This window comes from Flavobacterium sp. CECT 9288 (assembly GCF_918731615.1).
Classification (GTDB): Bacteria; Bacteroidota; Bacteroidia; order Flavobacteriales; family Flavobacteriaceae; genus Flavobacterium.
This window is the reverse complement of record NZ_OU957226.1, coordinates 3,489,286-3,546,956: the sequence shown is the minus strand read 5'-3', so window position 1 is coordinate 3,546,956 and position 57,671 is coordinate 3,489,286. Positions and strand designations below refer to the sequence as shown.

General features: G+C 36.6%; 44 protein-coding genes (2 of these 44 only partly in view). 21 read left to right on the top strand and 23 right to left on the bottom strand.

Annotation, left to right across the window (positions count from 1 at the left end; genetic code table 11):
- The 11 genes from LQ189_RS15620 to LQ189_RS15570 form a co-directional block, all read left to right on the top strand.
- Positions 1-284 carry the end of a TonB-dependent receptor gene (locus tag LQ189_RS15620; RefSeq protein WP_230158457.1) on the top strand. It extends 1,978 nt beyond the left edge of the window, so only the last 284 of its 2,262 coding nucleotides appear in the window; its start codon lies off the left edge, out of view; it ends in the stop codon at positions 282-284.
- A 258-nt stretch (positions 285-542) separates the two neighbouring features.
- Entirely contained in the window at positions 543-1,058 is a 516-nt protein-coding gene (locus LQ189_RS15615) for a fasciclin domain-containing protein (protein ID WP_230158456.1), read from the top strand.
- Positions 1,059-1,146: 88 nt separating this feature from the next.
- Positions 1,147-2,298, top strand: coding sequence for a lycopene cyclase family protein (locus LQ189_RS15610; RefSeq protein ID WP_230158454.1), 1,152 nt, complete (start codon positions 1,147-1,149; stop codon positions 2,296-2,298).
- Between the two features lie 100 nt (positions 2,299-2,398).
- Entirely contained in the window at positions 2,399-2,809 is a 411-nt protein-coding gene (locus LQ189_RS15605; RefSeq protein ID WP_086452817.1) for a BrxA/BrxB family bacilliredoxin, read from the top strand.
- A gap of 188 nt (positions 2,810-2,997) precedes the next feature.
- Positions 2,998-3,534: a hypothetical protein gene (locus tag LQ189_RS15600; protein WP_230158452.1), complete on the top strand. Its 537-nt coding sequence runs from the start codon at positions 2,998-3,000 to the stop codon at positions 3,532-3,534.
- Between the two features lie 544 nt (positions 3,535-4,078).
- Positions 4,079-5,446, top strand: coding sequence for a rhodanese-related sulfurtransferase (locus LQ189_RS15595; protein ID WP_230158450.1), 1,368 nt, complete (start codon positions 4,079-4,081; stop codon positions 5,444-5,446).
- A 186-nt stretch (positions 5,447-5,632) separates the two neighbouring features.
- Positions 5,633-6,982, top strand: coding sequence for a regulatory iron-sulfur-containing complex subunit RicT (locus LQ189_RS15590; protein WP_086452815.1), 1,350 nt, complete (start codon positions 5,633-5,635; stop codon positions 6,980-6,982).
- Positions 6,966-7,445, top strand: coding sequence for a gliding motility lipoprotein GldH (locus tag LQ189_RS15585; protein WP_230158448.1), 480 nt, complete (start codon positions 6,966-6,968; stop codon positions 7,443-7,445). Before LQ189_RS15590 ends, LQ189_RS15585 begins: the two co-directional genes overlap by 17 nt.
- A 9-nt stretch (positions 7,446-7,454) precedes the next feature.
- A complete protein-coding gene (locus LQ189_RS15580) occupies positions 7,455-9,764 on the top strand; it encodes a penicillin-binding protein 1A (RefSeq protein WP_230158446.1) in 2,310 nt (769 codons plus the stop codon).
- Between the two features lie 206 nt (positions 9,765-9,970).
- The gene (locus LQ189_RS15575; RefSeq protein WP_221915978.1) at positions 9,971-10,669 is read left to right on the top strand and encodes a CoA transferase subunit A; all 699 of its coding nucleotides are present in this window, start codon (positions 9,971-9,973) and stop codon (positions 10,667-10,669) included.
- Between the two features lie 90 nt (positions 10,670-10,759).
- On the top strand, positions 10,760-11,419 hold the full coding sequence (locus tag LQ189_RS15570; protein WP_166132562.1) for a 3-oxoacid CoA-transferase subunit B: 660 nt from the start codon (positions 10,760-10,762) through the stop codon (positions 11,417-11,419).
- Between the two features lie 72 nt (positions 11,420-11,491).
- Here LQ189_RS15570 and LQ189_RS15565 read toward each other — a convergent pair whose 3' ends face one another.
- The 14 genes from LQ189_RS15565 to hemA all read right to left on the bottom strand — a co-directional run bounded on the left by LQ189_RS15565 (position 11,492) and on the right by hemA (position 25,450).
- Entirely contained in the window at positions 11,492-11,884 is a 393-nt protein-coding gene (locus LQ189_RS15565; protein ID WP_230158444.1) for a hypothetical protein, read from the bottom strand.
- Positions 11,885-11,957: 73 nt separating this feature from the next.
- Positions 11,958-13,559, bottom strand: a complete 1,602-nt coding sequence (locus LQ189_RS15560; protein ID WP_230158442.1) for a fumarate hydratase — start codon at positions 13,557-13,559, stop codon at positions 11,958-11,960.
- Positions 13,560-13,941: 382 nt separating this feature from the next.
- Entirely contained in the window at positions 13,942-15,381 is a 1,440-nt protein-coding gene (locus LQ189_RS15555; RefSeq protein WP_230158440.1) for a nucleoside recognition domain-containing protein, read from the bottom strand.
- Between the two features lie 118 nt (positions 15,382-15,499).
- The gene (locus tag LQ189_RS15550) at positions 15,500-16,213 is read right to left on the bottom strand and encodes a 3'-5' exonuclease (RefSeq protein ID WP_230158438.1); all 714 of its coding nucleotides are present in this window, start codon (positions 16,211-16,213) and stop codon (positions 15,500-15,502) included.
- 83 nt (positions 16,214-16,296) lie between these two features.
- Positions 16,297-16,767: a methylated-DNA--[protein]-cysteine S-methyltransferase gene (locus tag LQ189_RS15545; protein ID WP_230158436.1), complete on the bottom strand. Its 471-nt coding sequence runs from the start codon at positions 16,765-16,767 to the stop codon at positions 16,297-16,299.
- A gap of 170 nt (positions 16,768-16,937) precedes the next feature.
- On the bottom strand, positions 16,938-17,324 hold the full coding sequence (locus tag LQ189_RS15540) for a c-type cytochrome (RefSeq protein WP_230158435.1): 387 nt from the start codon (positions 17,322-17,324) through the stop codon (positions 16,938-16,940).
- Positions 17,324-18,322, bottom strand: coding sequence for a porphobilinogen synthase (gene hemB / locus LQ189_RS15535; RefSeq protein ID WP_230158434.1), 999 nt, complete (start codon positions 18,320-18,322; stop codon positions 17,324-17,326). Before hemB ends, LQ189_RS15540 begins: the two co-directional genes overlap by 1 nt.
- 48 nt (positions 18,323-18,370) lie before the next feature.
- Positions 18,371-18,727, bottom strand: coding sequence for a four helix bundle protein (locus LQ189_RS15530; protein WP_230158432.1), 357 nt, complete (start codon positions 18,725-18,727; stop codon positions 18,371-18,373).
- A 45-nt stretch (positions 18,728-18,772) separates the two neighbouring features.
- Positions 18,773-19,675: an oxygen-dependent coproporphyrinogen oxidase gene (gene hemF / locus LQ189_RS15525; RefSeq protein WP_230158431.1), complete on the bottom strand. Its 903-nt coding sequence runs from the start codon at positions 19,673-19,675 to the stop codon at positions 18,773-18,775.
- A gap of 60 nt (positions 19,676-19,735) precedes the next feature.
- A complete protein-coding gene (locus LQ189_RS15520) occupies positions 19,736-21,397 on the bottom strand; it encodes an ATP-binding protein (RefSeq protein WP_230158429.1) in 1,662 nt (553 codons plus the stop codon).
- 51 nt (positions 21,398-21,448) lie between these two features.
- On the bottom strand, positions 21,449-22,474 hold the full coding sequence (gene hemE / locus LQ189_RS15515) for a uroporphyrinogen decarboxylase (protein WP_230158427.1): 1,026 nt from the start codon (positions 22,472-22,474) through the stop codon (positions 21,449-21,451).
- Positions 22,475-22,528: 54 nt separating this feature from the next.
- Entirely contained in the window at positions 22,529-23,209 is a 681-nt protein-coding gene (locus tag LQ189_RS15510) for a uroporphyrinogen-III synthase (RefSeq protein WP_230158425.1), read from the bottom strand.
- Entirely contained in the window at positions 23,209-24,129 is a 921-nt protein-coding gene (gene hemC / locus LQ189_RS15505; protein WP_230158694.1) for a hydroxymethylbilane synthase, read from the bottom strand. The genes LQ189_RS15510 and hemC overlap by 1 nt, the downstream gene beginning before the upstream one ends.
- Positions 24,130-24,193: 64 nt before the next feature.
- Positions 24,194-25,450, bottom strand: a complete 1,257-nt coding sequence (gene hemA / locus LQ189_RS15500; protein WP_230158423.1) for a glutamyl-tRNA reductase — start codon at positions 25,448-25,450, stop codon at positions 24,194-24,196.
- Positions 25,451-25,677: 227 nt separating this feature from the next.
- Here hemA and LQ189_RS15495 point away from each other — a divergent pair, with 227 nt between their 5' ends.
- From LQ189_RS15495 to LQ189_RS15465, 7 genes are all read left to right on the top strand, one after another.
- Positions 25,678-26,553, top strand: a complete 876-nt coding sequence (locus LQ189_RS15495) for a helix-turn-helix transcriptional regulator (RefSeq protein ID WP_158981019.1) — start codon at positions 25,678-25,680, stop codon at positions 26,551-26,553.
- 98 nt (positions 26,554-26,651) lie between these two features.
- The gene (hemH, locus tag LQ189_RS15490) at positions 26,652-27,701 is read left to right on the top strand and encodes a ferrochelatase (RefSeq protein ID WP_086452797.1); all 1,050 of its coding nucleotides are present in this window, start codon (positions 26,652-26,654) and stop codon (positions 27,699-27,701) included.
- Complete coding sequence (locus LQ189_RS15485) at positions 27,702-29,057, top strand: MATE family efflux transporter (RefSeq protein ID WP_230158421.1); 1,356 nt, start codon at positions 27,702-27,704, stop codon at positions 29,055-29,057. It abuts the gene before it with no gap.
- A complete protein-coding gene (locus LQ189_RS15480; protein ID WP_221915963.1) occupies positions 29,044-29,592 on the top strand; it encodes a CopD family protein in 549 nt (182 codons plus the stop codon). Before LQ189_RS15485 ends, LQ189_RS15480 begins: the two co-directional genes overlap by 14 nt.
- Before the next feature lie 53 nt (positions 29,593-29,645).
- The gene (locus LQ189_RS15475; RefSeq protein ID WP_370634876.1) at positions 29,646-31,118 is read left to right on the top strand and encodes a PAS domain-containing sensor histidine kinase; all 1,473 of its coding nucleotides are present in this window, start codon (positions 29,646-29,648) and stop codon (positions 31,116-31,118) included.
- 9 nt (positions 31,119-31,127) lie between these two features.
- Positions 31,128-31,910: an enoyl-CoA hydratase/isomerase family protein gene (locus LQ189_RS15470; RefSeq protein WP_230158419.1), complete on the top strand. Its 783-nt coding sequence runs from the start codon at positions 31,128-31,130 to the stop codon at positions 31,908-31,910.
- A gap of 144 nt (positions 31,911-32,054) precedes the next feature.
- Positions 32,055-32,459, top strand: coding sequence for a hypothetical protein (locus LQ189_RS15465; protein ID WP_230158417.1), 405 nt, complete (start codon positions 32,055-32,057; stop codon positions 32,457-32,459).
- A 152-nt stretch (positions 32,460-32,611) separates the two neighbouring features.
- Here LQ189_RS15465 and LQ189_RS15460 read toward each other — a convergent pair whose 3' ends face one another.
- The 3 genes from LQ189_RS15460 to LQ189_RS15450 form a co-directional block, all read right to left on the bottom strand.
- The gene (locus tag LQ189_RS15460) at positions 32,612-33,265 is read right to left on the bottom strand and encodes an HD domain-containing protein (protein ID WP_230158415.1); all 654 of its coding nucleotides are present in this window, start codon (positions 33,263-33,265) and stop codon (positions 32,612-32,614) included.
- Between the two features lie 89 nt (positions 33,266-33,354).
- Positions 33,355-34,344: an acyl-ACP desaturase gene (locus LQ189_RS15455; RefSeq protein WP_086452790.1), complete on the bottom strand. Its 990-nt coding sequence runs from the start codon at positions 34,342-34,344 to the stop codon at positions 33,355-33,357.
- A 10-nt stretch (positions 34,345-34,354) separates the two neighbouring features.
- Complete coding sequence (locus tag LQ189_RS15450; protein ID WP_230158413.1) at positions 34,355-35,089, bottom strand: 1-acyl-sn-glycerol-3-phosphate acyltransferase; 735 nt, start codon at positions 35,087-35,089, stop codon at positions 34,355-34,357.
- A gap of 115 nt (positions 35,090-35,204) precedes the next feature.
- Between LQ189_RS15450 and rnpA the strand changes: the two genes are divergently transcribed.
- The 3 genes from rnpA to LQ189_RS15435 are packed head-to-tail and all read left to right on the top strand — an operon-like array spanning position 35,205 to position 38,098.
- Positions 35,205-35,585 carry a ribonuclease P protein component gene (gene rnpA, locus LQ189_RS15445; RefSeq protein ID WP_230158411.1) on the top strand — a complete coding sequence of 127 codons (381 nt, stop codon included), beginning with the start codon at positions 35,205-35,207 and terminating at the stop codon, positions 35,583-35,585.
- 42 nt (positions 35,586-35,627) lie between these two features.
- Positions 35,628-36,455, top strand: coding sequence for a DUF4349 domain-containing protein (locus tag LQ189_RS15440; RefSeq protein ID WP_230158409.1), 828 nt, complete (start codon positions 35,628-35,630; stop codon positions 36,453-36,455).
- 5 nt (positions 36,456-36,460) lie between these two features.
- Positions 36,461-38,098 (top strand): S41 family peptidase, encoded by a 1,638-nt coding sequence (locus LQ189_RS15435; protein WP_230158407.1) that lies wholly within the window; start codon positions 36,461-36,463, stop codon positions 38,096-38,098.
- 1 nt (position 38,099) lies between these two features.
- Here the strand turns inward: LQ189_RS15435 and LQ189_RS15430 are convergent, their stop codons facing one another.
- The 6 genes from LQ189_RS15430 to LQ189_RS15405 all read right to left on the bottom strand — a co-directional run.
- Complete coding sequence (locus LQ189_RS15430) at positions 38,100-38,546, bottom strand: GNAT family N-acetyltransferase (RefSeq protein ID WP_144893566.1); 447 nt, start codon at positions 38,544-38,546, stop codon at positions 38,100-38,102.
- Between the two features lie 29 nt (positions 38,547-38,575).
- On the bottom strand, positions 38,576-39,487 hold the full coding sequence (locus LQ189_RS15425) for a DUF4837 family protein (protein ID WP_230158406.1): 912 nt from the start codon (positions 39,485-39,487) through the stop codon (positions 38,576-38,578).
- A 119-nt stretch (positions 39,488-39,606) separates the two neighbouring features.
- Positions 39,607-41,619: a LysM peptidoglycan-binding domain-containing protein gene (locus LQ189_RS15420; RefSeq protein ID WP_230158404.1), complete on the bottom strand. Its 2,013-nt coding sequence runs from the start codon at positions 41,617-41,619 to the stop codon at positions 39,607-39,609.
- Positions 41,620-42,303: 684 nt separating this feature from the next.
- A complete protein-coding gene (pgk, locus tag LQ189_RS15415) occupies positions 42,304-43,491 on the bottom strand; it encodes a phosphoglycerate kinase (protein ID WP_230158402.1) in 1,188 nt (395 codons plus the stop codon).
- Between the two features lie 239 nt (positions 43,492-43,730).
- A complete protein-coding gene (locus tag LQ189_RS15410; protein ID WP_230158400.1) occupies positions 43,731-44,693 on the bottom strand; it encodes a type IX secretion system membrane protein PorP/SprF in 963 nt (320 codons plus the stop codon).
- A gap of 39 nt (positions 44,694-44,732) precedes the next feature.
- On the bottom strand, positions 44,733-57,671 hold the 3' portion of the coding sequence (locus LQ189_RS15405) for a T9SS type B sorting domain-containing protein (RefSeq protein WP_230158398.1). 4,758 nt of this gene lie beyond the right edge of the window; 12,939 of the gene's 17,697 nt are visible here — the last part of the coding sequence; its start codon lies off the right edge, out of view; its stop codon occupies positions 44,733-44,735.

Genomic DNA, 57,671 nt, shown 5'->3' with positions numbered 1-57,671 from the left:
GACCATACAGCATACAAAACATACAAATAACTTTCAAAAAAATTCATAATCTAGAATTATACACCGGTATCAAAAACCTACTCAACTGGACACCCAATCGTGGAAATCCGTTCTTGATAGCACGCGCCAATGATCCTTTTGATAAAAATGTACAAGTTGACAATTCGGGAGCGGTAATCCCTACGGCCGATAATCCATTCGCACTCACTTTTGACCCTACGTATGCGTACGGGCCTAATCAAGGACGTCGCCTATTTCTGGGACTGCGATATCATTTTGATTAAAAAAATTTATAGTTACCTAAAAACCATTAGAAAAGGACTCAAAACAAATCAGTTTTGTTTCATTGTTTTTAATCAACAAATCATAATTTTTTTAAAAATAAGTTGTACAAAAATTTTAAAAAATTCAATTTAAGCCATGTAAATCAATGCTTTACTAAATTTTTATCCACAAAGGTAATAAATAAACAATAGTTAAACTTATACAAATTACGCTGCCAACATTTACAAAACGCTGTAATTTTATAAAAAACAAATAACATGAAAACAAAGAAAATTTTATCGTCAACAATTTTAGCAATTGCCTTGTTCACAGGAATTAACTCGTTTGCTCAAAATGTAGTGGAAGTAGCTGTAAGCTCTGCAGATCACACTACTTTAGTTGCCGCTGTAAAAGCTGGTAGCTTAGTGGAAACTTTGTCTGGAGCAGGGCCGTTCACTGTTTTTGCACCTACCAATACAGCATTTGCTAATTTACCAAAAGGAACTGTAGAGACTTTATTAGAACCAGCAAATTTAGCAACATTACAAGGAATCTTAACGTACCACGTGGTAGCAGGTAATATTGACAGTAAGGCTGTTGTTGCTGCTATTACGGCAGGAAAAGGAAAAGCAGTTTTAAAAACCGTTCAAGGTGGCGTACTTACAGCAACACTGAAAGGCAAAAATGTAGTCATTACGGATGAAAAAGGCGGAGTTGCTACCGTTACAGCGGTAGATTTAAAGGGATCAAATGGTGTAATTCATGTAATCGACACTGTTTTAATGCATAAATAGTAAATTGCGTTGCCACAATTGAACTATAGACCACGCCAAAGCGTGGTTTATTTTTTTATAATTGACTCTAAAAAATTACATTTGTAACGTGAAACACTACGACTATATTTTTACTGGTTCAGGATTATCGGCTTTGATGACCGTTTATAAAATGGTGCAATCTGGGAAATTTAAGGATAAAAATATTTTGTTATTGGATGAAAACTCCAAAAAAACCAATGATAGAACCTGGTGTTTCTGGAAAACAACCGATTCACTTTGGGAACCAGCTATTTCTAAAAAATGGGATTCGGCTTTGTTTGCCAATGCAGCTTTCCGCAGGGATTTAGACTTGCAACCGTATCACTACAATATGGTGAAAGGAATTGATTTTTACAACCAAGTTTTTGATTTGCTTTCGAAACAAACAAACGTCACTTTCTTGAATCAGAAAGTCTTGACTATTGAAGAATCCGAAACTATAATTTTAGTACAAACGGAAAATGAATCTTTTTCGTGCGCGAAATTATTCAATAGTATTTACCACAAACAAAAAACTGAAAATCAAACTAAATATCCCGTTTTACAACAACATTTTATAGGTTGGTTTATCAAAAGTGAGCAAGCTGTTTTCAATAATGAGCAAGCCACGTTCATGGATTTTTCGGTTGAGCAAAAAGGAAATACCCGTTTTATGTACGTGTTGCCCACCTCAAAAACCGAAGCTTTACTGGAATACACTTTGTTTTCGCACCAACATTTAAAAAAAGAAGAATACGAAAACGAAATCCAACAATACATTCAAAAATTGGGGATTACAAACTACGAAATCGTTGAAAAAGAACAAGGAAGCATCCCGATGACCTGTTATCCTTTTTGGAAATCGAATACTAAAAACGTGATCAACATTGGTACTTCTGGCGGTTGGACCAAAGCAAGTACGGGTTACACTTTCAAAAATTCAGATAAAAAATCAAGTGAGTTAGTTGCCTTTTTACAAAGAGAAACCGACTTTACTAAATTTCATAAAAAAACAAAATTCTGGTGGTATGATTTGCTTTTATTAGACATTTTGGATAGAAAAAACGAATTGGGCTCTCACATTTTTTCTTCCATGTTCAAAAAAGGAAATCCAGCAGTTATCTTTAAATTTTTGGATGAAGAAACCTCAATAAAAGAAGATATTCAGGTTATTTTAAAATGTCCGAAAATGTTGTTTATCAAAGCTATTTTTCACGTGGCTTCCAGAGCAATAAAATAACAATAAAACTATAACAAAACTTTATAATTGAACACTTATTCTTGATGTTAAACTTTGTAACTTTGCAGGACTTAATTACTAATGATTTAAAATAAAAGATATGTATCCAGAAGAAATGGTAAAACCAATGCAAGCAGAACTTACTGCTGCAGGTTTTCAAGATTTACATAGTGCAGAAGCAGTAGAAAACGCATTAAAAGCAGAAGGAACAACGCTAGTAGTTGTAAACTCAGTTTGTGGTTGTGCTGCGCGTAATGCACGCCCAGGAGCAAAAATGAGTTTAGAAGGTGGTAAAAAACCAGATCAATTAATTACTGTTTTTGCAGGAGTTGACAAAGATGCAGTTGATGCTGCAAGACAACACATGTTCCCTTTTCCTCCATCATCGCCAAGTATGGCTTTGTTCAAAAACGGAGAATTAGTACACATGCTAGAGCGTCACCACATTGAAGGTCGCCCAGCAGAACTAATTGCTGAAAACCTAAAAGACGCTTTCAACGAGTATTGCTAATACCTGACAAAAGATAAAATTTAAAACCACGTTTCGGCGTGGTTTTTTTGTTTGGAGCGGTTCAATTCGTTGATTCTCTTGACTATTATCAAGTATTATGGTTCAATTTTTTTGACAAAATAGAAAACGATATAACAGAAAAATAAGTAATTTTAGACACATTAGGAATAATTAAACATAAATAAGCTATGATATCCGAAGAAACGGCAAATGAGTCTCTAAAAAAAATTGAAAATCTTGATCTAATATTAAATAAATTATCTGTTCACTACTCAGAAGTTAAAAAAATTGCAATTTCAAGAGAAGACATTTTTGATGCAATATTCCTTTCATTAAAAGATAAATTTGAATGGGAATACCCTCTTGATTTTTGGGATTTAGAAATTAAATATGAAGAAGCAAAGAATGTAATATCTAACTTTGATTTTAAAACTGTACTTTTTAAGATAGCTACAGATGAGGACATTATACCAAAGGACTTATTGACTCACTATAAAGTCAAGATTAAATCAAAAGGTTTAATCTGGCTAATCCATAAAAATGATGCGGATCCTTTCCCTTCATTACCTCATGCACATGAATATAATAGCGGTATAAAGTTGGATTTTAAAAATGGTAATTGTTACCGAAAGAAAGAGCTTATTTTTACAATAAAAAAGAAAGACTTACTCGAAATACGAAAACAAGCTAGTAAAAATTTTGACTTGCCTGATCTACAGTATTAGACAAACTCTTCTAAAATCAATCATTTCAAAAGAGATTACTTTCAAAAGTCAGTCAACAAAAATAACTATTTTATTCTACTAAACTTGTCACTCTGACGAAGGAAGAGTCTCCATAAGTTGCTCAAAATACAAATATTCTTCATTACTCAGAATGACAAATAACCGTAAAAATAATTAAAATCTTGCTTATCACTCTGACGAAGGAAGGGTCTCAATAAATTGCTCACTAATCAGAGATTGCTCAACCAGTTAGCAAACGCTCGGGTATTCGTTCCTTAAAATGACAAATAATCTTACAATATCGATTTAACCACAACAACTTAGCCCAGATTGAAGCGGTATCCTCTTGTTGTAGCGTTAGCGAAAACAAGAGATTTAGCGGAAAGCTGGAAATAGCTCCAAGAAAAATAAACCATTAAGACTTTAAGAAAAACTAAGCATCTGTTTATTGATTGCGAACCTTAGTCCCTTTAAAACTTTGCGCCTTTGGACCTTTTTGCTTACTTTTGCAAAAAATATATTTCTCACTTAAACTGTTTATAGCATGCAACTGTATAACACCTTAAGCGCAGAGGAAAGAGCCATCATGATTGATGATGCCGGAAAACAAAGACTCACTTTGTCATTCTATGCTTATGCGCAAATTCAAGATCCAACTCAATTTCGAAACGATTTATTCCGCGCTTGGGATCCTTTAGTAGTTCTAGGCCGAATTTATGTCGCCAAAGAAGGTATCAATGCACAATTATCATTGCCTGCTGATAATTTTTATGCCTTCAAGGACACGCTTGAAGCGTATGATTTCATGAAAGGGATGCGCTTGAATATTGCGGTGGAGCATGACGATCACTCGTTTTTGAAACTAACGATTAAGGTGCGTGACAAAATTGTTGCCGACGGTTTGAATGATGAAACTTTTGATGTAACCAATATAGGTGTGCACCTAAAAGCGAAGGAATTCAACGAAATTCTAGATGATCCCAACACGATTGTAGTTGATTTTAGAAACCATTACGAGAGTGAAATTGGCTATTTTAAAGGCGCCATCACTCCTGATGTAGATACGTTTAGAGAATCCTTGCCAATTATTAATGAGCAATTAAAAGACTTTAAAGATGATAAAAATTTGGTGATGTATTGCACGGGCGGCATTCGTTGCGAAAAAGCATCGGCTTATTTTAAACACCAAGGTTTTAAGAATGTTTTTCAGCTGGAAGGTGGTATTATCAACTACGCCAAACAAATAAAAGAAGAAAATCTAGAGAGCAAATTTATAGGTAAAAACTTTGTTTTTGACCACCGCTTGGGCGAACGCATTACAGATGATATTGTTTCACAATGCCATCAATGTGGTGCGCCTTGTGATGTGCATACCAATTGCGAAAACGAAGGTTGTCACTTGCTTTTTATTCAGTGTGAATCTTGCAAAGAAAAAATGTACGGCTGCTGTTCTGCTGAATGTGCTACGATTATCCACTTGCCCGAAGAGGAGCAAAAAGCCATTCGCAGAGGGGTTAAAAATGGAAATAAGATTTTCAAAAAAGGAAAATCTGACAAGCTGCTTTTTAAAAATAATACAGATCCGTTGGCGGCTATTCCCGACTTGACAGAACTGGCAAAAAGAAAACCAGCTTTGAAAAAAGTGACTAAAATTAAGAAACAATACATAGGTAAAGGCATGCATTTTTTCCCAAAAGCTAATATTGGTCAGTTTATAATTGAAGAAAATGAACTTAAAATAGGCGATACCATTTTAATAAAAGGTAGCACAACCGGAGAACAAATACTAACCATTGAAGAAATGATGGTTAACGGAACTCCTCAAGAAATAGCCGTAACTGGCGATACATGCACGTTTAAACTCCCTTTTAGAATTAGACTATCAGATAAATTATATACAGTTATAAATTAAGCAACTTGCCGTAACTACAACACTACAAACCCATTACAAAACATTTTTGTAATGGGTTTTTTAGTATAAATTTATGAATTATTGCCCTAAATTGGCGTTGTTCCATAAAATTAAAAAATACTATCTTTACACATTAAACGTTTTAAGAACTTAAGTTGTGCTCGTCACAACACTACATATAAGATTATGGCATGTACAAGTTGTTCAACTTCTGATGGTGGCGCACCAAAGGGTTGTAAAAATAATGGGACTTGCGGCACCGATAGCTGCAATAAATTGACGGTTTTTGATTGGCTTTCGAATATGAGTTTGCCTAATGGCGACGCCCCTTTTGACTGTGTTGAAGTACGTTTCAAAAACGGAAGAAAAGAATTTTACCGCAATACTGAAAAATTAACTTTGAGCATGGGAGATATTGTTGCCACGGTAGCTTCTCCAGGACATGATATTGGTATAGTAACGCTAACAGGTGAGTTGGTTCGCATTCAAATGAAGAAAAAAGGAGCGAATCCTAGCAGCAACGAAATTCCGAAAATTTATAGAAAAGCATCACAAAAAGACATTGATATTTGGTCTGCAGCTCGCGACCGCGAAGAGCCTATGAAAGTTCGCGCACGTGAATTGGCCATTGCTCAAAAACTAGAAATGAAAATTTCGGATATTGAATTTCAAGGGGATGGATCAAAAGCTACTTTTTATTACACCGCAAATGATCGAATTGATTTTAGAGCATTAATCAAAGATTTTGCTAAAGAATTCAGTACGCGTATTGAAATGAAACAAGTAGGTTTCCGTCAAGAAGCAGCTCGTTTGGGTGGGATAGGCTCTTGCGGAAGAGAATTGTGTTGTTCTACTTGGTTGACTGATTTTAGAAGTGTAAATACCTCAGCTGCACGTTACCAACAATTATCCTTGAACCCACAAAAACTAGCGGGACAATGCGGTAAACTGAAGTGTTGCTTGAACTATGAGCTAGACACTTACATGGATGCCTTAAAGCATTTTCCTGATTTTGACACGAAACTTGTTACTGAAAAAGGAGATGCCATTTGCCAAAAACAAGATATCTTTAAAGGGTTGATGTGGTTTGCCTATACCAATAATTTTGCTAATTGGCATGTACTAAAAATTGATCAAGTAAAAGAAATCATTGCCGAAAACAAGTTGAAAAACAAAGTTTCCTGCTTAGAAGATTATGCAATTGAAGTTATTGTTGAGCCTGAGAAAAACTTTAACAATGCTATGGGTCAAGAAAGTTTAACGCGATTTGACCAACCTAAACCAAGGAAGAAAAATAATAAAAAACGTAAGCCTACTGGTGAAAATGCCATTGTTGCCAATGCAAACAAACCTGCTGCAGCCAATAAAATAACAAACAATAAGCCAGCAGCTAACAAAATTACGAGCAATAAAAACAATAGTAATAAACCGGCAAACACAGCAAGACCTAACAACAACCGTCCTGCTCCTGCTGATAAAAAACCAGCAGAACCCCGCAAACCAATAATTATTACAAAAAATGTGGATAAGAAATAGCACCATACTCTTTTTGCTGACAGTCCTCTTTGTTTCTTGTGACAAAAAAAGAAGTTTTGATGAGTACCACTCAGTAGGCAATGCATGGCATAAAGACAGTACCGTTACCTTTAGCGTACCTATACTTGACTCTACGCAACGCTACAATTTATTTGTGAACTTAAGAGCGAATAACAATTATCAATTCAATAATTTGTTTTTGATTGTTGCCATGGAATTGCCTAATGGATTTACCAAAGTTGATACACTAGAATACCAGATGGCTGATGTTGATGGAACACTTTTAGGAGATGGGTTTTCGGATATTAAGGAAAGTAAACTTTTTTATAAAGAAAATGTTCGATTGCGATCAAAATACAGAGTACACATTAAGCAAGCCGTACGAGAAAACGGAAAAGTTCCAGGTGTAACAGCGCTTAACGGAATTACCGAGGTAGGATTTAGAATTGAAAAAAAAGAATAAATTAGTATTATGGCTATCAAAAAAAACAACAACCCAACAAGAAACGATGATAAAAGCATCGCGTATTATCAAAAGAAATTTTGGAAAATATTCTTCATAGGTTTAGGAAGTATAGGCTTGTTTTTCCTCTTTGCTTCTTGGGGATTATTTGGCTCCATGCCTTCCTTTGAAGACTTAGAAAATCCAGATTCTAACCTAGCAACTGAAGTTATTTCGGCTGATGGTGTGGTTATTGGCAAGTATTTTGAAAAAAATAGGTCACAATTAAAATATGATGATTTACCAAAAAATCTTGTTCAAGCCCTTGTAGCTACTGAGGATGCTCGTTTTTACGAACATTCTGGAATTGACGGTAGAGGAACCTTGAGAGCCATTTCAAGTTTTGGAACCAGCGGAGGTGCGAGTACGTTGACACAGCAGTTAGCCAAACAACTTTTTCATGGAGAAGGTTCAAAATTTTTACCTTTTCGAATTGTACAAAAAATAAAAGAATGGATTATTGCTATCCGTTTAGAAAGACAATACACTAAAAATGAAATCATTGCCATGTACTGCAATGTGTATGATTTTGGAAACAATTCTGTTGGAGTAAGTTCTGCAGCTAAGACTTATTTTTCTAAAGAGCCAAAGGATTTAACCATTAGCGAGTCAGCAATACTAGTTGGAATGTTTAAAAACTCTGGTTTGTACAATCCTGTACGAAATCCGCAAGGAGTAAAAAACCGCCGAAATGTGGTGCTTTTACAAATGGAAAAAGCCAATATCATCTCTACATCAGAAAAAGTAAGATTGCAAAGCTTACCTATAAAATTAAATTTCAAACTCGAAACTCACAAAGATGGAACTGCTACCTATTTTAGAGAGTACTTGCGTGATTACATGAAAAAATGGGTTGAAGAAAATAAAAAACCAGACGGTACTGATTACGATATTTACAAAGACGGTCTTAAGATTTATACCACTATTGATTCTAGAATGCAGTTGCATGCCGAAGAGGCTGTAAAAGAACACATGGCCAACTTGCAAGAAGAATTTTTTATTCAGTCAAAAGACAATAAAAACGCACCATTTGTAAACATTTCAACTGTAGAAACGCAGCGCATTATCAACCAAGCTATGAAATCTTCTAGCCGCTGGTCTATCCTAAAATCATTGGATAAAACTGACGAAGAAATCATAAAGTCATTTAGCGAAAAAACTAAAATGAAAATCTTTACTTGGAAAGGGGAACGTGACACTATAATGACTCCGCTTGACTCTATCCGTTATTACAAACACTTTTTACAAGCTGGGTTAATGGCCATGGAGCCACAAACCGGTAACATCAAAGCTTGGGTAGGCGGTATTAATTACAAATATTTTCAGTACGATCACGTAGGTCAAGGAGCTAGACAAGTAGGATCTACTTTCAAACCGTTTGTTTATGCTACTGCTATCGAACAGTTGAATATGTCTCCTTGCGACTCAATTGTAGATGGTCCGTTCATGATTCGTAAAGGGCGTCACCACGTAACCGAAGATTGGGAACCAAAAAACTCTGATAACAAGTACCGCGGAATGGTAACCTTAAAAAGAGGTTTGGCAAACTCAATCAATACCGTATCAGCTAAATTAATTGACAAAGTTGGTCCTGAAGCCGTTATTGATTTAACGCATAAATTGGGAGTAAAATCAGAGATTGTTACCCAGCCATCTATAGCACTTGGTGCCGTAGAAATCACTGTTCAAGATATGGTAGCTGCGTACAGTACCTTTGCTAATCAAGGTGTGTATAGAAAACCTCAATTTATAACTAAAATAGAAGATAAAAGTGGTGTAGTAATTTACGAACCTATTCCAGAATCACACGATGTATTGAATAAAGATATTGCATACGCTGTGGTGAAATTACTAGAAGGAGTAACTGAAGGTGGTTCAGGTGACCGTTTGCGTACCACTGGTGGTGGTAATGGAGACAACCGCTGGACGGGTTATCCATACTCATTTAGAAACCCAATTGCAGGAAAAACAGGAACTACACAAAATCAATCTGATGGTTGGTTTATGGGAATGGTACCTAATTTAGTAACCGGAGTTTGGGTAGGTTGTGAAGACCGTTCGGCTCGTTTCAAAAGCATTACTTACGGGCAAGGAGCTACGGCAGCTTTACCAGTTTGGGGTTATTTCATGAAACTGTGTTACGAAGATCCAGCGCTCAAAGTATCCAAAGAACCTTTTGAAAGACCAAATAATCTTTCTATCAAAGTGGATTGTTATGTACCGAAAAAAGTAGTAGATACAACAGCTGTAGAGCAAGATACAGAAGAATTTGAATTGTAAAATTTTCATTTGGAGCTAATCCAGCTATACGTTGCAATCTTTTAAAAAGCGATGAAAAATCGCTTTTTAAAAGGATTTCCACTGCAAACGAAGTTCACTGAACTCAAATGAAAACAAAAAGCAAGTGAAGTAATCTGGGCAAGGGCATTCGTACTTAAAACTCAATTCATCAATAGATTAAAATTCGATAAATAGACCTTATTTTTATGATTAACAAAAAAGTAAATACCGTTCAAGATGCACTTCAAGGCATTGAAAATGGCATGACTATCATGCTAGGCGGTTTTGGATTATGTGGAATTCCAGAAAATAGTATTGCCGAATTGGTTCAAAAAAATGTAACCGATTTAACCTGTATTTCAAACAATGCCGGTGTAGATGATTTTGGACTTGGATTGCTTTTGCAAAAGCGCCAAATCAAAAAAATGATCTCATCGTATGTGGGTGAAAATGCCGAGTTTGAACGTCAGATGCTATCAGGCGAACTAGAAGTAGAATTGACACCTCAAGGAACTTTGGCAGAAAAGTGCCGTGCTGCACAAGCCGGAATTCCTGCTTTTTTTACGCCAGCAGGTTACGGAACTGAAGTGGCTGAAGGAAAAGAAGTTCGCGAGTTTAATGGTAAAATGCATATCATGGAACTCGCTTACAAAGCTGATTTTGCAATAGTAAAAGCTTGGAAAGGTGATGAAGCAGGTAATTTAATTTTTAAAGGAACTGCTCGTAATTTCAATTCTAGCATGGCTGGAGCTGCAAAAATCACCATTGCCGAAGTAGAAGAGCTTTTGCCCGTAGGCGCATTAGACCCTAACGAAATCCACATTCCTGGAATTATGGTACAACGCATTTTTCAAGGAGAAACGTTTGAGAAAAGAATTGAACAACGAACTGTGAGACAAAAGTAGTATTCAGTATGCAAAGAATTATATGGACTTCATTTTATGATTTAAGTATACTCAAATTATAAAAACCTTACCAGTTTCAAAAATAAAATTATGGCTTTAACAAAAGAAGATATAGCAAGAAGAATTGCCAAAGAAGTACAAGACGGCTATTATGTTAACCTAGGAATTGGAATTCCTACCTTGGTGGCTAATTATGTACGCACAGATATTTCGGTTGAATTTCAAAGTGAAAATGGCGTATTAGGCATGGGACCATTCCCGTTTGCGGGAGAAGAAGATGCCGACATCATCAACGCTGGAAAACAAACCATTACTACCTTGCCAGGCGCATCGTTTTTTGACTCCGCTTTAAGTTTCGGAATGATACGCTCTCAAAAAGTAGATTTAACTATTCTAGGCGCTATGGAAGTGGCCGAAAATGGAGATATCGCCAACTGGAAAATCCCAGGTAAAATGGTAAAAGGTATGGGTGGCGCAATGGATTTAGTGGCTTCTGCCGAAAATATCATTGTAGCAATGATGCACGTAAACAAAGCAGGCGAATCAAAAATCCTTAAAAAATGCTCTTTGCCATTAACCGGCGTAGGCTGTGTTAAAAAGGTAGTAACAGAGCTTGCAGTACTAGAAGTTACTTCAGCAGGTTTTAAGCTTTTAGAGCGTGCGCCTGGAGTTACAGTAGAACACATCATCGCCTCTACTGAAGCTAACTTGATAATTGAAGGTGATATTCCTGAAATGGATATCAACTAATCAACATCAAATCCTATAAAAAAACCTCAAATGAAATTCTTTTGAGGTTTTTTTATGACTATTAAGTACTTACTATTTACTTTCTAAATATTCGGTTAGCGACGTTGCTGCATGTGTAAAACTAGGAAATTGCTCCACCATACTAACCGCTCTTTTTTTATTTAACTTATAAGTCAAATCAAACTCTGTCGTAAACAAAATTGCCGACAAAAACGGATTATTGATAAAGGGCAGTAAACGATCAAATGCACTGTCTATCGAATGAATTTCGAATAATTCTTCTTGCTGAAATTTAAACTTCAACTCCAATTGTAAATCATTCTCCACCACTACCGGTCGCACATAAATATTCATCAATAAAGTGTTCCCAATGGTTTTAGCTAGCGTTAATTTGGCAAAGGTACCATCCTGCAAACTTGATTTAACCTTGGAATAAAACTCTGAAAAGGTTTCTTGAAATGACATAAAATTAGATTTATGAAGCAAAAAAACCGCACAAACACTCACGCTTGTGCGGTTTATAGTTTGCTTTTATTGATTACAAATTATTGAAAAAATCATTTCCTTTATCATCAGTAATAATGAAGGCTGGGAAATCTTTGACAGTTATTTTTCGAACTGCTTCCATACCTAACTCTTCAAAGTCAACTACTTCTACTTTCAAGATGTTATCTTGTGCTAAAATAGCTGCTGGACCTCCAATAGAGCCTAAATAAAAACCTCCGTAGGTTTTACAAGCATTCATAACTTGTGGCGTTCTATTTCCTTTAGCAAGCATGATCATACTTCCGCCGGCTTTTTGAAATTCTTCTACGTAAACATCCATTCTTCCGGCCGTGGTTGGACCAAAACTACCTGAAGGCATTCCGTCTGGAGTTTTTGCTGGTCCTGCATAATACACCGGATGATTTTTAAAATACTCTGGCATAGGTTTACCTGCATCCAAAAGTTCCTTGATTTTAGCATGTGCAATATCGCGCGCTACAATCAAAGTTCCGTTCAATTTTAAACGCGTTTTAATTGGATATTGTGATAACTTTTTTAGAATATCCGCCATAGGTTGATTCAAGTCTATTTCGACCGCCGGTTCTAGATGTGGTGGAGTTGCAGGCAATAAACGTCCAGGATTCACCTCAAGTTGTTCTACAAAAATACCTTCTTTGGTAATTTTTCCTTTTATATTTCTATCGGCAGAGCACGAAACTCCTAATCCTACAGGGCAAGAAGCAGCATGACGTGGTAAACGAATCACACGTACATCATGCGTAAAATATTTTCCACCAAACTGCGCTCCAATGGCACTTTCTTGGCAAATTTGTTGCACTCTTTGCTCCCATTCTAAATCACGAAATGCTTGACCAGCCATGTTTCCTGTGGTTGGCAAATGATCGTAATAACCCGCTGAAGCTTTTTTAACAGCAGCCAAATTAGCCTCGGCTGAAGTACCGCCAATTACAAACGCTAAGTGATACGGCGGACAAGCAGAAGTGCCTAAATCCATGATTTTAGCACGTACAAATGCATCCATCGACTTTTCATTCAAAAGCGATTTTGTTTGTTGGTACAAATAGGTTTTATTGGCAGAACCGCCCCCTTTTGCTAAAAACAAAAACTCATACGTATTTCCTTTTTTAGAATAGATATCAATTTGTGCTGGAAGATTAGAACCAGAATTCTTTTCCTCGAACATACTGATAGGCACAATTTGAGAGTAACGCAGGTTTTTTTCTTGGTAGGTGTTGAAAATCCCTTTTGAGAGCCACTCAGCATCATCTACACCTGTGTATACATTTTCTCCTTTTTTGGCCATTACAATCGCTGTTCCGGTGTCTTGACAAGATGGTAATTGTCCGTCAATAGCTACTGCTGCATTTTGCAATAAATTATACGCCACAAAACGATCGTTATCTGTCGCTTCTGGATCATCCAAAATAGCACGTAATTTTTCTAAATGTGACGTACGAAGCATAAAAGAAACGTCTTTCATGGCTTCTTGCGAAAGCAACTCCAGACCCTTTGGATCAACGGTAAGGATTTCTCTATCGCCCAGCTGTTCTACTTTTACGTAGTCTGAAGATATTTTTCGGTATTGTGTATCGTCTTTTAAAATAGGATAAGGATCCTGATAAATAAAGTCCATGGTGTAATGTTTTTACAAAGATAAAATAGTTGGTGTAAGTTTAAAAGTTACTTTAAGAGCAACCCAAAACTACTACGTTAAAATACTTGTTAGTAAAAAAAGAATAAGCAAGCCGATGGCGATGTATTTGGTATATTTTGACATTTTTATATGTATTTAAGTAATTATTGAATCCCTCAAAAGAATGAAAAATTGATTAAAAATCCTAGTATATAATTGGTTCGTGTGAAATCAAATCAAAATTTAACAGTATGTTGTGTTCCTACGAAAGTTCAATTATAAGTTTTTCGTTTTGTGAACAGCTTTTAATCCGTTATAATTAATCACCACAAAATTGAGAGCCTTAGGCTCGGCACATTTTTAAGAAAATTTATCGACTGGCTTAAAAAAACCAGCTCGCCACAAATATTGCCGTAATTACACATATCACGTCTACTAGCAACATGGTTCCTAAAGCGTAACGGGTGTTTTTGATATTCACCGATCCAAAATAAACTGCAATTACATAAAAAGTACTTTCGGCGCTACATTGAAAAATACTACTCAAACGAGCCGTTAAGGAATCTGGACCGAAAGTGTTCATAGAATCAATCAAAAATCCACGTGATCCTGCGGAGCTAAACGGACGTAGCAAGGCTACTGGCAAAGCATCTGTAATTTCTTTGCTTACGCCCATATTTGAGAATAAAAAGGCAATTCCGTTACTGATGATTTCAAACAAACCACTATTTCTAAACAAGGAAATAGCAACTAACATCCCTAAAACATAAGGAAAAATAGTTACTCCAGTTTTCACACCATTGTTAGCACCCACTACAAAAGCATCAAAAACAGTAGTGCTTTCAGCAGTAAATTTCTTTTCATTCCAGAACGAAAAAATCAAAGTGAACGCAATAATAGCGATTAAAATTAAAGCGGAAAGATTAGATGTAAAGTAGTTTTTACCCACTAAATCCAATTGGTTCACGTACATCAGCAAACCAATAATAGCTGCGATTAACGTAATTAAGACCAATACCAAAGACGCACTTTTAAAATTGATTTTTTGTTTGATACCCACGATCAAAAAGGCTGCAATGGTACCTATGAACGACGTTATAATACAAGGCAACATCACATCGGCAGGATTACTGGCATTTGCGGCAGCACGGTAGCCAATGATTGAAGTAGCTATCAAAGTAAGTCCTGAGGCATGCAAGCACATGAACATGATTTGCGCATCACTAGCTTTGTCCTTTTCAGGATTTATTTCTTGTAAACTTTCCATGGCTTTAAGGCCAAAAGGCGTTGCAGCCGAATCTAAACCAAGAAAATTAGCTGCGAAGTTCAAAGTCATATACGAAATCGATGGGTGATTTTTGGGAATACTCGGAAATACTTTTACAAAAACAGGACTTAAGGCTTTGGCTAATTTTCCAGAAGCACCTGAAATAATTAATAGTTCCATCAACCCACAAAAGAAAGCTAAATAAGCCATTAATGGCAAAACTAAATCTAGTAAAGTACTTTTACAGGTAGGCAATAAACCATCTGATTTTTGTACGCCACTGTAGATTTTTACAGTTTTATTTTTAAATACATAAGTTGTATCCGCGTTTAAAGTATCGCGATTGACAATCATGGTTTGATCTGGGGCATTTTTGATACTGTCTTTGATAAAAAGCGGCAATTGCTCCGGCATTTTTTCTGAAATCAAAATTGGGTCGTCTATTTTTCCATTCAATACATAATCAATTGTGTAGGTATTTGAACTGAACAAACTCACTACCACAAAAACAATTGATGAAATAAAAATAACCAACCAAAATCTGCTCAATACCATAACTAATAATTTTTGTAAATGTAATAAATCGATATCAATAACAATTACAATGTCAATTTCAATAAAAGAATTTTAAATTGAGATTTCATTTTGACATTGATATTGCCATTCAAGTTACTTACACATGAATAATCTCGTCTTCTACCAACAACTCTTCTCTACGCAAACGCAGAAAAATTTGCGCTACAGCAATAGTATCTCGCTCACAATAAGTAATAATACGGTCAATGTCTTTCTCCACATAAAAAACATGACCTACTTGACTGCCATCGATATCTCCTTTTGAAGAAGGAATTCCGAGTACTTTACACATCAATTTCAAAGAAGTAAAATGTTTGTAATCGCCAAATTTCCACAATTCTAATGTATCTAAATGCGGAATTTCCCAAGGTTTTTTTCCAAATAAATTCAGCTTGTTTGGAATTGCAATATTGTTGATAATCATTCGCCTAGCCAAAAAGGGAATATCAAATTCTTTGGCATTGTGTCCGCACAAAACATGCTGCGGTTGATTGAAGTGATTGTTGAGCAAATTATTAAAGTCGGAAAGTATTTTTTTCTCCTCGCCAAAGAAACTCGTTACACGAAAATTACGAATGTCACCTTTGATGGTAAAATAACCTACCGAAATACACACAATTTTACCAAACTCGGCCCAAATACCTGCTCGATCATAAAAATCCTCGGGTGAAAACTCTTCTTTGCGTTGGTATTGTGTTTTGTGTTCCCAAAGCGATTGCATTTCCGGATCTAAAGCATCGTAATTTTCAGATTCAGGAACGGTCTCAATATCAAGAAAGAGAATGTTATTAAGGTTGATTTTTTCAATCATTTTTTATGGCACGCAGATGACGCTGATTTAAAAGATTTACACGGATATTCTTAAACGAATATAAAAAAAATATTCATAACCAACTAAAATAAACTATGTTGCGGGGAAGGATTTTCATGCTCTAACAACCATTTTTTACGCCATAAACCTCCTGCATAACCCGTTAATGAACCATCACTACCAATAACTCTGTGGCAAGGAACCACGATCCAAAGTGGGTTTTTTCCATTGGCCGAAGCCACAGCACGAATAGCTTTTGGATCACCAAGAAATTTGGATTGTTCTAGATACGTTCTTGTTTTCCCGTACGGAATATCGAGCAATGCGTTCCACACTTTTTGTTGAAAATCAGTTCCTTTTGGATTGAGTTTAAAGGTAAAATTAGTTCTTTGCGAATGGAAATATTCTTGAAGTTGCTGTACAGGTTCTTGTAAAAAATCTGGGATTTTAGTGGATACTTCACCCTCTTCTAAAACTGTTATTTCAGAAACACCATGTACATCACCTGTAATGGCAGCAATTCCTAGCGGAGTATTGATGTAAATTGTTTCCATTTTTTAAAGGTAAAAAAATAATCATTGTAGACTACATACGGTCATAAAAAAACCATTCGTACTTGCGAATGGTCTTTGTTTTTAGCCCTGATAGAAGCGGCATCCTCTTGTGGTAGCGCTAGCGAACACAAGAGATATAGCGGATAGCAGGATATAGCTCCTAAAAAACTTTATTTTACATGAGAATATACGTAGGCTTCTAGCGCTTTCAATTCCTCTTCGGACATGGCTTTTGTGAGTGCAAAATTAGCTTTCATCACCTCGTATTGACTTGGGTCTACAATTGGTTCGCCTTCGCCTTTTAAAAAGGTGACCATGTCAGCATTTTTACTTTTATAAATACCCGCAATGTCTTGTAAGCTGGGACCGATTACCTTTTTGTCAATTTGGTGACAGGCGATACAATTTCCCTTTCCTTCAAAAATTTCTTTTCCTAATTCTACTGGAGTTTGAGCAACTTCTTCTGTAGTTGTTGGGTACAAGGATTCTTTTTTGGTTTCTTCTTTTTTACAAGATAGAAAGCAACATACGGCTACTAAGCAAAGGATCTTTTTCATTATTTTTTATTTAAAAGTATAGCGGCTTCTTTAGCAAAATAAGTCGAAATTAAACTGGCTCCTGCACGCTTGATGCACATTAACTGCTCCATCATCGTTTGGTCGTGATCTAACCAACCTCTTTCGGAAGCGGCTTTGATCATGGCATATTCGCCAGAAACATGATATACCGTTACAGGCACATGAACTGCATTTTTTACTTCGCGAACGATATCTAAGTATGCAATTCCGGGTTTTACCATGACCATATCAGCGCCTTCTTCAACATCCCAAAGTGCTTCCTTGATAGCTTCAAGACGATTGGCATAATCCATTTGATAGGTTTTTTTATTTTTCGGAACATCTACATCAGCGTCTTTTGGAGCAGAGTCTAAAGCATCGCGAAACGGTCCGTAAAATGCCGAAGCATATTTGGCAGAATAGCTCATGATTCCCACATTGTGAAATCCTGCAGCATCTAAACCTTGACGCAAGCGTAGTACACGTCCGTCCATCATATCGCTTGGGGCTACAAAATCAGCACCCGCTTGCGCATGCGAAACGGCCATTTTTACCAAAGCTTCATTCGTCGAATCGTTTTCTACATCACCGTTTGCAATGATTCCGTCATGACCATAAATAGAATACGGATCCAAAGCTACATCTGGCATGACAATCATTTCTGGACAAGCGGCTTTGATCGCACGAATGGCGTTTTGCATGAGTCCGTTTGGGTTCCAAGCTTCAGTACCGGCGTTGTCTTTTAGATTTTCATCAACTTTTACATAAATATTTACTGCTCGAATTCCTAAATCGAATAATTCTTGCACTTCTTTAACCGTTAAATCAATAGAACGGCGGAAAATTCCTGGCATAGATGGAATTTGTACCTGTACATTTTCGCCTTCGGCAATAAACATAGGAAACATAAAATCACTTGGACTTAATGTAGTTTCTCTAACTAACGAACGAATGGATTCGTTAACTCTCAAACGACGACCTCTTTGTAATGGGAACATATATATTAGCTTTTAGCTTTCAGCAATTAGCTTTCGGCAATTAAAATTTTATTTGTTATATAGCTTAGATATTAAACTATTGAGCATTTTTTTAATTTCTTCAACTTGAAATAATAGTTTTTCACTTGACTCACTATTGATGAAATTTAAATCTCGACTCAGTATAAATTGATATTCTAATTCATTTGCTGATCCAAATGCAATTATTAAAAATCGAGCAAAATCTTTATCTGAATTCCTTCCACAACCTTCAGCAATATTAGTCGGAATTGAACTTGCGGATCTTTTCATTTGGCTAGTTAAGCCGAAAAGCTCTTCTTTTGGAAAATTATGTGTCATTTTATAGACATCAAGAGTTAATTGATGTGATTTTTGCCAAACTACAAAATTTTTAAAATCCTTCATGCTTTTAAATTTAGGCTAATGGCTAAAAGCTGAGCGCTAATTGCTTTAAATCCACTCAACAGGAATCTCCAACACTTTCAATAATTTCTCCTCTTCACTTCCTGATTCTGGATGATGGTCGTAAACCCACTGAACATGTGGCGGTAATGACATTAAAATTGACTCAATTCTTCCGTTGGTTTTTAAGCCAAATAAAGTGCCCTTATCATGTACTAAATTAAACTCGACATAACGTCCACGACGAATTTCTTGCCAGGTTCTTTGTTCTGCGGTATATGGTAAATTTTTTCGTCTTTCTAATATTGGAACATAAGCGGTTAAAAATGAATTGCCAACTTCAGTTACAAAGTTAAACCAGTTTTCCATTGACATTTGTTCGGTTTCCTTGCAATAATCAAAGAATAATCCGCCTAGTCCACGAGCTTCATTACGATGTGCGTTCCAAAAATAAGCATCACATTGTTTTTTATATTTTGGATAAAACTCTGGATTGTGCTTATCACATGCTGTTTTGCACGTTTGATGAAAATGAATCGCATCTTCTTCAAATAAATAATAGGGTGTTAGATCCTGTCCGCCACCAAACCAACTGTTGATTACATTTCCGTTATCGTCATACATTTCGAAATAGCGCCAATTGGCATGAACCGTAGGTGCCATTGGGTTTTTAGGATGTATTACCAAACTCAATCCGCAGGCAAAAAAATCGGCTTCACCTACATTGAATAATTTTTGCATCGAATCGGGTAATTTTCCATGCACTGCCGAAATATTCACACCGCCTTTCTCGATAACATTTCCGTTTTCGATTACACGTGTTCTTCCTCCGCCGCCTTCTGGACGTTCCCAAAGATCTTCCTTGAATTTGGCATGACCTTCAACGGCTTCTAAGCCAGCAACAATCTGGTCTTGGAGATTTTGTATGTAGGTGTAAAATTTATTTTTCATTATTGAAATGCAAAAGTGTTTAAAAGTATTTAAAAGTGTTTAAAAGTGTTTAAAAACCTTTTAAACAATTTCCCAAAAATACCCAGGCCTGTTAATAATTTTACCTTCCATCCTTAATGCAGAAAGATAATTAGTTACCTTATTTTTTTTCTTTTCTTCAGACAAAGCAGTTGATAATTTAGGAATAATTAAGTTATCAATTTTATTACGTTTAGTTTTTCCCCATTTTTTAAGATATTCTAATATCATATCTTTAAAATGCGAATCATCAAAACTACGATTAGCCAGATATTCGACTTTTAAATCTTCGTCATTCGTAGATTCAATAATTTTATATGATAAATAAATGTTAGGTCTTCTACCTTCAACACACTTTAATTTTTTGAGATATTTAAATTCATTTTCTGAAATTTCTTTTTGTTTTTGAACTTTATCTAACAAAATAATTTCGTCTAAACCTAAATTGGAGTTTTTGATAATAATCTTAGCAAAGTTTTCATCTAAAATTTTACCAATTATAGTCACCTTCACCTTATTATCTTCAAAATCATAATCTGGTAAAGGAAAGAAACGTTGTTTTTGGAAGTTAAATATTTTTCGAATACCTCCACCTTGTGTTTCTATCATATCCAAATTTTTCATTGCTTCAACCAAAAAAGGATTTCGATACACTTCTTCAGGCGTATCATTCAAAACTACATCCTCAACTGACTTTGGTAAAAATGAACCATAATTAGAAAACACTAAATGGTCATCCTCAAACTCTACTACATTAATTCTTGCTCCTTTAGAATAGTCCTGATGCGCAATAGCATTGTTTAACGATTCTCTTATAATAAAGGGCTCGTACCTCAATACTTCGTCTGGAAACAAAGTCCCATCGCGTAAATAACGGTATTTTAAATTTCTGATTTTTTTATAAACTTCATCCACTGACAATATGAATGGAACAGAAAATATTTCAAAATCTTTATCCTGATTATCAATCGTTTTTAGATTCCATCTGATTTTAACAGAAGAACCTAGATAATGTTCAGATTCATCTTTTCCTAAAAGAATTAAAGCTGTTCTAGTTAACTTTCCCTTGATAGTAAGTTTTGCTTTGTTTAAAAAATCTACATCGTTCCAATTGTCAACTTCAGCTGAATATTTGGGATTTCGTTTTTTAAATTCAACTCTGGCTTTTATTATAGCTTCTATATCTAAATCGTCCAAAGTTGCTTCTGGAATAATTACTTTAGACCAATCTTCATTGATTTGAACTTGTTCAAGAATTGCATCCAATCTTGCTTTTGTCATTTCGACTAAATTATCATCAATGCGTTGCCATGCTTTTTTATGAGCATAAACTGGCAACCTAAATTGGTGTTTAGGAATATGAAAAATCCAAACTACTTTATTAGTGTCAGATGTAATACACTCCCTAACACTAAATTCGTCAACATTAAGATTTGTAACATTTCCGTTAATTCTGAATCTTATATTTTCAATTGTATAACCGGCAAAATCTTGAATTCCAACAATATTTAAAGTTTTGTCTTGAATTCCGATTATTAAATTTCCGCCTTGCATATTTGCAATAGCCGAAATATAAGATATAATATCACTAGCTGAATCTCCTGAAACAGAATTTTTTAACGACTTAAATTCTTTCCATTCGCATTTCTCGTTTTCGATTGGATAATATGTCTTTAAATAATCATGTAATTCTTTTTCAGTCATTTTATGCGTTTGTGTTAATTACAAATATAGGATATTATCATTTCGTAGCAATTATGATTTATACTCCTTCACCGCATCAATAAAGGCTTTGGCGTGATCCACAGGGATATTAGGTAAAATTCCGTGACCAAGATTTACGATGTATTTGTCTTTTCCAAATTCGTCAATCATTTCATGAACCATTTTCTTAATCACTGGAATTGGAGAAAATAATCGAGAAGGATCAAAATTACCTTGTAAAGTTATGTTTCCACCTGACAAATAACGTGCATTTCTAGGTGAGCAAGTCCAATCTACACCTAATGCAGAGGCTTTACTTTTTCCCATTTCATTTAAAGCAAACCAACATCCTTTACCAAAAACAATAACTGGAGTTACCTCAGCTAAGGCATCAATGATTTGGTTGATGTATTTCCATGAGAATTCTTGGTAATCAACTGGCGACAACATGCCACCCCAAGAATCAAAAATCTGAACTGCATTTACACCTGATTTTACTTTTTCTAATAAGTATAAAATAGTGGTATCGGTGATTTTTTGTAATAAAGTGTGCGCCGCTACTGGATCTGAGAAACAGAATCCTTTGGCAGTATCAAAACTTTTAGAGCCCTTGCCTTCAACAGCATAACAAAAAATAGTCCATGGCGAACCCGCAAAACCTATTAAAGGCACCTCATCGTTCAACATTTCTTTTGTCAACTTAACCGCATCAAAAACGTAACCCAAAGTTTCATTTACATCCGGAACGAAAACTTGGTTCACTTGTTCCATGGTACGAATGGGATTCGGGATAATTGGTCCTAAATTGTCTTTTAATTCCACGTGAATTCCCATAGCGCGAGGCACAACAAGAATATCCGAAAATAAAATGGCAGCATCTGGAGCAATTCTGCGAATGGGTTGCACCGTAATTTCGGCAGCTAATTCAGGTGTTTCGCAACGAGTGAAAAAATCATATTTGTCTCGCAAAGCTCTAAATTCTGGCAAATACCTTCCTGCTTGACGCATCATCCATACCGGTGGGCGTTCAACAGTTTCTCCTTTTAGTGCTCTTAAAAACAAGTCATTTTTTAACATAATTCTATTTTTTAATTCCTCTTTGAGGGTTTGTTTTGATCTATTTGATGGGCGTTATTCGCTTTCTGTTGTATAATATTCAATTAGTCCGATAATTAAATCTTCAATAGTGGGCTCTTCGGCTACCACAATACTCTTTGTTTTTCCTTTCAAAGCTGCGGCGGTAGTCTCGCCAATGCAAAAGCAAACTTCTTTTTTTAGCTTATTTTCTTTCAAGTAACTCTCTACTCCCGATGGACTAAAAAAGAGGATACCTGCAAAATTTTCTAAACTTGAAATTTTAAATGGTGCCAACTTAGTTTGATACACTTCAATTTCATTAAACACGATTCCAGCATCTTTTAGTGCTTGTGGTAAGGTTTCCTTACGCAAATTACCACTAAAAAAAGTATAACTGTTTTGACTGTAAATTAAGGTGATGATTTCGGCTAGCTCTGAAGCATAATCCATGTAAACATCTACCGTGAAGCCATTTTGCTCCAGTAATTCTTTGGTTTTGATGCCTACACAAAAAGCAGTTTTGGTTCGTAAACCCTCCCAACCGTCTTGTTCTATAAGACTTAAAACAGCGTTTTGACTGCTAAAAATGAGGTTTTCTTGAATATTTTGAAGGGAAAATGGAGTGTTTGTTACTTCGATAAAATCTTGTTCCAAGAGATCAAAGTTGGCATCGAGTACCGCTTTTCTTTGAATTCCAGAAAGTGTTTTGGTTGATAAAATACTAATTTGCTCCATTATTTTTTTAATTTCTCTTTTATAGATTTCATCAACGCTACACCACCATTTTCAAGAATTTCTTGTGCGCAAAAGTACCCCAACTTTTTCCATTCTTGCATCGGAACGGTTCTTTCTACTTCGATTTTTTCTTTTCCATCAATAGAAAACAAAACACCTTTAAAAACAATATCGTCTTCTACAAAAACGGCTAAAGCACCAATGGGCGCTGTACAACCACCTTCTAAAGTTTTAAGAAATTGTCTTTCAATGTGGGTACAAATTTCAGTATCAATATCATTAAGTTCGTGCAATGCCTGTCTAGAATACTCATCATTTGCCATAGCTACAACCAGCATAGCTCCTTGGGCTGGTGCGGGAATCATCCAATCAAGATCAATATAGTCTTCTGGTTTAAGATTAATTCTTTCTAGCCCTGCTGCTGCAAATACAGCTCCACTCCAATCGCTTTCTTGCAGCTTTTTCATGCGTGAATTTACATTTCCGCGCAAATCAACAACAGTATGAATAGGATATTTATTAAGCCATTGTGCTTGACGGCGCAAACTGCCTGTGGCAATGGTACCGGTTTGATTTAAAAAATCGAGATTGCCTTTGTGTACTAAAATATCGAGTGTATTGGCTCTTTCGAGAACGGCTGCTTGAACAATTCCGTGTGGTAATGCAGTTGGAACATCTTTCATAGAATGTACCGCAATATCCACATCGCCATTAATCATAGCAACATCGAGTGTTTTGGTAAAAATTCCGGTTATTCCTAATTCATAAAGAGGCTTATCAAGAATGATATCGCCTTGCGATTTTACGGCTACAATTTCAGTTTTGTATCCTAAATCGTTTAACTTATTTTGAACTGTGTGGGCTTGCCAGAGTGCGAGTTCACTATCACGGGTTCCTATGCGTATCGTTTTGTTCACAATTATATTTTTTTCAAACCCATGAGAAATGAAGTTATCTCCTGATTTGATTTTAATGGCGCCAACTTTATTTAGCCGTTGCTCCTATTTTAAAAACTTTCTCAATCCATTCAATACTTTCATCCACCATGGTGTTATCATCTTTTAAATGATTGGCAAAATGGGTTGTAATTTTTTGGATAATGCGGTTGCTTATTATTTCCGCTTGTTCTTCATTGAAGTTAGATATTTTCTTGCTTTGAAAATCAAGTTCAGATGCTTTTATTGCGTTCAATTTTGCTTTCAAGGCATTAATTGTTGGCGCAAACTTTCTGCCTTTGGTCCAAGTGATGAACTCTTCCTTAATTTCTTCGATAATCGCTTCGGCAGCTGGAATGTGTTTTTTTCTGTTTTCCAAAGTTTCATCTGTCAACTGTGACAAATAATCCATATGAATTAAGGTCACTCCATCCAGTTCTTCCACGTTTTCATGTGCATTTTTTGGAATTGACAAATCTAAAATCAACAGTGGTTTTTTCAAATTCAAAATCGCTTTGTCAATTGTTGGATTTTGTGCACCGGTGGCAACCACAACAACATCCGCTTTTTGTAATTCAAGATGTAATTCTGAGTAATCCTTAACAATAAGATTTAATTTTCCAGCCAGTTTTTCTGCCTTTTCTTTGGTTCTATTGATTAAGGTTATGTGTTCGTTTTTAGTATGCTTTACTAGGTTTTCACAGGTATTTCTACCAATTTTTCCCGTACCAAAAAGTAAAATGTTTTTGTTACCAATGTCTTCAACATTTTTGATAATGTATTGCACTGCCGCAAAAGAAACTGATGTAGCTCCGGAACTTATCTCGGTATCGGTTTTTATTTTTTTACTAGCTTGAATGACAGAATTGACCAATCGTTCCAAAAAAGCATTGGCTAAGCCCAATCCTTTTGACTGTGAAAAACTGGATTTGATTTGAGCAATAATTTCAAAATCTCCCAAAATCTGACTATCAAGACCCGTTCCCACTCGAAATAAATGACTAATGGCTTCTTGATTTTTATAAACAAATCCTACCTTTTGAAAGGATTCAACTGAACCTTGACTGTTCTCACAAATCAATTTGATCAATTGAAATGGATGTTCTGCAAAACCATAAATTTCAGTACGGTTACAGGTTGAAGTAACTATTAAACTCTCTATTCCTTCATTCTTAGCTTGCTCTAACAAACGAGTTTTTGCAACACCATCTAAACTAAACTTCCCTCTGATCTCTGCATCGGCTTTCTTGTAGCTTAACCCAACCGCGTAAAAATATTGATGCTTTGATGTGTTATTGTTTTCCATATTTGCACTTTTCCAAAAAGTGAAACAAAATTAGTACTACAGTAGTTATAAAAATAACGCTAGAAGTTCTTTTTGTATCGCTTAATGATTTTTTGATTCTAATTGTATTTATTAACCAAAAAAACTTATTTTTGTAATGAATTCAAGTGCTTTGAATCTCTTTATTTAGAGTTGTTCTAAATAAATACGTTTCCTGAATATGATTTTTATATTAAAAAAATACCGCTATGAGTTCACAAGAAATTATAAAAATTGAAGACGATTTTACGCTAATTCGGTTTCAAAATGATGGTATTAACCCTTTCCATGCACAACGCGAGGTGAGCAGTGGCTTGATTCAGTTTCATTTTGGATTAAAAGGAAGCGCTAAATTTATTTTTAATCAAGGAAACTATGCGCTAGAACTCAAAGAGGAAAAATCATTATTACTTTATAATCCACAAAAAGAATTACCGCTTAATTTAGAACTAGCTCCAAATTCTTGGGTGATATCTGTAATTATTTCAATCAAAAAATTCCATGCGCTATTCTCTACTGAGGCAGATTATATTACTTTTTTGAGCGCCGATAATAAAGATAAAAAATATTATAACGAAGGAAACATTAGCCCATCAATGGCAATAGTGCTATCACAGTTGTTTCATTACAGCTTGCATCCATCTATAAAAAACTTGTATTACAAAGGCAAAGGGTATGAGTTATTAAGCCTCTACTTCAATAGAACAGAAGATCCAAATGCAGAGCAATGTCCTTTTTTAATAGATGAAGACAATGTGATCAAAATAAAAAAAGCCAAAGAAATCATTATTGCTAACATGGCTGAACCACCAGGTTTACAAGAATTAGCAGATGAAATAGGTCTGAATTTAAAAAAACTCAAAATGGGTTTCAAACAAATTTATGGTGACACCGTATACGGATTTTTATTTGACTATAAAATGGATTTTGCTCGAAAACTACTAGATAGTGGCTCTTACAACGTAAACGAAGTGGGGTTGAAAATAGGATACAGCACTGGAAGTCATTTTATTACAGCATTCAAAAAGAAATTTGCTACCACACCCAAAAAGTATTTGATGTCCATAAACCCTAATATGCAGTAAACAATTGTTTTCGTATATTAAACAATAAATAAAAAATAGTTAATCACAAAGTATAAAAAAGCAGGTTTAGTTACTTTTGCTTCATAAAAAAAGACAAGATGAAAGGTGTATTATTAGTAAATTTAGGTTCTCCCGAAAGTCCAACTCCAAAAGATGTAAAACCTTATTTAGATGAGTTTTTAATGGATAAATATGTAATTGACGTTCCGTTTTTATTACGTGCATTACTAGTACGCGGAATCATTTTACAAACAAGACCTAAGAAATCAGCGGCGGCGTATGCTAGAATTTGGTGGGACGAAGGCTCTCCACTTGTAGTCATATCAAGAAGAATGCACGAAAAAGTACAAAAACTCGTAGATGTTCCTGTTGCTCTGGCTATGCGTTACGGCAATCCATCACTTTTATCTGGATTACAAGAATTACACGATAAAGGGGTGACCGAAGTGTTGCTTTTTCCATTGTATCCGCAACACGCAATGGCTTCAACTACGACTATTCTAGAACTAGCAGAGGAACACCGCAAAAAGTATTTCCCTGAAATGAAATTCACAATTGTTCCAGCTTTTTACAACAAACCAGATTATTTGAAAAATCTAGCTGATTCTATAAAAGGGCATTTAGAAGGTTTTGATTACGATCATTTGTTGTTTTCATACCACGGAATTCCAGAACGCCACATTCGCAAAACAGACATCACAAAATCACATTGTAAAATAGATGGCTCTTGTTGCAATACACCATCACCGGCTCACGAATTTTGTTATCGTCATCAATGCTACGAAACCACAAAACAAGTGGTTAAATTGTTAGGAATCCCAGAAGGAAAATACAGCCAAACGTTTCAATCGCGTTTAGCGGGCGACAAATGGTTGACTCCCTACACAGATGTTGAAGTTAACAAAATGCCAAAAAACGGCATTAAAAATCTAGCCGTAGTGACACCTGCTTTTGTATCAGACTGTTTAGAGACTTTAGAGGAAATTGCTATGGAAGCCAATGAAGAATTTTTACACCATGGAGGAGAAAAATTCATGGCCATTCCTTGTTTAAATGACGATGAAGATTGGTGTAAAACAGTAGGAAACTGGATTACTACCTGGACAGGCGTATCTACAACAGCAACTTTAGAAAAAACTACTGCATAAATGAATACCAGTACCGATGAGTTGGGAACGCAACCAATCAAAAAACTCTTGATTAAACAAGCGGTTCCTTCCTCTATTGGGATTCTCTTTATGTCTGTTAATATTTTGATAGACACCATATTTGTTGGGCAATGGATCGGTTCACTTGCAATTGCTGCAGTAACCGTTGTATTGCCCATCACTTTTTTAATTTCGTCACTAGGCATGGCTATTGGTGTGGGAGGCGGATCTGTTTTGTCACGAGCTTTAGGTGCAAACAACAAGGAAAAAGCACTACAAACTTTTGGGAACCAAATAACAATGACTTTCATCCTAGCCTCGGTTTTTGTGGTATTCGGTTTGGTATTTAGTGATGAAATGCTCTTGCTTTTTGGGGCAAAAGGAGCCATTTTTAAACCCGCGCAAGAGTTTTATTTTCCTATTATCATTAGCGTTCCCTTTCTAGCATTGTGCATGATGGGGAATAATGTCATTCGGGCTGAAGGAAAGGCAAAATTTGCCATGGTAGCCATGATCATCCCAGCATTTGTAAACATTGCTCTGGATATTCTATTTATAAAATACTTGGACATGGGTATTTTTGGCGCAGCATTGGCCACAGCCATATCCTATACTACTTGTTTTTTATTTGTAGTATGGTACTTTGTTTTCAAGAGTCAATTGCAACTGCAAATCAAACATTTTTTATTCGACGCATCCATTGTCAAGCAAATAACTTCCCTAAGCATTGTTACGTTTTCCCGTCAAGGTGTCGTTAGTCTTTTATCCATACTATTAAACCACACTTTGTACACCTATGGCGGAGAACACTCCGTAGCCATTTATGGGATTATCAGCAGAATGTTAATGTTTGCTTTGTTTCCTATACTTGGAATCACACAAGGATTTTTGCCTATTGCGGGTTACAATTATGGAGCTTCTAATTTTGCTCGTGTTAAGGAGAGTGTTCAGTTATCCATTTTATACGCAGCGGTTTTAGCTTCAATAATATTTGTGGTCATCTTGGTATTTGCTCAACCAATCGTATCTGTTTTTACCACTGATCCAGAAGTTATAGCCCAAACGCCCAATGCCTTGCGCTGGGTTTTTGCAGCTTCACCTGTTATTGCCATTCAACTGATTGGTGCTGCTTATTTTCAAGCAATTGGCAATGCCAAAAAAGCATTACTTTTAACGTTAAGCAAACAAGGATTTTTCCTCATCCCGCTAGTGCTCATTCTACCAAATTTTTTAGGTATTTTTGGCGTATGGATTGCTTTTCCCATTGCTGATGTTTTATCAACAGCATTAACTGGCTATTTATTAAAAAAAGAAATGAATACAAAACTGATTCAAACTAACGATGGAATACTATAATTACATAAAATCATTACACCTCATCTTTGTAATTACTTGGTTTGTGGGGCTTTTTAATATTGTTCGCCTATTTGTTTACCAAATTGAAGCTGCAGACAAACCTTCACCCGAAAAAGAGATTTTACAAAACCAATACAAAATAATGACGTATCGCATGTGGTACATCATAACTTGGCCATCGGCAATATTAGCCAGTATATTTGCATTTTGGATGTTGTTTTTTACAGATTTAGGTCGGGCGTGGCTCCAAATGCCTTGGATGCATGTCAAACTAGGATTTGTGTTTTTATTGTATTTGTACCATGCCAAATGCCACCAAATCTTTAATCAATTGCAACGAAACGAAGTGAGATACACCTCTAATTTTATGCGATTATGGAACGAAGGCGCCACAATTATACTTTTTGCCGTAGTATTTTTAGTGATTTTAAAAAATGCATTCAATTGGATTTACGGAGTAATTGGGATCATTTTGTTCTCTGTCATTTTAATGCTGGGTTTCCAGTTTTACAAAAAAATTAGAGAAAGAAAATAGCTGTATTTTCAGTTCCCAACCGGTACTGAGACTGAGACTGTAAACTAAAAACCATGTTCAAAAGCTTCAAAATAGCAATGCTTTCCTTGCGGATTAGGATTTTCCTGTCCATGATTGTATTGATATTGATGGCCTCCGTTATATTAGCCTCGATTTCGATCATTCAATTTAAAAACGAAGCCAAAGAATACCACCAAGAGCGACTGGAACGGAACGAAAATGCGGTTAAACAGCACATCAATTTTATTCTTTCAACTACTACTTATCCTTTAACAGCAGCAAACCTAGACCTCATTTTTAAGGATAAAATTCATGAATTGGCACACATTCATAATGTCGAAATTAATATCTACAGCCTTAACGGTCAGTTATTAAAATCTTCCAAGGAATCATTCTCAGTTGATAAAGTAGCGCCACCAGTACCCAAATACATTTTGAAACTGGTGCGTTCCTCCATTGAAAAAAGGTATGTAGACATCAAAACTATTGACGGCAAAAAAAATCGTTCGGCTTTTAGCCAAATCAAAGATGACAAATTCAAGCCACTCGGGATTTTAAACTTGCCTTATGTAGAAGACGATGGATATTATGAAAATGAACTTAAAAATTTCTTAGTAAGACTTGGTCAGGTGTACGCTTTCATGTTGCTCATGGCCTTTGCACTAGCGTACTTTTTATCGTCCTATATTACAAAATCTTTAAAAACCATTTCGGATAAATTAAGTGAAACCAGTTTAAACCAAAAAAACGAAAAAATTGTTTTAGAGGCCAATAGCAAAGAAATTAATTTACTCATCAAGGCGTATAATGCCATGGTAGATGAACTGGAGAAAAGTGCCATCAAACTAGCACAAAGTGAGCGCGAAGAAGCCTGGAGAGAAATGGCAAAACAAGTAGCCCATGAAATCAAAAATCCGCTTACGCCAATGAGACTAACAGTTCAAAGTTTTCAACGCAAGTTTGACCCATTGGATCCCAATGTAAAACAGAAAATGAACGACTACTCTGAAACGCTCATTCAACAAATTGACACCATGAGTGCGGTAGCTTCGGCCTTTTCTAACTTTGCCTCCATGCCTGCCCAACAAAATGAAACCCTGAATGTAGTTGAAGTTGTGGAGCTTACCATGGATATTTTTAATGAAGATTATGTTGAATTTCAAAGCGAGTCTCCAGAGATTATCTCAAAAATTGACCGTACACAATTGATTCGAGTTATTACCAATCTTGCCAAAAACGCTATTCAATCTATACCGGAGCAACAAGAATTTAAAAAGGTTCTCGTAAAAATAAAAAAAGAAGACAATAACGTACTCATAACCGTATCAGATAACGGGATAGGAATACAAGCCAGCGATGCACATAGGATTTTTGAACCTAAATTTACCACCAAAAGTAGCGGGATGGGTCTTGGTTTAGGAATTATAAAAAACATTATCGAAAATTACAAAGGAACGATTATCTTTGAATCTGAATTTGGCAAAGGAACCACATTCATTGTGTCGCTCCCCATCATAAACTCTTAAAAAACACTTATGAACTACGAAAATATTTTGGTTACTACCCAAGAAAACATTGCTACTGTAACCATCAATAGACCTACAAAGTTGAATGCATTGAATGTGGCAACCATTTCTGATTTGAACAAAGCCTTTAAATTATTGTCAAAAAACAATGAGATTCGTGCTATTATTTTAACAGGAAGTGGCGAAAAAGCTTTTGTAGCAGGAGCTGATATTTCAGAATTTGCAAATTTCTCCATAGAGCAAGGATCCCAACTTGCAGCTGAAGGTCAAGAAAAATTATTTGATTTCATCGAAAATTTAAAAACACCTGTTATTGCCGCAGTAAATGGTTTTGCACTAGGTGGTGGATTAGAATTGGCCATGTCATGCCATTTTAGAGTGGCCTCAGAAAATGCCAAGATGGGATTACCAGAAGTATCGCTAGGAGTGATTCCTGGATACGGAGGAACACAACGCCTACCACAACTAGTAGGAAAAGGCCGCGCTATGGAAATGATTATGACTGCTGGAATGGTTACTGCAGATGAAGCTCACAGAATAGGCTTAGTAAACCATGTGGTTCCAGAAAACGAACTAATAGAATTTTGCACCAATATAGCCAATACGATAATTAAGAACTCTCCATACGCTATTGGCAAAGCCATAAAAGCGGTTAATGCTAATTTCAAAGAAGGTAAAAACGGATACGAAACAGAGATCAAATCCTTTGGGAAATGTTTTGGAACCGAAGATTTTAAAGAAGGAACAACGGCTTTCTTAGAAAAAAGAAAAGCAGTTTTTACTGGAAAATAAAAATAAGAGAGAACCAGATTGGTTCTCTTTTTAGTTTAAACACACCTTGTTTTAAATAATTTTTTTCACAAAAAGGATTTGTTTGCCTCACAAGGCTTAGTTTTGCATTTCATTTGTGATTATCTCACTCTTTAAATTCTAATTATGTCCTTCCAACCTGTATTTGATCTGTTCTGGGAAAAAGTAAAAGAAAGTATCGATAACTATACGTATGCAAAGTTAACACTAGCCAAAACCATTGGTGATACAGAACTGAAAAATATTTATCTACGTCCATTTTTACAAGAAAACGATGTGTTTTGTATATCCATAACGGCGCGCTACAAAACCGAAGAAATAGAAAGTTTCCATACCCTTGATGAGGCGTATATTGTATTGACTCCGTATATGAACAACCCTTTTTTGACGGCTTTACTCTTCACCACAGAAAATGACATAACGTTTAAACTCAATAAAAAAAGAGTAGGAACTATCATTGAGCAAGCACCTACCTTTAAAAACGCATCAGATGTGATTCTAGAAATGAAAGAAAAAGGGATTTCAGCATAAATTTTTTGATAACAAATGCTGGTTTTCGACTTGAAAACCAGCATTTGTTAAACAGAGCTCGTAATGGATTGCATATCATTTAAGCTTGAGTTTTATTTTTTTGAAGGATAACAATCTCAAAAACTGTAAACTGTACACTGAAAACTGCTAACTTACTTCTCCCCTTCCCATTCTGCATAAAACTGAGCTAGAAAACCTTCCATGTATTGATGTCTTTCTTGGGCAATCTTCTTTCCCGTTTCGGTATTCATTTTATCTTTTAAGAGCAAAAGCTTTTCGTAAAAATGATTTATTGTTGGAGCATCATTCTTTTTGTATTCTTCCTTAGTCATGTTGGTATTTGGAGCTATTTCAGGGTCATACAGCGCTCTATTTTTAAAACCTCCATAATTGAATGCTCTGGCAATTCCTATGGCTCCTATGGCATCTAAACGATCCGCATCCTGAACTACATCTAGTTCAATGGAGGAAAACTTTCGTTCAACATTACCACCTTTATAGGAGATGTTTTCAATAATTTGAACCACATGTGCAATAATTTCCTCTTCAACATGTTCCGATTCTAAAAATTTTCGAGCAACTCTAGGCCCTACCGTTTCATCCCCATCGTGAAATTTACTATCGGCAATATCATGTAGCAACGCACCAAGCTGGGCAACAGTACTATCACAAGTTTCCGTACTTGCAATTAGCACTGTATTTTTAAACACTCTTTCGATATGAAACCAATCGTGTCCGCCCTCGGCATTTTTTAATTCTTCTTTTACAAAAAGAATTGTCTTGTTTATCAAATCAGGATTTGTCATTGTATCTTTTGTTTTTAAAAAAAATGTTGAACTTTAAAGCTTTAAAACTTTAAAATCCAACATTTGTATTGGGTTTTCGCAGGAATGAATTAGCGTATTAAGGCAGGCTCAACCCATTTGAAAATATGAGATTCTTGAGGAATTACCAAACGCTCAGAGATTTTGGCCATTCTAGCAGGTAATTTCATCAAATAGTCACGTGCTTTTTCAGCTTCATCTGTTAAACCACCTATTTTATCAATTTCCCACTTGTCAATTAATTTTTGCATAATTTCAACATAGTCTACTGCGGTATATACCCCTATACGCTGTGCAGAATCAGAAAACTGTTCAAAAGCTGAGCTTATTTTTTCACCAGATTCTCTCAAGAAATGAGCCGGCATCACAATTTTTGCTTTCATCATGTATTGAAACGCAAGCATCATTTCGCTTGGGTCAATTTGGAAAATTCGGTTTACAAACTCACTATATGCATGATGGTGGCGCATTTCATCGCCTGCAATCATTTTGCACATTTTAGAAAGTTTGTTGTCTCCGTATTTTTTAGCTATTTGAGCTACTCTGTTATGTGAAACATAGGTAGCTAGTTCTTGAAAACTAGTGTAGATAAAGTTCTTATAAGGATCTCTTCCAGTACCAATATCAAAACCATCATTGATCAAGTGCTGTGTAGTCATTTCTACTTCGCGCATGTTCACTCTACCAGATAAGTACAAATATTTATTTAATAAATCACCATGGCGATTTTCCTCACCTGTCCATTGTCTGATCCATTTAGACCATCCGTTGCGCTCTACATTATCTATTCCTTCTACATCCATAAGCCAAGACTCATAGGTAGGCAACGCTTCCTCTGTAATGGTATCACCTACTAGTGTTACCCAGAAATCATAAGGCAAATCTTTAGCAATTTCACGTAGTTCTTTTACTTCATCAAAAAAAGTATCACTCTGGGAATCTGGCAAAAAATCTGTTGGTTGCCATATCTTTTCAACAGGAATAAGATACTGATCGACAAAGCTATCTACGTTTTTCTCTAAAAACTGCATTACTTCTAATCGAATGTTTTTTATTGACATTTTATATAAATTAAATTTTTATTCCATTCACAATGGCTGATTCAGTTTTCACCATCAAATCAGCAAAATCATATTCGCTTACAGCAAGCGGTTCGTGCACTACAAAGGTAAGATGATTTCCTAAACCTACGGGGAAAAAACCAAATTTAACCATTTTCCAAGAGTTGTTAATGCTAACCGGAACTACGTAGGCCGATGGAGCACTCTTGCACAGCATTTTTAATCCTGTTTGTGAAAACTCTTTTGGTTTCCCTGTTTTACTTCGGGTTCCTTCTGGAAAAATAACGGCAGAACGCTTATGCTTTTCTATATACTCTGATAAACTTCTTATAGCAGGAATGGCTTGTTTGGGATCTTTTCTATCTATAAGTACAGATCCTCCATGGCGTAAATTATAGGATACACTTGGTATTCCTTTACCTAATTCTTTCTTACTCACAAATTTACAATGAAACCGTCTAAAATACCAAATCATTGCAATAATATCGTACATACTTTGATGGTTGCACACAAAAATCAAGGGTACATCCTTTGGGATGATATCTCTATTTGTAAAAGTATACGTAGTTCCAAGCAAATTAGTGCATTTTACCAAGAAAAAATTCAAATAATCCACACTCTTTTTATGCGCTTGATAGCCAAAAACGTTGAAACAAATCCATTGAATAGGATGAAAAACAAGCAATGTTAGACTAAAACAGAGATAATAAACAACAGATATAGGGTATGAAATTATTTTTTGCATGCTTAAAAAATTTCTGCAAAAGTAATAAATATATTTTTAGCGGTATTTCATCTAGAAAAAGTCGCAAAAAACAGCTTTAATTGTACCTTTGCTATCCAAAATACGTTCCCTATATATGAATTTCAAGTACCCTAAAACCGAAAAACTAAAAAGCAAAATAACCATTGGTTTATTATTTACTGAGGGTAAATCCGTATCCAAATATCCGTTGCGATTGGTATACAAAACAGGTACTTTTGGCGAAAATGAAAAAATAAAAATAGGCGTTTCCGTATCTAAAAAGAATTTTAAAAAAGCTGTAGACCGCAATTATTTCAAACGTGTACTGCGCGAAACCTATCGCCTAAATAAACATTTGTTGCTTGATAATCTTGATCAACCGTATTCCTTCATGTTTTTTTATCAAACCAAGGATCGCTTGACTTACCAAGAAATCAATACTAAAACTGTTCAATTGTTTGAAAAGTTTTTGCTACAAATAAAAAAAGAAGAGTAGCAATTCTATTTTTTGTATTTTTAGCATTAAAACAACCTATTTATGAAGTCAATACTCTTATTTATTCTTGTACTCTTGTGTTTGGGGAGTTGTAAAAAAGAAGAAGCTGAATTAGATATGAAAATCACAGCTATTAAACTTCCTGCAAAAAGAGAATCTGGACAAAATGGCAACTACAATGCTGATAAAATGGACTCGCCTGAAAAAGAAAAAACAGAACAAAAAATCATCAAAACAGGTAACCTTCGTTTTGAAACCAATGATTTAGAAGCTACATATACCCAAATACAAAATGCAGTAAAAAATAGTAAAGCAACGATCCAAAACGATAGCGAAGGTAAAGATTACGAGTCGGTTTTTAGAAATCTAACCCTTCGTGTACCAAGCCAAAACTTTGATGTTTTTATAGCTTCGATTTCAAAAGGAGTTGCGTATTTTGACACTAAAGAAATAACTTCACAGGATGTCACTGCTGAATTTATAGATCTTGATGCCCGCTTAAAAGCAAAGAAAGTATTGGAAAACCGGTATCTAGAACTTTTGAAAAAAGCAAACAAGGTTACCGAAATGCTAGAAATTGAAAAACAACTTTCGGCTATTCGAGAAGAAATTGAAGCCAAAGAAGGGCAATTGAACTACATGCAAAACCAAGTTTCCTACAGCACCATAACCATAGAATTTTATAAATCTGTTGCAGAGGCTAGTGGCGCTACCGAATCATATGGAACAAAAATTTGGACCGCCATCAAATCAGGGTTCAATAGTCTTTCGAGTTTGTTTATCAATTTACTCAGCATTTGGCCATTTATCCTCATTATGATTGCTTTAGGTTACTTTATTAGAAAACGATTTAAGTCAAAAAAAATATAAAAAACATGTATTCTTTCCTCAAAAAAAAATTCATATTACCTGTTGTTGCTTCGGCATTTTTATTCATTGGAAGCAGTTTCAAAGATGATTTCTTCGAAATTGCCAAACAAATCGAAATCTTCACCACGCTTTTCAAAGAATTGAACCGCAATTATGTAGATGAGACTAATCCAGGCGAGTTAATGGACAAAGCCATTAAGGCCATGCTGGCTAATTTAGATCCGTACACGGTCTATTTTAACGAGCAGGATGTTGTGAAGTTTAAAATCAACAATACAGGTGAATATACAGGCATAGGTGCCATACTTACCCGCAAAGAAGACAAATTAATAATAAAAGAACCGTATAAAAATTTCCCTGCTGACAAAGCCGGTTTAAAAGCCGGTGATGAGATCATTCAAATAGGTGATGTGCTTTTATCAGATTTCAAGGATGATGCTTCACAATTACTCAAGGGTTCTAAAAACACCAAAATTACAGTAAAATATCTAAGACAAGGCAAGCCGAATACCACACAAATTATATTGGATGAAGTAGAAATTAAATCGGTACCGTTTTTTGCAAAAATAGATGATAAAACGGGTTACATTGTCTTGTCTCATTTTAACAAAAAAGCCTCTTTTGAAACCAAAGAAGCACTAGAACAACTCAAAAAAGAAGGTGCTGAACGCATTATTCTGGATGTAAGAGACAATCCTGGCGGGTTACTGAATGAAGCTGTAAATATTTGCAATTTATTTGTAGCCAAAAACGAAACTATTGTCACCACAAAGTCTAAAATTGACAAACACAATACCACTTATAAAACCACTAGAGAGCCTGTAGACTTAGACATTCCATTAATCGTTTTGGTAAATGGCCGTAGTGCCTCAGCTTCAGAAATTGTTGCAGGTGCGTTACAGGATCTAGATCGAGCGGTAGTGGTAGGAAGTCGTAGTTTTGGAAAAGGACTAGTACAGCGTCCTGTTGATTTAACTTATGGTACCCAACTCAAAGTGACCATTTCGCGCTACTATACTCCTTCGGGACGATGCATTCAGGCATTGGATTATTCTAAAAAAGACAAAAACGGAATGGCTTTAAAGACCGAAGAGAAGAACTTTAACGCTTTTAAAACCCGAAAAGGTAGAACTGTGTATGACGGCGGAGGTATTCAACCAGATATTGCCCTTGACGAAACGAAATCCAGTCCAATCACTAATGCGTTGTTAAGAAACGATGGAATCTTTAACTACGTTACCAGTTACTATTACAAAAACCCAACACTTGGAAATCAAATTCCAGTGATTAGTGATGCTGATTATACCGACTTTAAAAATTATTTAAAAGCTCAAAAATTCTCCTTTGACACAGAAACTGAATTGGCTTTGAAAAATACTTTGGCTGTAGCCAAAAAAGAAAAGCTAGACGAATCCATTCAAGTAGAGTACCAGCAATTATTGACCGCCTTGCAAAAATCTGAAAATGCATTGCTAGACAAACATCAAAAAGAAATCAAGGGCTTAATGGTTGATGAAATTATCAAACGTTTTCAATACCAAGAAGGTTTGTACCAATATTACACCAAAAACAACATCGAAATCAAGAAAGCAACGACACTTTTAAACGATGCCGCTGCCTACAAAGCTATCTTAAAAATGTAACTTACTGTTTTTGCATTTCTATGTGTGGGATATCATCTTCAAGATACATCTCACTGGTTTGTACAAAACCGTGGCTTTCGTAAAACTTTTTTAGGTACAACTGGGCTCCTATTGTGATTTGGCTTTCGCCAAAATGTTTCGCTATGCCCGCAATAGACTCGCGCATAAGGTCATGTCCCCATTTGCGATCACGGTAATTAGCATCAACAGTAACTCTACCTATTGAAGCAAAATCAAAACTTATTCCGGGTTGAAACAATCTAGAATGCGCCACTATTTTTCCGTCATAAACGCCCATAAGGTGTAAGGCTACTTTATCTTTATCGTCCAAGTCTAGGTACACACAGTTTTGCTCAACTACAAAGATCTCGCTTCGTAACTTTAAAATATCATATAACTCAAAAACTGTAAGTGCTTCAAAAGCTTTTATTTCCCATTGTAGTGTCATGTGCCGTTTTTTATACAAATTAAAGCAATTTAAGGCTCTTTTTTGATAATCTGTGCCGATTTTATAATGGATTCTAATTCGTGCATTAAATCCCTTTTATCCTTTGAAGGCGCATAACAAAAACCTTCTAGAACTAGCAATCGGTTGTATGTAGTGTCTAGTATTGCATAATTGATAAAAGGACCCGACATGAAGTCATTGTTCAATTGCCAAGTTCCCTTAGTTTCATAAGCAGTGTATTTATTGAGTTTTGTCTTAGAAAAATAAGGAGAATACGCCTCCTCTGTAATCATGTTGGTATGGGGTTCTTTTCCTCTGATGTACAAATTGCCTATAGAATCGCGCAGTTGAATTACCTTTGCACTCCAGTTTTTATCGGTTCTATATTTATCAAGAGGAACTTGGTAGAGCAAGAGACTAGTGTTTCCGCCTATAAATTCTTTTTTGAGCCACAAGAAATTTCTTTTTTGCAAGACATACACATAACCCGTAGGAACTTGAATGGCTGTATGAAACTTGTTCTCAATAATTTTAGGATCCAGTAAAGATTGTTTGTTTATTTTTTGGCTAGCCGCAATTTCAGCATTCTTAATCATGGAGATCATTTGGGGTGCATTTTGCTCCATGATTGTCACAATATCACTTACTGTTCTTCCTGAAATATGAAAAACATTTTGCGGACTCGCATATTGATTCTTCTTGATTTCAAATTTATTCTCTTCCGTTTTTTTAACAACAATAATAGCGCGGGTGTCGGTCATGAAACCCTCTAAAAGTTTCACAGGATATTGATTGATGTTAAAAAGAGGTTCTTCTTGAGGCAAGCCTATTACTGGCGCAGCAAATTTATTCCTGATGCTATCTCCTATCTCACCATTCCACAACTGATCTTCAATAATAACCGATATGGTGTTGATTTTACCTGTAGTAATGCGCGGCAACGAGCTGTTATCCTTTTGACAAGAAAACAAAGAAAGTGACGCAAAAATGAAGAAACAATAAAATCGATGCATTGCTGGGTGTTGTTTAGTAAAACCCAAATATAAAGAACAAAGCCGTATTATCCGTTTATTTTTAACTTCATACCTGGTTTGATATCTTCACCACTAATACCGTTCCACTTTTTCAAATCATTGATGGTTACACCCGGATATTTTTTAGAAATACTAAATAAGGAATCTCCTTTTTTTACAAAATATTCTGAAGCAGTTTTCGCAGCAGATGTATTTTTCTTTGTTTTAAAAGTATCTACAGTAGCTTTATCAGTATTGATTGCTATTTCATCCTTAGCAACAATAAGAGATTTTCCTATAGTAATCGTATTATCAGATAGATTATTCCACGATTTTAATTCGGGAACAGTGGCGCCAAATTTAGTCGCAATTGTACCTAAATTATCTCCTTTTAAAACAACATACTCGACATCTTTGCGCAACGGACTTGTTGCCGCATCTGGTTTAGCATCCGTTTCTTTTGGACTTAATTGCAAAACCAATCCCGCTTGTACAGAAGCCGTAGTTAAGCCATTTAACTTTTGAATCTCAGTAACTGTCAAATTGTGTTTCTTTGCAATACTTCCCAAGTTATCTCCTTTTTGAATTACATAACTTGAAGCGGTGTTTGACGCATCAACAGCCTTTTCCTCTTTATTTACTTTAGCATCTGCCAGCGCTGTGTTTTTATAAACTGTATTTTTAGGTTCAGACTTTAATTCCTTTACTGTAGAAGGATCAGTATTGATTTTCAAACTTCGTCCGTATGCAATATTGTTGCCCTTGATGTGATTCCATTTTTTTATTTCGGCAATAGTTACCCCATATTTTAGAGCTACACTAGCAATATTATCACCTTTTCTAACTTTGTAGTACACACTTTTGGTTGCGGCCAGACTTTCAGTGTTAGTTCTAAGACTGTCTTTAACAACAGTTGTTTTTACTAACATAAAAGGTTTTTCACTTTTGTCTTTTTCGTATTGTGCGTAGGCATATATTTTGTCTTCGTTTGAGGCAAAAACGGCAACTTTTTCTTGTGGTAATCTTAAAAAATGTGTTTGATCGTGATAAAAAGGCACCACGTTTAGTTTGTAAGAGGGATTTAAAAGCTGTAATTGTGCTACCGGCACATCAAGTAAGTCCGATATTTGTCTGAAATTCATTTGACGCTTGATCATCACCGTATCTGTAGCAAAGTGTTTTACTTTGGCTCTATTAGGAACAATACCATGTTCTTTGTGGTATTCATAAATATACATGGTTGCTAAAAAAGCAGGTACATAACCTTGTGTTTCACGGGGTAAATTTTTTCGAATATTCCAATAATTTTGTTGTCCTCCAGAACGTCTGATGGCTTTGGCAACGTTACCAGGTCCAGAGTTGTAGGCTGCTAAAACCAAATCCCAATCTCCAAATATCTTGTACATATTGGTCATATATTGCGTCGCAGCTTCGCTAGATTTCAGTGGATCACTTCTTTCATCTACATAAGAATCTATTTTAAGACCGTATTGTTTTCCAGTTTGGTACATGAACTGCCACAATCCAGTAGCGCCCATTCGGGAAACTGCTTTAGGATTTAATGCCGACTCAACCACTGCTAGATATTTAATTTCGAGAGGGACATTTTGCTTTGCTAATGCTTCCTCCATTAACGGAAAATAATATTCAGAAACTGCCATAAGGCGTTCAAAAGATTTTTTTCTGTTTTTCAAAAAAGATTTGATTAAGTTTTCTAATCCTGGATTGTACTCAATATTAAAAGGTGACTTTGCATCCATGGCAGCCAATCTTTGCTTGAGTAAATCTGTAGGCAACTCATAATCAATTGCTACATCAAGATTGGTATTTTTTATTTCTTCAGAGAATGAAGAAAATAAATCCAGATCAGTAAGTTCCTTCATCCACAAACTGTCAACGCGTGCGGCAACTTTATCGTTTACAAAAGTTTTCTTGATAGAATCGAGATACGAAATTTTAGGTACTATTTTTAAAATGGATTGGGTATTATTTGCATCTTGTGCAAACAAATTAGCCGAAAACAAAAGTAATAGTGCAACAGTGGTATTTTTTATATTCATATTTTTACGATCAAAGACCTATATTTCAAATGATTACAAAGCTTGATTTACAAACTTAACGGGTTTTTTCTAAAAAACGTCTTTAAAAAGTGTTAAAAATGCAATAATTGATACATTTATAAGGAATATCTATCGATTTAAGAAAATAAGTAGCGATATTAAGTTTTAATGACAACTCTTAATTAATACTTATACAATATTTAACCACAGATTTAAAAGATTTACACTGATTACTAGAACAATCCGAAAGCGCTTTTCTATAAAGTTGTATGAAATGTGAATTGTGAAATGTGAAATGTGAATTGTGAATTGTGAATTGTGAATTGTGAATTGTGAAATGTGAAATGTAAACCGTAAACCATAAAGTCTCCGGTCTGTCATGCTGAGGAACGAAGTATCTCTACATAATCTTCATTGTAGCAGACGATTTCGCTTTTGGGTTTATTCTTTTCTTTTGTCTTGATAAACAACTTCAAATCAGCAACAAATGGTACAATTTGGCTAAAGCCAAAAGCCCTAAAACTTAAATTGCCATTGGTTAAAACCAACGGCAATTGAAAACTAAGTGTAAACTGAATACTGTAAACTGTGAACTGTGAACCGAATACTGAGAACTGAAAACTGAACACTGTGAACTGTACAGATACAAATTCTTTATTTATGCAAATGACTGCTTTTTAAAAATTATTCCAAGATAGCTGCAATACCTGGAAGTACTCTACCTTCAAGCATTTCTAGCATGGCTCCGCCACCTGTTGATACATAACTTACTTTGTCTTCTAGACCAAATTGTTTTACTGCAGCTACAGAGTCACCACCGCCCACAAGTGAAAAAGCTCCCTTGGCTGTAGCCTCGGCAATGTAATTACCTAATGTAATAGTTCCATTTGCGAAATTTTCTAATTCAAAAACTCCCAAAGGTCCGTTCCATAAAATAGTTTTAGATTCCATAATCACTTCTTTGAAAAGTGCTAATGATTTTGGTCCTGCGTCAAGACCTTGCCAGCCGTCTGGGATATTATTTACATCCACTACTTGCGTTTGAGCATCATTGGCAAACGCATCAGCCGCCACAACATCAACAGGAAGGTGTATTTGAACCCCTTTTTCTTTGGCTAAACGCAAAATTTCTAGTGCTAAGTCTTGTTTGTCATCTTCGCAAATAGAGTTCCCTATTTTGCCTCCTAGTGCTTTCACAAATGTAAAAGTCATTCCACCACCTATAATCATGTGGTCTACTTTATCTAAAATATTTTCGATCACAGTGATTTTAGAAGAAACCTTAGAACCACCCAAAACTGCAGTTACTGGTTTTTCACTATTTTTCAATACTTTATTTAAGCTCTCAATTTCTTTAGCAAGCAACAATCCAAAACATTTGTGATCTGGAAAAAACTGTGCGATGATAGTAGTAGAAGCATGTGCTCTATGAGCTGTACCAAAAGCATCATTCACATAAATATCTCCAAGACTGGCTAATTCTTTGGCGAAAGCCACATCACCAGCCTCTTCCTCTGGATGAAAGCGTAAATTTTCAAGAATCAATACGCTTCCTGCTGGCAAGTTATGTGCAGCCTCTTGAGCCACTTCACCCACACAATTAGAGGCAAATTGAACCGGAACACCTAGAATTTCCGAAGTAGTCTGTACAATGTATTGTAGTGAATATTTAGCTTCTACACCTTTTGGTCGTCCTAAATGTGACATTAATATTACGCTTCCGCCTTGCGCTAAAATAGCATCAATAGTAGGTTTGGCTGCTTCAATACGCGTGGTATCGGTTACTTGGAAATGATCGTCTAGCGGTACGTTAAAATCTACTCGAATGAGCGCTTTCTTATTTTTAAAATCGAAATCGTGTACGGTTTTCATGTGTATGTTGTTAGTGTTTGTTTTTTCAAGGAGAAACAAATATAGCACTTTTAGCACGGGAACAAATTGGTGAAAACCAAAAAATATACTTTAGTTACTAACGAAATCGTTATCATTCTTGAAGGTTTTCTAAAAACACATAATCGCACGAGAATCTTTGGCGCCAAGCGTTAGCTTTGTCACAAAAAAATCCGATTGTGAATGACAATCGGATTTTTAATTTATTTGAAAAAAGAGGTTTAGTCAATAATTGGGTTTTGCGTACAAGGGCAATTACTTACTCCTTGAAGGAAATCAAGACCTATAGTTACAACGTGTGTTCCAGTGTTGAAACTTCCTAAACGGTTTAGAATTACTTGGTAGGAATACCCAAAGTAAAAACTTGATTTCTTGAATCCAACCATAGGCCCCACGTTAAGCGGCTTTCCTACTTGATCATTCAAGAACCTATATGAAGCTCCTGCCCAAATGTAATCATCATTACGATCGTATTTACGATACTTAATGTTGATATCAGTACTGGAACGTTTGTCACTAGCAAAATATTGATAGTATACTGAAGGTTCAAACTCTGACCTATTATAGGTTCTACTTCTAAATACATATCCCGAATAAACTTGGTAGTTCCTAACCAAGCTCGGCTCCACCCCGCTAAATTGATCAATATCTTTGTCTAAAATGTTACTGGCATTGAAACTCACATAATAATCCTTATTGCGGTATAAGAAACCCACATCAAAATTGTTATTAGCCACAAACCTATTGTTGTTAATGGTCGGGTCAGTATTGATAGGCTGTAAAGCATCAACATCTATTTTGAAGGTGTTTAAATTATACGAGATACCAAAAGACAAGTACTGCTTTGAATAATAATCTAAAATAATATGGTGTGCAAAAGAGGCTTTGATCCCTTGTTGCATGGTGTTTCCGTTTTTATCATTGTACGCAGAAATTCCCACACCTGATTGATCGGCTACTCTAAAATCAGCATAAATAGATTGGTTGTCTGGAGCACCTTTAATTCCTACCCACTGGGTCAAGCCGTTGGCACGTATCCTCAAATTATCCCCAATACCAGCAAAAGTAGGTGACACCACAAAAGGATTATCCGCAAGATATTGCGTAAAAACGGGCAAGTTTAACTCTTGGCCGTGGCTTGAACCCACCACCAAGAGCAACATTGAAAGGATGATTTTTTTCATTTTACTATATTTTTTTGAGAACATATGCAATTCTCTATATTATCTGTACAATGTGAAATGTCCAACAAATTCTCGAGCGTCTTGTACATTTCTTAATCTAAGGATGTACCAGTAATCTCCCGAAGGTAATTCATTTCCGTTGTATTTACCATTCCAAGACTGACCTTCTCTGTATGTACCTATTTTACGGCCGTATCTGTCAAATACTTCAAAGATTAAATCTTTGTAATTAATTGTATTTGTTGGCGCCCAAGTATCATTGTTACCGTCCCCATTTGGTGTAAACACATTTGGAATCTTGATATCAATGAACTCAAAATAACGAGTAGCCGTTGCAGAACAACCATTAGCATCAGTAACCGTTACCGTGTAATCACCAGATTTGTAGATGATAAAATTACCTTGACTTCCTTGAGGCTCTCCGTTTAAGCTGTATTGGTAGTTACCGTAACCGCCAGTAACAGTAGAAACAATCTCATTCAATCCTCCATCAGATAAACTGATTGTGATAGGATTTATTTGATCTACATCAAAGATTACTTGCTTAATACAACCGTTAGTATGCCTTACATCAACAGTATGTCTACCTGCACTCAAGTTATTGAATACATTACTAGATTGGAAAGCTAATCCATCAAGCGAGTAATCTAAATCAGCAGGCGCGTTTCCAGCGGCTACCGTAATGGTTACTGAGTTTACTTGACTGTTGTTCACACAATCATAGTTCACATCTGCTACAGGATTAAGCGTTACTGGTTCTCCTAACATAATAGAAATATCGCTTTCACAACCATTAGCATCACGAATGTACACAATTTGTTCGTTTCCTGATAAACCAGTGAAATCAAACTGTGTTTGTGTAAGCGTTCCTGTAGTGTAGGTTCCGTTTCTATTATTTAAACTTACACTGTATGGAGCGTTTCCTCCTGTAATGTTTATGCTAAATGCACCGTCTGCATCACCCGCACATACTTCTGGAACCGCACTGTTAGGAACAACAGTAGCAAATACAGATCGTGGCTCTGTGATCTCAATATCCTTAATGTTTATAAAACATCCGTTTTCATCTTGAACAATATACTCGTAGAAACCTGGTCTTAAGTTTTCAAAAACACCCGATTCAAAGAACTGATCTAATCTAGGTGAAATAGCATACTTAATGATTCCCGTTCCTCCTGATGCCGTAATTACGATACGTCCATCTCCCTCACCAGCACAAGTAATAGGTGTTACCACATAAGATTGCGTTAATGCTACCAGCGGTTCAGTAATAGGTACAATACTAGAAGTTACTGCAGCACAATCTTGACTTACTACACGTACTACATAATTTCCAGCAGGAATATTTGTAAAGTTACCAGGTGTAGTTTGTGTTACCGTAAATGGTACTGGATTGCCCGTACTGTCCAAAAGTGTGTACACATAGTTACCTAAACCACCTTGTGCCAAAGCAACAATCACTCCTGATGCATCACCTGTACAATTGATCGTGGCATTTTGAACATCTAATGCAAGGGTTAATGTAGGAACCTCTTCAATTTTAACTTCATTAGAGATGAAACTTACACAACCGTTATTATCACGAATGTAGTAGCTATGCGTTCCTACAGGTACAGAGAATGTAGCTGTATTACCTATCATTGCTGTTGCAGTTGCAAAATTAGCGGTAGTACTGTAGGTATAAGGTGCCGTTCCACCAGCAGCTGTAAGCGTAAGTCTGGCATCAGTAGCACATGTTTTGGCTGTAGCCAATGTTAAAGCTGCCGTTACTCTTGTTGGTTCGTTGATTACAATATTTGCTGAAGTCGTACTACACGTCCAAGAATCAGAAACTCGAACTTGATACGTACCAGCACCTAAATTGTTGAACGTATTAGAAATTTGTGGTCCATTAGTAGTAACCACACCAGCTGCATTAGTTCTAATCAAGGTATATAAATAACTTCCAGATCCACCTGTAGGTCCTGTAGTTACCGTAATTCTAGCACTTGTATCGTTAATACAAGAAACAAGAGTAGTACTAGGTACTGCTACAAAAGCAATAGGTGTAGGATTATTAAGTACTACAATTTCTGAGTTCACACATCCTTTACTGTCTCTCACATTTACAGTGTAAGAACCAGCAGTTAAGCCTGTGAATACCGTTTGAGTTCCATACGCCACACTTTGTGCTGGAGTAGGACCTACCAATTCAAATTGATAGCTTCCTGGCCAACCTCCTGTTGCTGCAACAGATATAGAACCATCATTATTACCCGTTACACAAGTAATCTCTGTATGGGTTTCGGTAATATCAAGTGCTGTTGCTGGTGCCGCAATTGTAAAGTTTGTTGTAACCGTACAATCTGGGGTTTGAGACAAGGTAGCACTTATTGTATATGTTCCTGCCGCAAGACCTGTAAGCGTAATTGGTCCTGCGTTTGCAGCAGTTCCGCTACCTACATTTAAGCCCGCAGCATTTTGAAGCGTATAGCTAAAAGGTCCTGCATCATTACCATTTACTGGCGTTGTAGTGATCAAACGATCTACCAGTGTTAGAGTTGCTGTTCCATTCGTATCATTCAAACACGTGATATCAGTAGTAGCGTTAACCACCAAATCAAAAGTGTTTGGATTGTTTACAAAATGAACCGCACGTATTTCACAACCAGTATCTAAGTTGCGAACGGTAATGTTGTAATCCCCAATTGGTAAATTAGTAAATATACCATCCGTATTTGTTGTAGTTGGATACAGACCTGTTAAAGCTCCTGTTATTGGATCTTTATACACAATAGTATATTCTAAATTAGTAGCAGTGCCACCTATTGTAGTAACCGATACCGTAATATTTTCTAGAACGGCGCAAGTAATAGGTCGATTAACAGCTACCGATACGGCATCAAGTGCTACGTAAGGTGCAATATTTATAGCGGTTGTAGTGCTACCCACGCATCCACGGTTATCAAATACGTTTACCGTATAGTTTCCGCCAGTAAGTACCGTTTCTGTATACACATTACTGTTTCCAAATTGTACGCGTGTACCATTTCGTAAAAACTCGTAATTCAAGTACGTTCCTGAACCTCCATTTACTCCCGTTACTGTAATAGTAGCAAGATTGCTAATGTTACCTGAAGCACAGCCAAACTGTACTACTGCTGGTGCTGGAACCGTAATTAATCCTGGTTCATCTATAATTATCGTTGCAGTAGCATCGCAACCTCTACTAGAAATCACTCTAACAGTGTACGTTCCTGCAGCTAAATTACTAAACACGTTTGAAGCTTGTGGTAATCCTGAGTTAAGGCTGTATAAGTAGACTGGGTTATCATTAACACCTGGTGCTGGCGTTGCTATGGTTGCAGTAATCCTTCCATCAGTACCACCATTACAAGTCACATCGGATTTAGCCAATGCAAATCCAGTAACTAAAGTAGCTGCTTGTAAGTTTACTGGAACAAATACTTCACATAAAGTTGTTGTATCACGAACACCAATAATATGGTTTCCTGCTGCAACTGCGTTAAAAGCTGTTACTGCTGCAAAAGGGGCACCATCAATATTGTACACAAAATTTCCTGAACCTCCTGTAGTGCTTACCGTTATTTGTCCGTCACCGCCAGTACAAGATACTGGAATGCTAACCACTGGTGTTAAAATTAAAGGATTAACTATAGCAACTCCAGTTGCTGCTGAAATACATCCATTAGCATCACGAACTGTAATGTTATAATTACCAGGAGCATTTACTGTAATCACATTTCCAGATTGATAGTTGCTACCATCAGCACTGTATTCTAGTGCTGGACTAAAGCCAGATGCTGTTACCGTAATGTTATACGTTCCAGTTGCACTTGGACACTGCGTAGCTACTGCCGAAGCAATGGTTGGATTAGCATCTACTAGAATTGTTTGTGGTTTGTTGATTGGACAACCATTTCCATCTAACACATAAACAATCCAGTTCATATTGGTACCATTGTTAGTATCAACTGTAAGGGTATTGCTCAAACCATAAGCAGTAACTGCAGGTGCTGGAGCCGTAGCTAGTGCTACCGCATACTTATAATCAAGGGTTCCACCTGTAGCCGTTACCGTAATAATTGCTTCATCATTGTTACAATTAATATTGGTAGCAGTGCTGTTAAAATCAAGAACTTGAGCAACACCAGCTATTGTAAACGGTACATCAGCTGTACATCCTGTAGTAGTATCAACCACTTGTAGGCTATAATTTCCTGGTAACAATGCGCTAAGAGTTACTGTGTTTCCAGACTGGGCTAGAGTGCCTGTTCCTAACGTTAAGTTTGCTGTGTAACCCGCTGAATTACTTACCGTAAAAGTTGCTGCTCCGTCATTAGCGTTGAAACAAGTTTCGTTTGTAATAGTTGCTACTGTTGCTGCAATGTTTACACTTGGTGCAACAGTGTACAATTCTTGGTACGTACAACCGTTAGCATCTGTTACTTGGAATATATAATCACCGGCTGCTAAACCTGCAAAACTATTGGAACCAAAATTATTAATAACAGACGGCGAAACCATTTGATAGGTAAATGGACCTACACCGTTTGTAACCGTGTTTATTGTTACTGTACTTGTTGTACTTGTAGCTGGTGCACAATAAATCAATGAACCAGAAATATCCATATTTGTTGGTGGATCTAAGGCAATTACTGTAGTACCTACTGCTGTTGCAAATGAACAACCGTTGGTATCTCTCACAATTACACTAACTGGCCCGGCTGTATTAGTCACAAACGTATTGCTTGGTGTAAAACCTTGGCCATTAAAGTTGTATTGGTACGAACCATTTCCTCCGCTAGGCACAGCTGTTACTGTTGCTGCTTGAGTCACATTACCTGTACCACAACTTAATGGTGTGGTTACGCTAATTGTAGCTGACACCACAATTGGCTGACCAATAATAATTGGAGTAGTGCTTGTAGCAGGACATCCCTTAGCATCTGTAATCGTTACCGTGTAAGATCCTGCTGGTAAACCACTGTAGTTTCCAGTAGCGTTACCAGTACTATTTACAACTGGTCCGCTTAAGGCGAAAGTAAACGGTGCCACACCTGCTGTTGGGGTTACTGTAATGGTTCCGTTACTGTCTCCGTTACACGTAGCATCAGTGGCTACTGCTGTAAACGTTGGCGGAACTGGTGTAGTTACTTCAACTGGATTAGTCGTTACCGAACAAGCAGGCGAATAACTATCTGTAATTACAAATGAGTAGGTTCCTGCTGTTGTTGGGTTTATAGTGTACAACGGACCTGTAACTCCTGTTGCTGGAGCTCCTGTTGGAACGCCTCCCACTAAGGTTTGAACTGTAAATAGTCCAACTCCTCCAGTAATTGTTACATTAATAGTAGCTGCTGGTGTAGGAGCGCAAGTTAAATCTTTAGCTAATACAGCTCCGGCTATTAACTGATCAACAACGGTATAATTTACAGTATCCTCACAACCGTTATCGTCTCTGATACCTAAAACATACGTTCCAGGACCGTTAAGCGTAACTGTAGGTCCTGCTACAACCGATCCGTCAAGGGTGTATATTTTTGAACTTCCTAGATAAACCGTTGTTACAGCATCTAAATCAACTGTCAATGGTGTACCTGTGTAACATTGTGCGGCTGGAGCAACAATCGTTGGTTCAGCATCATTTACAATTGTTACTGGTACTATACCTAAACAACCATTAGCATCACGAACGTATACATCCCAAGTTAATACCGTACCATTTACAGTATCTACAGAAAGTACTGGGATATTGCTGTACAATGTTGGCGCAGTGCTGCTTGCTGGTACCGCCGCATATTCATACACGCCTGTTCCTCCGCTAACTGTGCCTACTGTAATAATAGAATCGTCTTCGGTACAATACACTTTTGTCGCTGTTGGTGCGAAAGTAATTGGATTTGGCAAAGTAATAGTTATATCATCAAAAGCCTCACACAAAGTAGTGTTGTCTCTTACGGTAACTGTATAAGTTCCTGCTCCAAGACCTGTTAACGTTATAACATCACCCACATTTGTAATCTGAGCTGCTGGTACAACTGGCGAAGTAGTTACAGAATATCCTAATGAAGTACTAAATCCGGTTACAGTAAAACTAGCCGAACCATTATTTGTAGTTCCATTGGCTGGGTTACACGTAATATCATTTACCAAAGCACCTACAATAGCAATAGGGGTTACTGGGTCTACGGTGAACAATTCTTGACGCGTACAACCATTGTCATCAGTTACTTGGAAAATATAGTCTCCAGGTGCTAAAAGTGTAAATGCACCAGAAGTTGCTCCAGAAGTATTTCCTGTAGCCGTGGCTGGAGAAATTATTTCAAAAGCTGGTGTTCCTAAACCGCCCGTTACCGTTACTTGCACCGTTGCTGAATTAGCAGTACAAGTTGGCGCTGTAGTTACAGCAAAACTTAAATCCGTAGGCGGTGTTAAGGCTGGTGTAACCACACTTGGTAAAGTAAACGTACAATTATTAGCATCACGTACCACGATTGTTGTAGTAGTGGCTAGTGGACCATTATTTACCGTGAACGTATTGTCACCAGTGAAAGATAAACCATTAAAACTGTAGGTATAACCCGTTCCAACTCCTGATGAAGTTCCTCCTGTTGGAGTATTTACAGTAATTAAGGTAGTAGTGCTACATGTAGTGTTTGCTGCTGCTGAAGCCGTAGCTGTAAGAGGAGCAGGCTCTGCAATTGTTATTGCAGGAGAAGCCTGTAAACAATCTCTATCATTACGCACGGTAACCACATAAGCGGTTCCTGCCACTAAACCTGTAAAAGTATTATTGGTGGTAAAAGCAGTTGTAGTTACGCCGTCAAATAAACTGTATTCATAAGGACCTACGCCTGATGTAACATTGATAGTAATTGTTCCGTCATTACCTCCGTTACAACTTACGTTTGTCACAATAGGAGTTGCAATTACAGTAGCCGGAATAGGATCCAGAACAATAGTTGCGGTTGCTTGACAAATTGTTGCATTATTTGCATCAGTTACTCTAAACTCGTAAGTACCCGGTGCAGCGGCTGAATAAGGTGTTGTAGCGGCCACAAAACCACCCGAGTTAAAGTTAACTTCATATGTATAATTTCCTGGTGTTGGAAGCGGATTCCCTCCAGTTGTATTCAAAGTGATTGTTGCATTTGGTGTTCCAGTACAATCTAATCCTTTCGTTAAAGTTGGAATTAATTCTAATTGTGGGTGCACTGTGTAATCTACAAAAGCTACGCAACCATTGCCATCTTTAATGTACAATCTATAAGTTCCAGCAGCATTTAACGTAAAAGTAGAACCGTTTTGGTACGTAGCGCTACCTAAACTAGCAATTGGTTCCACTTTGTAAGTTGCTGGTAAAATAGTAGCCGAAGCCGAAGCATTTGTAACTAAATCTATTGTAAATGGAGTACCGTTGTAGCAAATAGGTGCTGGAACTGCAATTGTAGGTGGTGCATCTTGTAATAAAATTACATCATCAGATTTAATACAACCATAATCATCTTTTACATACACAATATAGTTACCCGGAACACTTGTTGCAAATGTTGTATTAGTCACCCATCCTGAGGTACCAGCAGTAGGGGCAGTAACTGTATCTAATAAATATTGGTACGTGTAAGGACCTGTTCCATTACTTGCAAAAGCAGCAATAATACCATCTTCGTTACAATTGATATTTTTAATCTTTTGCGCAGTTATTGTTAAATCAATTGCAGATTCAGTTATGTCAAATCTTGTAGAACTGATACTACATCCAGAGTTTGTTGCAACACCTGTTTCTGTTACCAAAACAAAATAACTACCGAAAGGCAAAGTTCCAAAATTATTAACTACTAATGAACCCGTTGCTGGAATAACAGCAGCAACAGCAGGGCCAACAGGAGTTACTGATTGCGAATTATAAATTTGATAAGTAACTGGAGTAGCTACGCCATATGGTTGATTTATTGTAAATGTAACATTTCCATCTGCAGCTCCTCGACAAGTAATATTATTAGGAGTTAAAGGATTAACAGTAATAGTAGAATTTGTTGGTATCGGAATTGTGGATGTTTCATAATAATAACAACCTGTACCTGTACCTCCATTGGCAACATCGGCGTCAAAGACAACAAAAGTATAAGTTACACCAGGAATAAGATTAGGAAATGTTGTCTGCTTACTTCCCGGGGCATCTTCAGGTAACCAAGTTCCAGCAGGATAAACAGTGGCTGAACCAGTATAGATACTAAAGTAAAATGGTCCTGCACCTATTGTACTTGTTGGAGAAGAACCAACAGAAACAACAGCTGAACCAGGAGCTGAACAATCTGCAGGAGGCGGAATCACACTTATATCTAAATCATCAGGTGGAGATGCAACTTTGACATTTTGAATTAAAACTGAACAACCATTAAAGTCAACTACATTAATTTGGTAGATTCCAAAATCTACAACATTGAAAGCAACAGAAGTTGTTCCTAAATTATTTAATTCTGAATTATTATATCCGTTAACACCCGTAACAAAATAATTGTATGGTCCAACTCCTCCAGTAACACTTTGAACAATTACAGACCCTTTCGAGATACCTGCACCATTACAAGTAATTGGAGTTGAAGTGCTTGTAACTATAATAGCAGGTGGTTCATTTATAGTAATTGTTTCGGTAACCGTACAGCCTTTAGCATCAGTTAATGTTACTACATAATAACCTGCTGGTAATCCCGATGTTTGAGTTCCAAAGTCTTGTACCAAAATAGTAAATGCAGGATCAGAAAATTGTCTTACGTTAAATACAAAAGGAGATTGTCCTTGTGTGTTATCGATAGCGATAGTAATGGCAGCTGTATCATCACCATTACAGTTAATGAATGCAGATTGTGTTACTGCGGTAATAACGGGTGTAGTTGGTGCTGTTACAGGAATAGCCGCTGTTGTAGTAAATGTACAACCTGTAGTCGTATCAGTAACTGTAAATGTATAACTACCAGGTGCGTTTGTAGTAAATACATTACCAGCAAATGTTCCTGTTGCAGGACTCGCCGTATAAGTAAACGGACCTACTCCACCTGTTGGTGTTAAGGTAATTTGCGCGTCTGTTGGCGCAGGATTGCATGTAATATCTTTGTTTAAAATAGCATTTAACGTTAACTGTGGTGCAACCGCAATAACGTTACTTGTACTAGTACAATTATTAGCATCTTTTACAGTAATGGTATAATTACCAGATGTAGTTACGGTAAACGTGTTGCCTGCTTGGTAAGAAGCTCCACCGTTGATACTATAACTTAGTGTACCTACTCCTCCTAAACCAGAGGCAGTGATAGTATATGGACCTGACCCCAAACATTGTCCTGTTGCTGTTGCCGTAACAGTTGGTATTGGATCGGTAGCAATGGTTATTGGCAATATAAAAGTACAATTATTAGCATCAATGATATGCGCATACCAAGTTGTACTTGTTGTTGGATTTAAATTAGCAACACCACTTATTCCATACGTTCCTGGGGTTGTACTTGAAGTAACAAATGAATATCTGTAAGTTGAAGTTCCGCCAGTTGCTGTAACAGTAACACTAGCTGTAGGAACTTTACAATTGGCATTTACAGTAGTGTAAGTTGCTGCTAATGCTTGAGCTGGTTGCGTAATTGTAACAGAAGTAGGTACTGTACAACCTGTAACTTCATCTGTAAAAATTACATTATAAGTTCCTGCGCCTAAAGTGGTCAAATCGAAAGGACTTAAAGTTTCTGCCGTTACTGGCGTTCCTCCATTTACAGTGTAGCTATAGCTTCCTGTTCCAAAACCACTTACGTTATAACGAATAGAACCTGTTGTGTTATTGAAACAATCAACATCGGTTAATTTAGTTGCAGTAGCTACTATTGGAGTTACTGGAGCAACAAAATACGACTCGGTATCGTAACATCCGTTAGCATCCGTTACTCTAAATACATAATTTCCAGAAGTCAAACCTGAAAATACTCCCGTTGTAGCTCCTGTTGCGTTGGTAACTGGACCAGAAACAATCGTGTAGCTTAAAGTACCTACTCCAGTACCTGCATTTACAGGAACGGTTACTGTACTTGTTGTCGCTGTTATTGGCTGACAAAGAATTCGTGTACTTGTGATGGTTCCTATTACCGGATTATTTAAACGGAATAAAGTTCCGTTGCCTGAAACGGTACATCCTAGTGCGTCACGTACTATATACGTATAAGGTACATCTGCAGTAGTGTTGTTAATTGTTAAAACGTTGTTGTTGGTGAAAGCACCACCGTTAAAACTATAAGTATATGGAGCTGTTCCGGTTCCAGAAGTTACATTCACTGTTACTGTTCCTGCTACTGGAGCGTTAGAAGCGTTACATTCAAATGGTACAACGTCAGCTGTTGCTACCAAAGCATTTGCTGGTTCAGTGATCGTTACGTTAATTGAAGTATCACATTCTTTAGAATCACGTACGTAAAAAGTATAGGTACCCGCTGCTAAGTTTGTAAAAGTAGCACTTGGTCCAAATGTGATGTTGTCATTACTGTAAAGATATCCGCCTGAACCTCCTGATCCAATTAAAGTAACAGATCCGTTTGATCCACCATTACAACTTACATTAACTTGAGCAGCTACTGCTAGGCTTGGATCTGCTATTGGCGCTACCGTAGCTGAAGTAGTTGTTGTACAACCAATAGCATCGTTAATTACAATCGTATAAGTACCTGCTATTGTTGGACTGTATGTAAATGTAGGTCCAGTAATTCCACTGTTTGAAGCAACTGTATTACCAATACTATCTGTAATCACATAACTATAATTGGCTTGTCCTCCATTTATAGTTGTAGTAATTATAGCATTTGGCGTAGCAGTACAATCTAAAGGTTTCGTAACTGCTGCACCAGCTGTTAGTTGCGCTGCTACTGTTACTGCTGTTCCTGTAGAAAAGCAACCATTTCTATCTCTAACAAACACAGTATATGATCCTGGTGCTACGTTAAACGTATCAGCAGTTTGGAATGCTCCTGTAATTCCAGAAATTCCATATGTATAAGGTCCTAAAGGTCCTGTTACTGGGGTTACTGTAATAGTAAATCCGCTTCCTGTCGCTGAACATTGATTTGGTACGGTTACTACTGGAGGTGCTGGTGCAGGATCGCCTGCTATGGTTACTGACCTACTAGTAGTACATCCGTTAGCATCGCGTACGTAAACCACCCAATTTAAAATAGTTCCATTATTTGTATCTACCGTTACCACAGCGCTACTAGCAAAAGTAGTAGGTACTGTTGCTGGTACTGCTGGTACTGCTGCGTAACCGTAATCCGTTGTTCCGCCCGTTGCAGTTACCGTTATTTGTGCATTATCGTTGTTGCAATTAAAATTGGTTGCAACTGCATTAGTAATCGCTAATGGTGCCACTGGCTGGTTGATGGTAATGGTTCCATCAGCAAAACAACCTGTTGCCGTATCCGTAACACGTACGGTATACGTACCTGCTGCCACATTGCTTAGGGTAAGTACATTTCCTGATTGGGTTAAGGTTCCTGTTCCTAATGTTCCTAAAGTTAATGTAAAGGTATAAGCCCCTATAGTAGCATTTCCAGAAACGGTATAGGTTCCTGATCCTGTACTTCCGCCTTGGCACAAAACATCGCTGGTTTTATTAGCCGCAACGGCTATAGGCGTAACTGGGTCAATATTATGTGATTCGGTGTAGTAGCAACCATTGGCATCGGTTACTCTAAACGTGTAGTTTCCTGGTAATAAATTAGGGAACGAAGCCGTTGCTCCCGATGTCGTGGCTGGTGTAAAAAACGTTGAATTAGTTCCTGAATTTGTTCCTGTAATCAAGAACGTTAAGGCTCCTACTCCATTTGTAGCCGTTACAGTTACCGTTGTAGTAGGATTTGTACAAGTAACTGCTGCGTTACTAAAAGTTAAATTCATTGGTGAATTTAATGGTTGTAAATCTATTTGTTGCATTGGTGACAAACAACCGTTAGCGTCTCTAACTACTACTCGAATAGTTTGAACGCTGCCATTATTGTTTACAACTAAAGTATTGCTTGGTCCAAAACTACCTCCGTTGTTATAACTATACGTATACGTTCCTGTTCCACCTGTTGGTGCAACAGTTATGGTAGCCGATTGAGGTGCATTGGTAGGACTACAACTAAATGCTGTTGCACTAGCGTTTGGTACAATTGGTGTTGGATTTATAATCGTTACTTGCGTTGGCGTAGACTCACAACCTTTGCTGTCAATTACTTTAATATCATAAGTACCTGCAGCTAAACTGGTAAACTGGCTGGTAGCTTGCGTTGTATAAGCAGTAGCCGTACTTAATTTTATAGCATACGTATAAGTAGTAGTAAATCCTCCTGAAGGGGTTACCGTTATGGTACCGTTATTCAAGCCGTTGCACGTAATATCTGTTTTTGCGGTAATATGTGTCGGAGTTGTTTTTGGTGTTACTACAATAGGATTACTTGTTGCAGGACAACCACGGCTGTCTGTCACCGTGAATACATAACTACCGGCTTGAGTTGCAGTAAATGGGAATGAAGTCACTGCAGTAGGTGTTCCCGAATCGCGAGATACGATGTAGGTGTAAGTTGGGCCGTATCCGTTTGTAATAACTGGATTACCAATAGAGGCATCAACTAAACACGTTAAATCATTAATTAAAGAAACATTGAAACCTAACTGTGGGGCAATAACAATATTAGAAATTGTTGATGTACAATTGTTGCTATCTGTTACTACAATAGTGTGGGTTCCTGGCGTAACATTCGGAAAAGGATAAGTGGTTAAAGCTGAACTTTCAGCAGTGTTACTGTCTAATTGATAGGTAAAAGGCCCTGTTCCTCCCGTAACATTGACAACAAGTGTTGCTGGATTAGCGGTAGTATAACAATAATCAGTGGTAGTAGCCAGTGTAGCAGTTACTCCTGGAGGTGCAGTTACAGTTATTGGAAATCCAACTGGATTAGA

Bases quoted from the DNA above. Each gene is read 5' to 3' on its own strand.
- LQ189_RS15430 (WP_144893566.1), bottom strand. From the start codon at position 38,546: ATGACACTACAATGGGAAATAAAAGCTTTTGAAGCACTTACAGTTTTT.
- LQ189_RS15590 (WP_086452815.1), top strand. From the start codon at position 5,633: ATGGCATGTACAAGTTGTTCAACTTCTGATGGTGGCGCACCAAAGGGT.
- LQ189_RS15495 (WP_158981019.1), top strand. From the start codon at position 25,678: ATGAGTTCACAAGAAATTATAAAAATTGAAGACGATTTTACGCTAATT.
- LQ189_RS15450 (WP_230158413.1), bottom strand. From the start codon at position 35,089: ATGCAAAAAATAATTTCATACCCTATATCTGTTGTTTATTATCTCTGT.
- LQ189_RS15605 (WP_086452817.1), top strand. From the start codon at position 2,399: ATGTATCCAGAAGAAATGGTAAAACCAATGCAAGCAGAACTTACTGCT.
- LQ189_RS15555 (WP_230158440.1), bottom strand. From the start codon at position 15,381: ATGGTATTGAGCAGATTTTGGTTGGTTATTTTTATTTCATCAATTGTT.
- LQ189_RS15580 (WP_230158446.1), top strand. From the start codon at position 7,455: ATGGCTATCAAAAAAAACAACAACCCAACAAGAAACGATGATAAAAGC.
- LQ189_RS15545 (WP_230158436.1), bottom strand. From the start codon at position 16,767: ATGGAAACAATTTACATCAATACTCCGCTAGGAATTGCTGCCATTACA.
- LQ189_RS15440 (WP_230158409.1), top strand. From the start codon at position 35,628: ATGAAGTCAATACTCTTATTTATTCTTGTACTCTTGTGTTTGGGGAGT.
- pgk (WP_230158402.1), bottom strand. From the start codon at position 43,491: ATGAAAACCGTACACGATTTCGATTTTAAAAATAAGAAAGCGCTCATT.
- LQ189_RS15560 (WP_230158442.1), bottom strand. From the start codon at position 13,559: ATGGACTTTATTTATCAGGATCCTTATCCTATTTTAAAAGACGATACA.
- LQ189_RS15510 (WP_230158425.1), bottom strand. From the start codon at position 23,209: ATGGAGCAAATTAGTATTTTATCAACCAAAACACTTTCTGGAATTCAA.
- LQ189_RS15470 (WP_230158419.1), top strand. From the start codon at position 31,128: ATGAACTACGAAAATATTTTGGTTACTACCCAAGAAAACATTGCTACT.
- LQ189_RS15520 (WP_230158429.1), bottom strand. From the start codon at position 21,397: ATGACTGAAAAAGAATTACATGATTATTTAAAGACATATTATCCAATC.
- LQ189_RS15420 (WP_230158404.1), bottom strand. From the start codon at position 41,619: ATGAATATAAAAAATACCACTGTTGCACTATTACTTTTGTTTTCGGCT.
- hemA (WP_230158423.1), bottom strand. From the start codon at position 25,450: ATGGAAAACAATAACACATCAAAGCATCAATATTTTTACGCGGTTGGG.
- LQ189_RS15485 (WP_230158421.1), top strand. From the start codon at position 27,702: ATGAATACCAGTACCGATGAGTTGGGAACGCAACCAATCAAAAAACTC.
- LQ189_RS15480 (WP_221915963.1), top strand. From the start codon at position 29,044: ATGGAATACTATAATTACATAAAATCATTACACCTCATCTTTGTAATT.
- LQ189_RS15475 (WP_370634876.1), top strand. From the start codon at position 29,646: ATGTTCAAAAGCTTCAAAATAGCAATGCTTTCCTTGCGGATTAGGATT.
- hemF (WP_230158431.1), bottom strand. From the start codon at position 19,675: ATGAAAAATAAATTTTACACCTACATACAAAATCTCCAAGACCAGATT.
- LQ189_RS15595 (WP_230158450.1), top strand. From the start codon at position 4,079: ATGCAACTGTATAACACCTTAAGCGCAGAGGAAAGAGCCATCATGATT.
- LQ189_RS15600 (WP_230158452.1), top strand. From the start codon at position 2,998: ATGATATCCGAAGAAACGGCAAATGAGTCTCTAAAAAAAATTGAAAAT.
- LQ189_RS15585 (WP_230158448.1), top strand. From the start codon at position 6,966: ATGTGGATAAGAAATAGCACCATACTCTTTTTGCTGACAGTCCTCTTT.
- LQ189_RS15460 (WP_230158415.1), bottom strand. From the start codon at position 33,265: ATGACAAATCCTGATTTGATAAACAAGACAATTCTTTTTGTAAAAGAA.
- hemE (WP_230158427.1), bottom strand. From the start codon at position 22,474: ATGTTAAAAAATGACTTGTTTTTAAGAGCACTAAAAGGAGAAACTGTT.
- LQ189_RS15550 (WP_230158438.1), bottom strand. From the start codon at position 16,213: ATGATTGAAAAAATCAACCTTAATAACATTCTCTTTCTTGATATTGAG.
- LQ189_RS15435 (WP_230158407.1), top strand. From the start codon at position 36,461: ATGTATTCTTTCCTCAAAAAAAAATTCATATTACCTGTTGTTGCTTCG.
- hemB (WP_230158434.1), bottom strand. From the start codon at position 18,322: ATGTTCCCATTACAAAGAGGTCGTCGTTTGAGAGTTAACGAATCCATT.
- rnpA (WP_230158411.1), top strand. From the start codon at position 35,205: ATGAATTTCAAGTACCCTAAAACCGAAAAACTAAAAAGCAAAATAACC.
- LQ189_RS15570 (WP_166132562.1), top strand. From the start codon at position 10,760: ATGGCTTTAACAAAAGAAGATATAGCAAGAAGAATTGCCAAAGAAGTA.
- LQ189_RS15540 (WP_230158435.1), bottom strand. From the start codon at position 17,324: ATGAAAAAGATCCTTTGCTTAGTAGCCGTATGTTGCTTTCTATCTTGT.
- LQ189_RS15530 (WP_230158432.1), bottom strand. From the start codon at position 18,727: ATGAAGGATTTTAAAAATTTTGTAGTTTGGCAAAAATCACATCAATTA.
- LQ189_RS15575 (WP_221915978.1), top strand. From the start codon at position 9,971: ATGATTAACAAAAAAGTAAATACCGTTCAAGATGCACTTCAAGGCATT.
- LQ189_RS15615 (WP_230158456.1), top strand. From the start codon at position 543: ATGAAAACAAAGAAAATTTTATCGTCAACAATTTTAGCAATTGCCTTG.
- hemH (WP_086452797.1), top strand. From the start codon at position 26,652: ATGAAAGGTGTATTATTAGTAAATTTAGGTTCTCCCGAAAGTCCAACT.
- LQ189_RS15565 (WP_230158444.1), bottom strand. From the start codon at position 11,884: ATGTCATTTCAAGAAACCTTTTCAGAGTTTTATTCCAAGGTTAAATCA.
- LQ189_RS15455 (WP_086452790.1), bottom strand. From the start codon at position 34,344: ATGTCAATAAAAAACATTCGATTAGAAGTAATGCAGTTTTTAGAGAAA.
- LQ189_RS15410 (WP_230158400.1), bottom strand. From the start codon at position 44,693: ATGAAAAAAATCATCCTTTCAATGTTGCTCTTGGTGGTGGGTTCAAGC.
- LQ189_RS15465 (WP_230158417.1), top strand. From the start codon at position 32,055: ATGTCCTTCCAACCTGTATTTGATCTGTTCTGGGAAAAAGTAAAAGAA.